Genomic DNA, 57671 nt, shown 5'->3' with positions numbered 1-57671 from the left:
GGTCGAGCACAAGGGACGCCTCGGTGTACCAGGACGGAACCACCGGGTTGCCCCACCAGTCGCGGCGCTGGTTGTCGTGGACATCCCAGGTGATGACGGGGTTGTCCGGGTCGCCGGTGTAGTAGTCCTGGGTGTAGATCTCCACGCGGTGGCCATCGGGATCCAGGATGTACAGGTAGAAGGCGTTGGACACGCCGTGGCGGCCGGGACCGCGTTCGATCCGGTCGGACATGCGCAGGGCGCCCATCTTGTCGCAGATCTGGATGATGTTGTGCTTCTCGTGGGTGGAGAAGGCCACGTGGTGCATCCGCGGACCGTTGCCGCCGGTGAGGGCGGTGTCGTGCACCGTGCCCTTGCGGTGCATCCAGGCCGCGTAGGTCACGCCGTCGGAGTCCTTGATGTCCTCGGTGACGCGGAAGCCCAGGTCCTCCAGGTACTTGCGGCCGCGCGGGACGTCCGGGGTGACCTGATTGAAGTGGTCCAGGCGCACCAGCTCGCCGGCCGAGTAGAGGTCGTAGCGCATGTGCAGGCGCTCCACGTGGTCCACCTCGTGGAAGAACTCGTACGGGAAGCCCAGCGGGTCCTCCACGCGGACGGAGTCGCCGATGCCCTTGACGAAGCCTTCCTTGCGGCGCTCGGTGCGGCAGCCCAGCTCCTGGTAGTAGGCCTCGGCGCGGTCCACGTCCTCCGGGGACCGCACGCGGTAGGCGAAGGCCGCCACCGCGGCGATCGGGCCCTTGCGCAGCACCAGGTTGTGGTGGATGAACTCTTCGAACGAGCGCAGGTAGATTGCCTCGTCGTCTTCGTGGGTCACGTGCAGGCCCAGCAGGTCCACGTAGAAGGCGCGGGACTTGGCCAGGTCGGTGACCACAATCTCCATGTAGGCGCAGCGCAGGATGTCCGGGGCCGGAACCGAGGGCTTGGGGATTTCGTTGCTCATAATTCTCTCCTTCGAGCGGTAGGGGTAGGTGTCAGGCGTCCGGGATGGCGGCAGCGTCTTCGGCCTTGCCGAAGACCGGGTTGTGCACCTCGCCGAGGTTGATGTGCACGGCCTGCTGGTCGGTGTAGAAGTCGATGGAACGGTAGCCGCCCTCGTGGCCCAGGCCGGACGCCTTCACGCCGCCGAACGGGGTGCGCAGGTCGCGGACGTTGTTGGAGTTCAGCCACACCATCCCGGCCTCGACATTCTGGGCGAAGTTGTGGGACCGCTTCAGGTCGTTCGTCCAGATGTAGGCGGCCAGTCCGTACTTGGTGTTGTTGGCCAGTTCGAGGGCCTCCTCGTCCGTATCAAACGGGGTGATGGCCACAACCGGACCGAAGATCTCCTCCTGGAAGATCCGGGCGTCCGGTGCCACGTCGGCGAAGACGGTCGGCTGGATGAAGTTGCCCTCCGGGAACTCCGCGGGACGGCCGCCGCCGGCGGTCAGGCGGGCCTCCTGCTTGCCGATCTCCACGTAGGACATGACCTTCTCGAAGTGCTCCGGGTGGACCAGGGCGCCGACCTCCGTCGTCTCCTCGTGGGGGAGTCCGACCTTGACCCGCTTTGCCTGGGCGGAGTAGCGCTCGACGAATTCGTCGTAGATGCTCCGCTGGACCAGGATGCGCGAGCCCGCGGTGCAGCGTTCGCCGTTGAGCGAGAAGACGCCGAAGATCGTTGCGTCGATGGCCGCCTCCAGATCGGCATCCTCGAAGACGACGGCGGGGGACTTGCCGCCCAGCTCCATGGAGAGGCCCTTCAGGTACGGCGCCGCGTTCGCGAAGATGATCTGGCCCGTGCGGGATTCGCCCGTGAAGGAGATCAGCGGGACGTCCGGGTGCTTGACCAGGGAGTCCCCGGCGTAGCCTTCCTCGCCGTAGCCGTGGACGATGTTGAAGACGCCCTCGGGCAGGCCGGCCTCTTCGAAGATTCCTGGCCACAGGGACGCGGAGAGCGGGGTGAACTCGGCTGGCTTCAGGACCACGGTGTTGCCGGTGGCCAGCGCCGGACCCAGCTTCCAGGACTCCAGCATGAACGGGGTGTTCCACGGCGTGATCAGGCCCGCGACGCCGATCGGCTTGCGGTTGACGTAGTTGGCCTGGCGGCCGGGAACCTTGAAGGCGTCGTCGTGCTGGGCGACGATGAGGTCGGCGAAGAAACGGAAGTTCTCCGCCGCGCGCTGGGCCTGCCCCAGGGCCTGCTTGATGGGCAGCCCGGTGTCGAAGCACTCCATCTCGGCCAGTTCCTGGCCGCGGGACTCGACGATGTCGGCGACCTTGTGCAGCACGCGGGAGCGCTGGCGCGGCAGCATGGTGGGCCAGGGGCCGTTCTCGAAGGCGTCCTTGGCGGCGGCAACGGCCGCGGCAACGTCGGCTACCTTGCCGGAGGCAGCCTTGATGTACGGCTTGTTGGTGACCGGGTCCAGCACGTCGAAGGTGTCGCCGTCGATGGAGTCGACAAGCTTGCCGCCGATGTAGTGCTGCAGGTGGGTGGGCAGGTTGTCCGGGACAAAGTGCTCGGCCATGATGGTCCTTTCCATGGGGGTTGAATGGTCGGTAGTCGGTGAGGTCTGGGCTGTGTGTGGTGCTTGGCCGCTGACGACGGCGGGGTGTCGCCGTCGGCAGCGGTCGCGGCCTACAGGGGCGAGGGCGGCAAGCCGTCCGCGGCCAGGTAGGCGTTGAGCGTGTTGGTCCGGTGTGCCCGGGCCGCCTTCTCCACTTCGCCGGCGCTGGCACCGGCGTCGATCAGATCCAGCAGTTGCTCGTGTTCCTCGACGGAGGAGCGGGCACGGCCGGGGATGTGGCTGAAGCTGGAGGCCCGCATGGCGTTGAGCCGGTTCCAGCCGCGGTGCACCAGGTCCAGGATGTGCGGGTTGGGGCAGCGTTCGTACAACCCGGCGTGGAACCGGTCGTTGAGCTGGGTGAAGCGGCGCGGATCGAAGTCTTCCAGGCAGCGGCGCAGCTCGGCGTTGACCGCTCGCGCCTCGGCCAGGTCCGCGGCGGAGAGCAGCGGCGCGGCCAGGGCCGTCGCCGCGCCCTCGATCACGGCCAGCGTCTGCATGGTGTGCAGGTACAACTCGGCGTCGACGGCCGCGACCGTCGCCCCGATGTTGCGCTCGAACGTCACCAGGCCCTCGGCCTCCAGCCGGCGGATTGCCTCGCGCACCGGTACGGTGCTGCAGCCAAGCTCCGCGGCGATGTTCCCGAGGACCAGCCGGTAGCCGGGCACCAGCTCGCCCTTGGCGATCCGCTCGTGCAGCAGCTCGTAGGCCTGTTCCGACTTGCTGGGGGCCAGGGTGGTCACTTCGGCTGCTCCGCGACCCATGCCTCGTAGCGTGCGCGCCATTCGGCGTTCAGGGGGAACAGGCCCTCGATCTTGTGGCCTTCCTTGACCATCTCGAAGACGAAGCTGTCCTGGCGTTCCTGTTCGACGACCTCGTCCGCGATCTCGGCGGCCAGGGCCGGCGGGATCACCAGGATGCCGTTGTCGTCGGCCACGATGATGTCGCCGGGCTGGATGGTGGTGCCGCCGCAGGCGACCGTCACGTCGGTGTCCCAGGGCACGTGCTTGCGTCCCAGCACCGCCGGGTGGGCACCGTTGTAGAACGTCGGGATGTCCAGCGCCGCCACCTCGGAAAGGTCGCGGACGCCGCCGTCGGTAATGATGGCCTCCGCGCCGCGCACCTGGGAGCGCAGGGCGAGGATGTCGCCGAGGGTTCCGGAGCCCTTCTCGCCGCGGGCCTCCATGACCAGGATCTCGCCCGGACCGAGCGCGTCGATGATGCGCTTCTGCGCGTTGTAACCGCCGCCGTGCGACTTGAACAGGTCCTCGCGGTTGGGCACGTAGCGCAGGGTACGGGCGGTGCCGATGACCTTCTGGCCCGGCTTGGTGGCCAACAGGCCGTCGACGCTGACGTTGTTCAGCCCGCGCTTCCGCAGCGCGCCGGAGATGGTGGCGGTGGCGACCGACAGCAGCTTGGCCTTGACGTCCTCGGTCAGCGCGGACTTGCCGGTGATTGCCGGCGCCAGCCCGGCCGCTTCCTCGCTGCCGAAGGCATCGATCCGGTCGGCGTCGGTGATCTTGGGAGTGTTGCCGAAGGACGCGAATTCCGCTTCGCCCTGGGTGACGGTGGTCGACAGGCGGCCGGTGCTCAGCCCTGCGGCTTCGTCGGAGACCTCGACCTCGACGACGTCGCCCGGCACGATTACGGAGGAGCCGGCCGGGGTTCCGGTAAGGATGATGTCCCCCGGATGCAGCGTCATCAGCTGCGACAGGTCGGCGATAATCCGGGCGAAGGAGAAGATCAGGCCCGCGGTGGTGTCGTCTTGGACGACCTCGCCGTTGACCCAGGTGCGGATCCGGAGGGCGTCCGGGTTGACCGACGCCGCGGGCAGCAGGGACGGGCCGATCGGTGTGAAGCCGTCGCCGGACTTGGAGCGGACGTTGGAGCCCTTGTCGGCGTACTTGATGTCGTAGACGCCCAGATCATTGCTGGCGGTCACGTGACCCACATGATCCCAAGCCTCGTCGATGCTGATACGGCGGGCAGGCTTGCCGATGATCAGGGCAATCTCGCCCTCGAAGGCCAGCAGTTCGGTGCCAGCGGGGCGCTCCACGGTGCCGCCCGAGAGGGCCAGCGAGGAGGAGGCCTTCATGAAGTAGGAGGGGTGCGCCGGAACCCGTCCGCGCTGTGCCGCCCGGGAGTTGTAGGACAGGTGTACGGCCAGCACTTTGCCGGCGTCCTCCAGGATCTGGGTATCCACCGTTTGCAGCGTGCCCGCGGACTGGGTGACGTTGGCTTCGGACAAAGCTTCCTCCTGTGAAGTACGAAATCGTATATGATCCATCATGGCCTGTGGCGAGGGCCACGTCAAGAACGTGGGGGACATTTTCTTGAACGACCGGTCGGCCGAACCCGATGTGCTGCGTGCCTGTCTGCGAAGGTCACGGTGGGAGCAGTTACCCGTCAGAAATGCCAACCCGCATATCTTGCATCTCCCGGGGAACCGCCTAGAGTAAATGCATATGCATGGATTTGCGTGCGTACCGCTCAAGGAAGTGATTGTGTAATGAAGGCTTGGCAGTTTACAGAAATCGACACACCTCTCTCGCTCAATGAAGTTGCCGCACCGGAACCTGCTGCGGATGAAGTTGTCCTGGACATCAAGGCCGCCGGGCTGTGCCACAGCGATGTTGGATTCATTGACGGCACCTTGACGTCGCTGCTTCCGTTCCGGCCTATCACGCTCGGCCATGAGATCGCCGGTATCGTCTCAGCGGTCGGTGCGGATGTCACGACCTTCTCGGTGGGGGACCGAGCCGTTATTCCCGCCGCGATCGAAGGCCCCGGCACCTCGCTTGACGGGGGCTTCGCAGAAAAGGTGAAGGCCCCCGCACGGTTGGTGGCACCGTTGCCGGACGGCGTCCCGTTTGATCAGGCGGCGGCCGCGACGGATGCCGGTATGACTTCCTACCACGCCATGATGGTTCAGGGCAGACTCAAGCCGGGGATGAAGGTCGGGGTTATCGGCCTGGGTGGTCTGGGATCACTCGGAGCGCAGACGGCGATAGCCAACGGCGCAGAACTGTACGTGGCCGAAGTCAATGAGAAGGTGCACGCGATGGCACTCGAGATCGGTGCCACAGCAGTAGCCAAGGACATTCGGGATTTTGCCGACAAGGAACTGGACCTGGTCGTCGACTTTGCAGGCTTCGGCACTACAACCGCCGGTGCCGTCGACATCGTTTGTCGCGGTGGCCGCGTCGTCCAAGTGGGGCTCGGACGGAGCGAAGGCACCATCAACCTCCAGCAGCTAACGCTGAACGAAGTCGAGCTGGTCGGTTCCCAGGCAGGAACGCTGCAGGACTGCGCCGACGTGCTTCAGCTGATGGCAGATGGAAAACTGTCGGCCCACATCAGCCAGATTTCCTTCGACGAAATCGGAGAAGGCATCGGGAAGTTGGCTCGCGGCGAGGTTATTGGCCGGCTGGTCGCTTTGATCGACTGATCCAGCGAAGTCCGCGGTTCCTGGACACACAACACAAGGCACCTCCAGCCCAAGTTGGAGGTGCCTTGTGTTGCGTTCAATGCCTCGTTCAACCCACGCTGGGAGCGCGGTTCGGCGGTGCGGGGATAGCCACGTTCCCCGTGATGTGCCCGCCGGTACGCTCTTCGATCGCCCCGGCCGAGTCCGAGCCGGTCGTACCGCTCAACAGCGCAGGTGACGCCAACGCAGGGGATGACAACACGGGTGCCGTCGCGACGATCTGCTCCGGCAGCGGCGCCTCCGCCAGGTTCCGCAAACTCAGGGCCACTTCGTGCGCGGTCGGACGAGCCTCCGGGGCGCGGCGGGTCATCCGGGTCAGCAGGTCCGCCCAAGCGGCGGGGAGGGCGTCCGGAATCTCGGGGTCGCGCAAGAGCCGGGCAAGGGCCGCTTCCATCGGTGTGCCGGAGAATGCCTTTTCGCAGGTAAGGCATTCGAGCAGGACCAGCGCCAGCGAGTACACGTCACTGGCCGCGGTGACGGGGTTGCCCAAGGCCTGTTCGGGGCTGAGGTAGTTCGCGGATCCGATGGTCGCACCCTGGGCGGTGGCCATGGTGGCTTCGACCATCCGGGCGATGCCGAAGTCGGTGAGCTTGGGGTGGTGCCGCGTATCTTCCGTGTGGCCGTTGGCCAGCAGAATATTGGCCGGCTTTACGTCCCGGTGCACGACACCCTGACTATGGATGTAGTTGAGCGCGTCGGCCAAATCTGCCCCGATCTGCGCGGTCTCCACCTCGGAGAGAGGCCCGCCTTTCAGCCGGCGCCGCAGGTCGGACCCTTCAATCAGTTCCATCACCAAGTAACTGGTGGTCGCGCCATCGTCGGCTGTGTGCAGGCCGGCATCCAGCAAGGTCACCAAACCGGGGTGGTTCAGCGTGGCCAGCAGCAAGGTTTCGGTGTGCTGCCGCCGGTACTCGTCATCGTCCGGCGTCGTCGGTGCGAACATTTTGACCGCCACGTCCCGGCCCAAAGATTCGTCCACAGCCCGATACACGGACGCTGCCCCGCCGGTGCCTATGAGCTCCCGTGTCCTGTAGCGCCCGCCCAGGAATACCTCCATCAAGCCTCCACGCCCCAGGAATTTACGTTCATCGAGAATTGTACCGACCAAAAGCTCCGTTGGCGGCACCGAAAAATGCGCGAACGGTTAACCAGCGAGGAATTCGATGGCGGCGGTCTTGAAGGCCCGGGAGGTCACTGCATTGGCGTGCGTACGTGCGGGCAGCCACATCAGTTCCGCCGCGTCGGAGAGCGCAGCCAGCTCCGGTGCGGTGACGGCCAGGTCGTCCTTGTCGCCGGCCACCAGGAGCACCGGCATCCTCGGCACGGCCTCGGTCGGGACGAAGGGTTCGGTTTTGATCGCCTCGATCATGGTCATCAGCGCGAAGATGTCATTCGACGGCACCAGCTTGGCCATCCGCAAAAGCTCGGCGGTGTTGACGTCCTCGATGGGCGTCCCGTCCGCCAGGAAGCGCTGGGCAGCGCGCAGGTCGAAGTCCGCCAAGGGGTCGCTGCTGCCGGGTCCGCCGAGCACCATCCGCCGGACGAGTTCCGGCTGGGTGGCGCCGAACTCCCACGCCAGCCGCGCTCCCAGGGAGTAGCCGATCAGGTCAACCCCGGTGTCGGCGTCGTTCTCTTTCAGCGGACGGACCTTGGCGTCCTGGACCAACTGCAGCAGGTCGGCGCGGATCCGGCTGGGGGCGTAGGCGTCCATTTCTTCGGGGGCGGCGCTTTCGCCGTGGCCGGGAAGGTCCACCGTGACCACGCGCCGGCCGGCCTGGGTCAGCGCCGTAATCCAACCGGCGTCCTCCCAGTTGAGTTTGCTGGAGGAAGCGAAACCGTGCAGCAGGATCACCGGGCGGCGCGGACCCTCGGTCCCTTCGGCGGCCTCGTGCACCTGGACGTGCAGGCGCGGGTCGAGGCCTTCAACGGTGTGCTGCGGGGTGTTTCCCATGCTCAGTCCTCGTCGTCGAGCGCCGCCGTCAGGCGGACGCGGCGCTTGGGCGCTTCTTCCTTCGGTACGGTGCCCACAATACCGGCGGTGTCATCGGGAACCTCGAAAACGATCAACGGTTCGCCCACCTTGATGATGTCGCCGGGTTCCCCATGGATTTTCACCACTTTGCCCGCCTGCGGGGAGGGCAGTTCAACGGCGGACTTGGTGGTCTCCACCTCGACCAGCGGGTGGTTGCGCTCGACCTGCTCGCCCTCGGAGACGAGCCATTCCAGCACGGTTGCCTCGATCAGGCCCTCACCAAGATCCGGCAGGGGGAACGTAATTTCAGCCACGGCGATACTCCAATACTCGCTGGATCCCGAACAGGATGCGGTCAATGTTGGGTACGTACTCGTCTTCCAGGTCTCCCGAAGGGTACGGTACGTCGAATCCGGTCACCCGCTCAACAGGTGCCCGCAGGGTGTTGAAGCAGCGCTCGGCAATCAGCGCGGCTACTTCCGCACCCAGGCCGGAGGTCAGCGGTGCCTCGTGCACGACGACGGCGCGGCGCGTCTTGGCCACGGAAGCGGCCAGTCCTTCGGCATCGATTGGCTTCAGCCAGCGCAGGTCCAGCACCTCGATCTCGATGCCGTCCTCGGCGGCGAGCTCGGCGACCTGCAGGCAGCGGGCCACCATGGCGCCCCAGGCCACCAAGGTCAGGTGCTTGCCTTCGCGGACGATCCGCGAGCCTTCGGGGGAGTAGCCGTCCGGCTCGGGGGAGGTGTCCACCGGCCCCTTCTGCCAATAGCGGGACTTCGGCTCCATGAAGATCACCGGGTCGGGCCGCGTGGCCGCGTGCTTGAGCAGGTGGTACGCCTCGTTCGGGCTGGACGGGGAGACCACCTTCAGGCCGGGTACGTGGGCGAACAGCGATTCCAGCGACTCGCCGTGGTGTTCGGGAGCGCGGATGCCGCCGAAGCTGGGTACCCGCAGCGTGATGGGCATCGGCATGGTGCCGCGGCTGCGGTAGTTCATTCGGCCCACCTGGCAGACAATCTGGTTGATCGCCGGGTAGGCGAACCCGTCGAACTGCACCTCGGGGATCGGGTGGTAGCCGGCCATGGCCAGGCCCACCGACATGCCGAGAATGCCGGATTCGGCCAGCGGGGTGTCGAAAACCCGAGCTTCGCCGAACGTCTTCTGCAGGCCATCGGTGATGCGGAAGACACCGCCTAGCTGTCCGACGTCTTCGCCCAAAACCAGTGCCTTGGGGTTGTCCTCCAGCACCTCTGCCAGCGCGCGGTTCAGTGCCCGCTGCATGGAGAGCTGTTCGACGGCGGTGACGTGGCCGGGTTCCACCACGTCCGCGGATTCCTGCTGGGCGCTCGTTTCTGTGGTGTTGTCGAAGGCGGCTTCAAGGTCGCTCAGGGTCTTGTGCTCAGACATGCTCGGACTCCTCCCGCCAGGCGCGTGCCTGGGCCTTCAGCGCGTGTGTGGGTTCCTGGTAGACAAAATCGAACATCTCCGTGCCGGGACGGGAACCAAGTGCCGCCACGCCTTCCCGGATCTGTTCTTCTTCCGCCTTGGCGGCCGCGAGCACCTCGGCGAAGAAGTCCTCGCCGGCGATGCCGTCGGCTTCCAGCCGGGCCCGCATGCGCAGCAGCGGATCCTCGCCGCCGTCGGCGCGTTCCTCGGCCAGGGTACGGTAGCGGCCGGGGTCGTCGCTGGTGGAGTGCGGGCCCCGCCGGTACGTCATGGCTTCCACGACGGCCGGCCCGTTGCCCGCCCGCGCATGGGCGAGGGCGGCCGCCGTCGCCTGGTGGACCGCCACGGCGTCATTGCCATCCACCTGGAGGGACGGCATGGCGTAGCCGGCCGCCCGGGCGGCAACCGAGCCCCCGGCCACCTGGCGCTCGGTCGGCACCGAGATCGCAAAGCCGTTGTTCTGGATGAAAAAGACCACGGGAGCCTTCATGACCGCGGCGAAGTTCATGGCTTCGTGGACGTCGCCCTGCGAGCTGGCGCCGTCGCCGAAGTAGGTGATGGCCACGCCGAGTTCGCCGGCCGGGGTGCCGGAAAGCGTCTGCCCGTGCGCCCAGCCGACGGCGTGCAGCACGGAGCCTGCCACGACGGCTTGGATCGGGGCGAAACGGGTGGCTTGGGGATCGTAGAGCCCGCCGTGCCAGGTCGCCTTGTGGGTGGCCATGTACTCGACCATGTCCACGCCCACCGTCCGGGCCACGCCCATCTCGCGGTAGGTCGGGAAGACGAAGTCGCGGGACATGTCCAGCGCATACCCGCTGCCCACCTGGGCGGCTTCCTGTCCGAGTTCCGGTGCGTAGCCGGGAATCAGGCCCTGGCGCTGCCACCGGATGGCCGATTCGTCCAGGTGGCGGACCGACACCATCAGCCGGTAGAGCTCCTTGAGGTCCTCTGCGGACAGGTCGGGCCGGGCCGACGGGTCCAGGGAAAGAACGCTGCTCATGCCTGCTCCTCCACGTAGTTATAGTGCCGCCGCCTCCCCGCGGGGGAGGAGCGCGACGGCGTCACTTGCTTACGGTGACACTAATCACCCGACGTGGAGTGCGCAATCTGCCATGCGATCACCAAACAGTGTGCACAGTTAGCTGCCCCTGATGGCAATAGCTATAAACAGATTGCATACCGCTAACGGCGAGGTGAGCTTTCGGCAGGTGTTCGGCGCCCGGCGATTTTTGCAGCTGCAGCTATCGCGGCGATCAGCACCAGGGTCGAGAGCAGCTGGATTCCCGTTGTCGGGGAGAAGAAGCCCAGCACCAGGATTGCGGCCAGCAGGGCAAGGCCCGCGTACGTCATCGCCGGGAAGCCGCGCATCCGGAACGGCAGTTCCGTGCCTTCGCGGTCGCCCCGGCGGCGCAGCACCAGTTGGGACAGCAGGACCATTCCCCAGACCACCAGGCAGGTGGACCCGACGACGTTCAGCAACACCGGCAGGACGCGCTCGGGGAACAACAGCTCGAGTACGGCCGCCACAAAGCCAAACGCCACGGACGCCATTACCGCCCTGACGGGAACCCGCCGGGTGCTGAGCCTTCCGAGGGAAGCGGGCGCCTCGTTTCGTTCCGAGAGGGAGAAGATCATCCTGGATGCGCCGTACAGGTTGGCGTTGAGCGCCGAGAGCAGCGCTACCGCGGCGACCAGGGTGATGGCCACATCTGCGCCGGGGATCTGGGCGATCGAGAGCACCGCGGCAAAGGGCGAGGCCAGTGCCTCCGAATCCCAGGGCACCGTCAGCGCGATCACCAACACCGAGCCGAAGTAGAACACCAAGATGCGCCAGACGACGGTCCGGATGGCCTTCGCCACGCTGGCTCCCGGGTTTTCCGTTTCCGCGGCCGCAACGGCGACGATCTCGGTCCCGCCAAAGGCGAAGATCACCACCAGCAGCCCGGCGCCGATGCCGGCGATGCCGTTGGGGGCGAAGCCGTCCTCGCCGAAGATGACGCCCAACCCGGGCGACGGGACATTGGGCAGCCAGCCGAACAGCAAGGCGGCGCCGATGGCGAGGAACGCCAGGATGGCGATGACCTTAAAGATGGCGAACCAAAACTCGAATTCTCCGTAGTTGCGCACCCCGAACAGGTTGACCGCGGTGAAGACCACCATGAACACCAGCGCGAGCAGCCAGACGGGCAGCGCCGGCCAGACCGTGGCCAGCAAGCCCGCGGCGCCCACTGCTTCGGCCGCGATCACCACCACCAACTGCAGCCACCAGAGCCAGCCGATGGTGGCGCCGGCGGTGCGGCCCAGCGCCTTCTCGGCGTACGTCGAGAAGGCACCGCTGCTGGGGTTGGCGGCGGCCATCTCGCCCAGCGCCCACATCACGATGATCACCAACGTGCCCGCGAGCAGGTAGGAGATCAACACGGCCGGACCGGCGGCTTGGATGCCCGCTCCGGAGCCCAGGAAGAGCCCGGCACCGATCGCGCTGCCCAGTCCCATCATGATCAGCTGGCGCTGCTTCATCCCGTGGCCGAGCCCGGCGGGCGGTCGGGCGCCCGGGTCGCGGTGGTGAGTGGCGGTAAAACGCGGCATCGACTGTCCTGTCGTTTGGCGAAAGCAGCCCGTAAGCTGACAATTTGTCTAGCAGTGTCCCACAACTGGCGGCACCGAACCCGAAAGGACGCACAGCGTTATGCAGATCGACTCTCTCGATGCCGATATCGTCACGCTGTTCACGGAGGACCCGCGGATGTCCGTTCTGGAAGCGTCCCGGGTGCTGAAAGTAGCGCGTGCCACAGTACAGGCCCGGCTGGACAAGATGCAACGCGCCGGCGTGACGGCGGGCTGGGGGCCGCGGCTTTCGCCCGAGGCACTGGGGTACGTGGTGCGAGCCTACTGTTCGTTCGTGATCCGCCAGGAGTCCGGGCACGACGCCGTGGCCGCCGCGCTCGCCGACATTCCCGAGGTGCTGGAACTGCACACCGTCTCCGGTGAAAGCGACCTGCTGGCTTGTGTCGTCGCCCGGTCGAACGCGGATCTGCAGCGGGTGCTCGACCAGGTCATGGCGACCAATACGGTGCTGCGGTCGTCGTCCGTGATCGTGCTCAACAGCCACTTCCGGGAGCGGACCCTTCCGTTGGTCCAGGCTGCCGCCGATCCTCGCTGACCCCGGAGGAAAGGGCGGCGCCGCCGTCGTCGACGTCGACGTCCCGGATTACCGCCACACGGCCGAGCCCCGCGGCGGTTCCGGCAATCACCGCGCAAATGGCAGGCAGCGGAGCCGTGCCCGGAGCCAGCAGGGCGGCGGTTCCCCACGTGAGTGCGGCCAGCCCTGCTGCAAATACCAGCACATGCACCCACTGCCGGCGAACCGGGCGCAGCAGCAGGCCCAGCAGCAGCGCGAAGGGGGCGCCCAGCAGGGCGGCGAAGAAAATGCTGATCGTCAGCACCAGGCCCCAGAAGCTGAGGGCAGCGGAGTGCGGCGACGACAGCTCGTCGATGATGCTCAGGACCAGCGAGATGACGAACCACGCCCCGACGGCGACCAGCCAGCCCTTGATGAAGGCGTAGCGGCCAAGGATGACGCGATGGTGCGGCGGGCGTTCCTTCCTGCCATACCTGCGCCGGAGGATTTCGTTGTTGTCCGGTGGTACGAACCGCCGCCGTCCCCGTGGGTGCATGGCTGAAGCCTAGCCCGGGGAGTCCGGCGCCACGCGGGCGGCCACGCCGGAATGCCGCTGTGCGTCCATTCCCTCGTGTCAGTCTGAGGTTGTCGGCTCCGGCTTTTCCAGTCCGGCGAAGGGCGCAAGGTCCCGTCGGAAGTTCTCGATGTCGCGTTCCGACAGCGCGGTGGCGCCGTAACCCAGCGTGATCGATCGAGGTGCCCACCCGTGCTCCGCGACTTCTGCGGCTGCCTCGCCGGACGGGTCGCGGGACACATCCAGCAGGGTGATCGACAGCCACTGGGAATCTGCGTGTGCCGCTCCGCTCCACACCCAGTACTCGTCCGGATCATCGGTTCCGAAGCGCTCACGCTGTTCCCGCTGCCAGGTTTCTTCGTCGCCGTGCGGCGATGACTGGTGATCAAAAACCAGCGCATCGAAACCATGGTCCGCGAGTATCCCGTTCACCATGTCAACGATGCGCTGCCAGTCTTCAGGCGCCGGGGGAGCGGACCCGCTGATGCGGTTGGTGGAGTTGTAGGTGGAATACGCGGACTTGCCGCCGTACCCGTTTCCCTCCTGCGGATACCAGCCCGCTTCCCCGTCGCCCCGCCAGCGCAGCCCGTACTCTCTGCCGAGCGCGGATTCCACGTCGGACAAAAGGGCTTCCGCCAGTGATTCGGCCTGCTCTCGGGTAGGCCCAGACAGTATTTCTTCGGCTGAAATGTGGGCGTGGCCCGGATAATCACGCCAGTCCACAGTCGTCTTACGACCGCTCGTGTCGATGTAGGTGGTGGTGGGCGAGGCCGAACAACCAACGAGCAGGGCGACGACGAAAAGCCAAAGACCCGTGGGCACGGGCCACCTGGGGCGCGCGGGTCGTGCTGTCTGCATCCGTACCCTTCGAAAGAGGTTTGCCAATAAGTTCCCACGGTAGCGGGGGAAAAGCAGTAGCGGTACGAACACGCGGGCCAGCCGGAGATACAAGGGCGGGAGGCCTCCCCGGTCCGCCATGATCCCGGCGCCGTCACAAATCGCCGGCGTTGGGGTGTGATTGGGTCAACATGACCATAACCGGCTAGAATGAGTTCTAGTCACTGTGACTTTTACTCGAAACCGGGGGAGGAGGCGGCCATGCCGATTCACGCGGCCAATGTGTCGGAGCGGGCGCAGCAGCCCCCTGAACTGGCCATCTCCACGGTCATCTTCGCCCTCCGTCCGGACCCGGAGGCGGGTCGCCCCACCTTGTGGCTGCCGCTGGTCCGCCGCACGCGGCAGCCGTTCCGGGACCTGTGGGCGCTGCCCGGCGGTCCGTTGAGTGCGGCCGAATCCCTCCAGGACGCCGCGGCCCGGAACCTTGAGGAGACCACCGGCCTGCAGCCGAGCTACCTGGAGCAGTTGTATGCGTTCGGCGGCCTGGACCGCTCACCGGCGCAGCGGGTGGTCTCCATCGTCTATTGGGCGCTGGTGAAGCCGGACGAGGCGGCACTGGCCCGCGAAACCGAGAACGTGCGCTGGGTCCGCGCCGATGAACTTGGCCAACTGGCGTTTGACCACAACCAGATCGTGGATTACGCGCTGTGGCGGCTGCGGAACAAGGTGGAATACAGCTCCATCGCGTATGCCTTCCTGGGATCCACTTTCACACTGGCCCAGGTCCGCGAAGTGTACGAGGCCGTGCTGGGCAAGCAGTTGGATCCGGCCAACTTCCGCCGCCAGCTGCGGGCGACCCCGGACATCGAACCGACCGACGAGTACCTGCAGGGCGGCCGGCACCGGCCGCCCCGGCTCTACCGCTACACCGGCAGCGCCGCGCAGCTCAGGGGCAGCCCGCCCGCCTAACCCGCTCCCCAGCGCACCCGTGGCAACAGTCCCGCGGCAACCGCCCCGCAGGCCGGCAAGGCCCCCGCACCCGCCACCCATACCCGCAGTCCGCCACGGATTTCCCCGACCTGACCCCCTGCCCAACAACGGAGAACACCATGTCATCGGTCAACAGCACCATCCAGCTGATCACCCGCGAGGAAGCGCTTGCCGGCTCCCGCGCGCCCGCCGCCTCCACCTGCACGCCCGATCTGGCCAAGGGCCCGTGGGCCTTCGACACCGCCGCGGGCAGCGGTGCCTGGGCGCCCTCCTACGGGCCGGGCGCGTCGATGGCCGATCCGGCGCCGCCCGCCACCCCGCGGCAGGGCGAAATCCCGGCAGAATACCGGCTGGCCGGCGATGCGGAGCTCGAGGAGCGGATCCTGGCCGCCAAGGCCAAGCTGGGCGACAAGCTGGTCATCCTCGGCCACTTCTACCAGCGCGACGAAGTGGTCAAATACGCCGATTTCGTGGGCGACTCGTTCCAGCTGGCGCGGGCCGCCAAGGAAAAGCCGGAGGCCGAAGTCATCGTCTTCTGCGGCGTGCACTTCATGGCGGAAACCGCCGACATGCTTTCCGGGCCCGAACAGGCCGTGATCCTGCCGAACCTGGCCGCCGGCTGCTCCATGGCGGACATGGCGGACATCGACTCGGTGCAGGCCTGCTGGGACCAGCTCGCCGGCGTGCTCGGCAGCGGTCCGGACGCCGACGGCAAGGTCCCAGTCATCCCGGTCACCTACATGAACTCGTCGGCCGCGCTCAAGGGCTTTTGCGGAGAGAACGGCGGGATCGTCTGCACGTCCTCGAACGCCGAGACAGTGCTGGAGTGGGCCTTCGAGCGCGCCCACCGGGTCCTCTTCTTCCCCGACCAGCACCTGGGCCGCAACACGGCCAAGGCCATGGGCGTGCCGCTGGAGCAGATGCCCATGTGGAATCCGCGCCAGCCCCTGGGCGGCAACGACGAGGCGGCGCTGCAGGAGTCGCGCGTGATCCTCTGGCACGGCTTCTGCTCCGTGCACAAGCGCTTCACCGTGGACCAGATCGAGAAGGCACGCGCCGACTACCCGGGCGTCCGGGTGATCGTGCACCCCGAATGCCCCATGCCGGTGGTCGACGCCGCGGATGAATCCGGTTCCACCGACTACATCCGCAAGGCCGTGGCCGCCGCCACCGAGCCGACCGTCTTCGCGATCGGCACCGAGATCAACATGGTCAACCGGCTGGCCGCCGAGTACCCGCAGCACACCATCTTCTGCCTCGACCCGGTGATCTGCCCGTGCTCCACGATGTACCGGATTCACCCGGGCTATCTGGCTTGGGTGCTGGAAGCCTACGCCGGAACCGGCCAGCTGCCCGGCGGTGAAGTCCTCAACCGGATCACCGTGCCCTATTCGGTGGCCGTTCCCGCCCGCGTGGCGCTGGAACGGATGCTGGCAGCCAGGCCGTGAACCTCGAACCAACCCGGCGCGTGGCGGTGGTGGGGTCAGGCATCGCCGGGCTCTACGCCGCCGCGCTCGCCGCGGAACGCCCGGACACGGCCGTCACACTGATCACCAAGGGCGGGCTGGCCGAGTCCAACACCTGGCACGCCCAGGGCGGAATCACCGCGGTCACCGCGCAGGGAACTGCGGCCGGCGATTCCGTGGCGGCGCACATTGCCGACACGCTCGCCGCCGGCGCCTTCATGAACGACGACGGCGCCGTCCGCCTGCTGTGCGCAGGTGCGGCGGCGGAAATCGCCACCCTGGAAGAGTGGGGCGTGGCCTTCGACCGGCACGACGGCGAATTGTCGCTCGGGTTGGAAGGGGCCCACTCGGCGCCGCGAATCCTGCACGCCGGCGGAGACCGCACCGGGGCAGGCATCGCCGAAGTGCTGATCCGGGTGGTCCGCGGCCTGGCGGAGGCGGGCCGGCTGGAGATCCTCGAGCACACGATGGTGCGGCGGCTGCTCACGGCCGGCGCGCGCGTGGCGGGTGTGGAGCTGATGCCCATGGGAGCAGGGGCGGTGCCCGATCACCTCGACACCGACGTCGTGATCCTCGCGACCGGCGGTGCCGGGCAGCTGTACCCGGCCACCACCAACCCCGCCGCCGCCACCGGCGACGGCGTGGCGCTGGCCTGGGAAGCCGGTGCGGTCTTGGCTGACCTGGAGTTCATCCAGTTCCACCCCACCCTGCTGGACCCGGCGGCGACCGGCGGCAGGGCCTTCATGATTTCCGAGGCGGTACGCGGCGAAGGGGCCGTGCTGGTGGACGCTGCGGGGGAGCGGTTCATGCCGGCGCTGCATCCGGACGCCGAGCTGGCGCCCCGTGACGTCGTTTCGCACTGCATCCACACTCAGCTCCGGCTGCAGGAGGACAACGGGCTGCTGCCGCAGGTCTTCCTGGACGCCACCGGACTCGAGCGGGAGAAGGGCGCCGGTTTCCTGGCGGCCAGGTTCCCGATGATCGACGCCACGGTCCGTTCGCTGGGCTTCGACTGGACGCGGCAACCGCTGCCGGTGCGTCCGGCCTCGCACTACTGGATGGGCGGCGTGCGGACCGACCACGACGGCCGGACCTCGGTGCCCGGGCTGCTGGCCGTGGGCGAGGTCGCCCGCACCGGAGTGCACGGGGCCAACCGGCTGGCCTCGAACTCACTGCTGGAAGGCTTGGTTTTCGCCCGCCGTGCCGTGCGCGCGCTGGACCGGCCGGAGGCCGTGCCGGTGTTCGGTGCCGTCCCGCTGGACGTCGGGGCCCCGCCGGGCCGCCCGTTGCGTGCAGGGGCCCGCCCCGGCCGACAGGACGCGCCGGCCGGAACCACCGCGTGCACCCGGCAACAGATCCAGGCCGTGATGGCGGCCGCCGCCGGCGTGGTCCGCGATGGGCCCACGCTGCGGGAAGCCGCCCGCCAGCTGGCGCGGTGGCATGTGCCCGTCACCGACGCCGCCTCGGCCGAGGACGCCGCACTGCTGACGGTGGCACGGCTGGTGGTTGCGGCCGCCGCCGCGCGGCGCGACAGCATCGGCGCCCACTACCGCAGCGATCACACCCGGGCCCCGGCGCACCGCCGGCACCTGGCCTATGTGAACGCCGCCGCGGTCCCCGCCCCCGCCACCTTTTCCCCAATGTCTTCCCCCACGTCCCAGCCAGTCCTGCAGGAGCAGCCATGAACCATATCCAGCCGATCGACCGGACCGCCATGGAGCGGATCGTCGCCGGGGCGCTCTTCGAGGATGCGCCGTGGGGCGACGTCACCTCCGCTACGCTGATTCCGGCCGACGCCACGGCCACGGCGGAGCTGGCCGCCCGCGAGCCCGGCGTGTTCTCCGGCGGTCCGGTGCTGGCCGAGGTCTTCCGCCAGGTGGATCCGGGCGTGCGGGTGGAGCGTAAAACCGAGGACGGCGCCGCCTTCGAGGCCGGCGAGGTGCTGGCCGTCCTGACCGGAAACGCGCGATCCATCCTGCTGGGCGAACGGGTGGCTTTGAACCTGCTGCAGCGGATGAGCGGCATCGCCACGCAGACCGCGGCCTTCGTCCGGGAAGTGGCCGGCACGGCGGCCCGGGTGGTGGATACCCGCAAGACCACCCCCGGCCTGCGGGAGCTGGAGCGCTATGCCGTGCGCTGCGGCGGCGGGCACAACCACCGCTACTCGCTCTCCGACGCCGTGATGGCCAAGGACAACCACCTGGCCGTGCTTACCGCCGACGGCAGCCGGGACCTGACCGAGGCGCTGCTGGAGGCGAAGGCCAGGCTCCCGCACACCGTCCACTTCGAGGTGGAGGTGGACAGGGCCGAACAGATCGAACCGGTGCTGGCCGCGGGCGTGGACACCATCATGCTGGACAACTTCAGCGTCGACGAACTCCGCGCCGGCGTTGCCCAGGTGGCCGGCCGCGCCATCGTCGAGGCCAGCGGCAACGTGCGGTTGGACACCGTCGGCCAAATTGCCCGGACCGGCGTGAACGTCATCTCGTCCGGCGCGCTTACCCACAGCGTGCGGTCGCTGGACCTGGGCCTGGACATCCGCATTGCCGCGGGGCAGGCGGCCGAAGGGGCGTCGTCGTCGTGATCTATCTGGACGCTGCGGCGACCGCCCCGGTGCGCCGCGAGGTGCTGGAGGCCATGTGGCCTGCCTTGACGCAGGACTTCGGCAACCCCTCGAGCCACCACACCGTGGGAGAGACGGCCCTGCGGGCACTCGATTATGCCCGGGGCACGGCCGCCGGGGTGCTGGGCTGCCGCCCCGGCGAGATCATCTTCACGTCCGGCGGGACCGAGTCCAACAACCTGGCGGTCAAGGGCATTGCGCTCGCTTCCCCTCGGGGCAGGCACGTCATCACCAGCGCCGTGGAACACCCCTCGGTGCTGGAGGCGGTCGACTACCTGGCCAGGTTCCATGGCTTCGAGGTCACCCGGGTGCCGGTCGATGCCGCGGGCATGGTCCGCGTGGACGAATTGGAAGCCGCGCTGCGCGACGACACCACGCTGTGCACGGTCATGTACGCGAACAACGAGGTGGGCACCATCCAGCCGGTCGGGCGCATCGGCAGGCTCTGCCGGGCCGCCGGGGTCCCGTTCCACACCGATGCCGTGCAGGCTGCCGGCTGGCTGGACCTGGACGTCGCGGCGCTCGGGGTGGACGCCCTCAGCGTGTCCGGTCACAAGCTGGGCGCGCCCAAGGGCTGCGGGCTGCTGTATGTCTCCGGCCGGGTCCCGCTGGAGCCGGTGCTGCACGGCGGCGGGCAGGAGCGCGGCAGGCGGTCCGGCACCGAGAACGTCGCCGGCGCGGTCGCCGTCGCCACCGCGCTGTCGCTGGCCGGGGGCGAGCGGGCGGCCGACGCCGACCGGCTTACGCGCTACCGCGACTACCTCATTGACACCGTCCTGCGGGAACTGCCCGGCACCATGTTGACCGGTCATCGCACCGAACGGCTGCCCGCCAGCGCCTCCTTCTGCTTCCCGGGAACCTCCGGCGAGGCGGTGCTGCTGGAACTGGAACGCCGCGGGGTGGTCTGCTCCAGCGGGTCGGCCTGCGCCGCCGGCTCCGACGAGCCGTCCGCGGTGCTGCTGGCCATGGGAATCGAACCTGCCGTGGCGCAGACCGCGGTGCGGCTGACCTTCACGGCCGGCGTGAAGGAAGCCGAGATCGCCCTGGCGGCCCGCTCCGTCGTCGCCGCCGTCCAAGAGGTCCAGGCGCTGCGGCGCTAAGGTTCCCGACGACGCCCCGGGACACGGCGCGGTCCTATACCGGACCGGTCCTCCCGCTGGGTACGGTGGAGTCCTCACGGACCGGAGGGGAGCGCAGCATGATCAGGCGAAGGATGCCGGGCCGGGGTGCCGCCGCGGCGCTGTGCGTGGCGCTCGTGTCCGGCTGCGGCCTGCTGCCCGACGACGGCGGCGCGTCGGCCGGAGCGAGTGCGTCGCCGTCGGGTGCGGCCGGCGGGGACGCCGCCGGACAACCCGCGGCGCCGCCCGGCAAGGAGCCCGTGCGGAAAGCGACGATCGACGGCTGGAAGGTCTACACCGATCCGGACCGAGTGATCAGTTTCGAGGTTCCGGGCGAGTGGGTGGTGCAGCGGCAGGTCAAGCCCACCCAGCCCTCGGACGACGGGCTGCACCTGGACGTCCGGGACTCTTCCGGCAAGCTGGCCGCCGAACTGCACACCCGGCTCAAGCTGCCCAAGGCCGCCTGCGAGGGCGCCGTCACCGAACTGCGCGTGCTGGTCAGCGAGCCGGCGAAGGTGCCCGCCGTGCCGTCCGACGACACGGTCGAGCCGCTGTTCGTCTACCGGACCCTGCTGGGCCACCGGTACTTCGGGTCGATGGGGCTGACCGACAAAACGGCCGGCGATGGCTTCCAGGCCTGCCTGGTGGAAAACACCGTCAACGGTCCGGACCCGGTCGGCACCTACTCCTTCGGCACGGCCGTCCGCCACGGCACTCCGGCGCCCGGCGACGAGACCGGGCTGCTGGATGCCTACGGCCTCATCGCGGAGGCGGAGAGCTACGTCTCCGGCAAGCACTTCAAGACGCTGCGGCAGGTCATCATGACCCTGCAGGTCGTTGAAGATCCGCCCGCCTGAGCCGCCGGCACCCCGCCGGGTGGCTTCAATCGTTCGCCAGCCCGGCCCGAAGCTTGTCGGTCAGCTCCTGGAGCTGTCCGAATTCCTCCTCGGACAGCAGCGGGGCGAGCATCGAATGCAGGTGCTTGACGTGCTGCCGGCCGATCTCCTTCTGCAACGCGCGGCCCTCGTCTGTCAGCGAGATCTCGATGCCCCGCTGGTCGTTGCGGGCCGTGCGCCGGAGGACCAGGCCCTTCTTCTCCAAGCGGTCGACCATCCGGCTGAGGCTCGGCTGGCTGATCAACAGTGCCTCGTTCAGCTCGTTCAGCCGGCTCCAGCCGCCCGGGCACCGGCTCAGGTTGAACAGGACGTCGTACTCGCGCATGGCGAGTTTCCTGAACTCGGGCAGCTGCTGCATCCGGCGCATTACCGCCACCTGGGTGCGGAACAGCGATTCCCAAGCCGCCGCCGTCGTCCTGATCTCAGGACCGGATGAATCAGCCATGGGACACCGACTCGGCGGGCGCTTCCTTGGCGTCGCGGGCGGCCTTGCGGCTGGCGTGGGTCGGGGCTTCCGGAACATGCGCCGGCTTGCGGGCGGCAAACTCCTTCTTCAGCACCGGGAGCACCTCTTCGCCGAACAGGTCCAGCTGTTCCAGCACGGTCTTCAGGGGCAGTCCCGCGTGGTCGATCAAGAACAACTGGCGCTGGTAGTCGCCGAAGTAGTCGGCGAAGGCCAGGGTCTTCTCGATCACCTGCTCCGGGCTGCCGACGGTGAGCGGGGTCTGCGCGGTGAAGTCCTCCAGCGACGGTCCGTGGCCGGAGACGGGTGCGTTGTCGAAGTAGGGGCGGAATTCGTTGACCGCGTCCTGCGAGTTCTTGCGCATGAAGAACTGTCCGCCCAGGCCCACGATGGCCTGGTCGGCGGTGCCGTGGCCGTAGTGCTCGTAGCGCTCGCGGTACAGGCCGATGAGCTGCATGTAGTGCTCCTTCGGCCAGAAGATGTTGTTGGCGAAGAAGCCGTCGCCGTAGTAGGCCGCCAGCTCCGCGATCTGGGGCGTGCGGATCGAGCCGTGCCAGACGAAGGGTGCAACGCCGTCCAGGGGCTGGGGCGTGGAGGTGTAGTTGTGCAGCGGGGTGCGGTGCTTGCCCTGCCAGTTGACGACCTCTTCGTCCCAGAGCTTGCGCAGCAGGGCGTAGTTCTCCACCGTCAGCTCCAGCGAGTCCTGGATGTTTTTGCCGAACCAGGGATAGACCGGGGCGGTGTTGCCGCGGCCCAGCACCAGGTCCACGCGGCCGTCGGCCAGCTGCTGGAGCATGGCGAAGTCCTCGGCGATCTTCACGGGATCGTTGGTGGTGATCAGCGTGGTGGCGGTGGACAGCGTGATCCGCTCGGTCTGCGCGGCGATGTAGGCCAGCAGCGTGGTGGGGGAGCTGGAGAAGAACGGCGGGTTGTGGTGCTCGCCGATGGCGTAGACATCCATGCCGATGTCTTCGACCTTCTTGGCAATGGCGACCGACGCCTTGATCCGCTCGCGCTCGGTGGGCATGCGGTTGGTGGTCGGGTCCAGGGTGACGTCGCTGACGCTGAATACGCCGAGTTCCATAATGTACCTTTCGTGGTGCTTGCTACGCATCAGTTTACATGCATTTGCATTCACTGTGGTTAACGGCAGGCACGCGGAAAAATTCCGGGACAGGTTGTCGGACCGGTCACCGTGCCGCGGGTGGTCCCGGAATGGCTTTCCCGGCATGCGCACCGCCGGCTTGATGCGGCAAGGAGCGGGGCCGGGGTTACGTCGACGAGCGACCGAGCAGGGGGCCGATCGAGTTGTCGACCAAACCCAGCGCCGACGCTATGGCCATGTGCATGTCCAGGTACTTGTAGGTGCCGAGGCGGCCCCCGAAGAACACGTTCGGTTCCTGCCCCGCGAGGCGACGGTACGTCCTGAGCTTGTCCCGGTCCTGGCTGGTGTTGATCGGGTAGTACGGTTCGTCGTTCGCGCCCGCCGTCCGGGAGTATTCGCGGACGATCACGGTGCGGTCATCGGGGTACTGCCGTTCGGGATGGAAATGGCGGAATTCGTGGATGCGGGTCCACGGAACGTCTTCGTCGGCGTAATTCATCACGGGCGTGCCCTGAAAATCCGCGATCGGCAGGACTTCCTGCTCGAAGTCCAAGGTGCGCCAGGACAAGGCCCCGGCCGAGTATCCGAAGTAGCGGTCCAGCGGCCCCGTGTACACGACGGGCACGTCGGGCGGGAGGTGCGGACGGACGTGGAAAAAATCGGTGTTCAGTTGCAGGTCGATCAAGGGCGACCGGAGAAAGCCGCCAAGGAAGGTGCCGTAGCCCTCCGTCGGCAGGCCCTCGTAGATGTCGGTGAAGTAGCGGTTGTCGAAGGTGTAGCGCACGGGCAGCCGCGTGATGATGTCGGGGCTCAGTTCCCGCGGGTCGGTCTGCCATTGCTTGGCCGTGTAGCCGCGCACCAGGGCCTCGTACAGCGGTCGGCCGATCAACGAGACGGCCTTCTCTTCCAGGTTGCCGGCCGCCGAGGCCGGTACTTCCTGCGCCTGGTGGCGGATCAACTCCCTGGCCTGGTCCGGCGAGAGGTGGCGGCCGAAATAGGCGCAGATCGTGCCCAGGTTGATGGGCATCGGATACACATTGCCCTTGAAGACCGTAAACACGCGGTGCTGGTAGCCGGTGAACGAAGTGAACCGGTTGACGTATTTCCAGACCCGTTCATTCGACGTGTGGAACAGGTGCGCCCCGTACCGGTGGACTTCGATCCCGGTCTCCGGTTCCTCCTCGGACCAGGCGTTGCCGCCCGGGTGGGAACGGCGTTCAAGTATCAGCACACGGGCCCCGTACTCACGTGCGGCGGTTTCGGCAACGGTCAGTCCGAAGAGGCCTGCGCCGACGACAATGAGGTCGGGACCGTGGTCTCCGGTCGCTACCATTTCAGCGCCTCGGCGGTCAGGCACGGGGCCGGGGTGCCGCAGGTTGCGCATTCTCCCTGTTCGTCGCCGGCCGGCGGATGAAGCATGAGGCCGGCGGAAATCCTCGCCAGCAACGGTGCCCGAAGGTACGGCGTGGCCGAACTAACGGCTGCCTCGGCGAGCGCCGGAACGGCAGGGCCGGTCAGGCGTCTCCTGCCCAGCGCGGCGTCCTGCAGGCCGGCTATTGCCGCTCCGACTCCGCGTTCGTGGGCGCGTTCCAAATCCTCCACGTCGGAGCGTTGGCGCTCGGCCCCCGAGCTCATGCCGTTTCTTCTTCCGCCAGTTCTCCTGCCGCGGCTCCCTGAGAGATCAAACGGTGCATTTGTCCGGCAATCGCATCCCAGCCGAGGAGTCTCTGCAAGGGCCGCATTCGCCGGTCCCGTTCGGCCGGGGAATCACCCGGCGCGGTCTGGATGGCATCGGCGAAGCCTGCGGCGTCCTCCTGGATGTGGACGAGCCCCCGGTACCCGGCGACCACATCCGGAACGGGCGTCGACACCACGGGAAGGCCGGCGGCCAGATACTCGAGGGTCTTCGTCGGGCTGATCGACCGTGTCGCCTCGTTCATGGCGAAGGGCATCAAGGCAACGTCGAATTCGGCCATGACGGCGGGCAACTCGGCGTATTCCGCCATTCCGGTGTACTCGATGTTTGGAGCCTGCGGCAGCGTGGCCGGATCGATCTTGGCGACCGGTCCCACGATCCGAAACAACCAGTCGGGAAGCATCGCGGCGAGCTCCTCCAGCAGGCCAAGATCGAGCCGCTCGTCGATGACGCCCACGTAGCCCGCCACCTTCCGGAGGCCGGGCGCCCGCTCCTCGCGGAGCAGCCGGGAGGTTTCATAGTGCGCGGCGTCCACACCGCTGGGAAAGAGATGGCAGGAATCGCCCACGTAGCGGCTGACGCTGCGGTGCAAGGAGGCGCCTCCCGCAAAGACCACATCGGATTCCGCCAGCGCCTGGCGTTGCCGGGTCTGCATGGCTTTGGGGGCATGGCGAAACGACGCCAAATCATCCATGACGTCATAGCAGAGGGCCCCGGGCTCGAGCGCGCGCGCTATCTCCAGCGCCATCGGCGTATAGATCAAGACGTCGGGCGAGGCCGGCCGTGCGTGGGTCGCCAGCAAGTGGCGGAACAATGCGCCGTATTCTTCCGCGCCGGGTGCGTCGAATCCCGGGGCGGCCAATTGCCCGTCAATCGAGGGAATTTCAAGCCATACCCTGGTGATGCCGTCCACGTCCTGGTGCCGCAGGACCGGTTGTTCGACCTTGGCCGGCAGTGGTTCCTCCAGAAACCATGTGCGGGCACCGGTCCGGGTGCGGGCGGCGGCAAACCGGGAGACAAGATGTTGCGGGCGCTGCCAGACCCAGGTCCACCTCAGGTGGGACAGCACGACCAAGTCAGGGTCTTCCAAGGGGTTCATCCTGTGTTCCTCTTCGTCGGCGTTGCGGGCGGGCGGGACGATCTCCTCTTCGGGAGGATCGCGCCAGGGCCAGTGGCTCATCTGGGGCAGCAGCCCCCGGAGCTGGCTGTCGCACGGCGGTTGAAATCGGTACGCGGGCAGGTCGCGGCTGGGGGTTCCGGATGCCGCAGCCATCCAGGCGTCCGTGAAGCAGGTGGTGGCCGTCCGGCTTCCCCACGCGGCGGCGCCCACGACGCCGACCGGGTCCGGGCGGCGGGCGGCGCGGGCGAGCATGGAGTCCCAGTCGCAGGAGTCCACGAAGGGAAACCAGCAGTACCCCTCGAGCCGGATCCCGCGGGAGAGAGCCAGTTCGTACTGTTCAAGGGTGTATCGCAACCAGGACGCGCGGTCGGAGGCCGTTCCCCGGATGTTGGTCTCGCTCAGGAGCATCGGCAGCCCGTAGCGGGAGCCGTAGTGCTCGGCCACGGCCGCAAAACCCAGCGGGTGGGGCGATGGCGCGTGGGCGCGGGACTCCTCATACCACCATTCGGAGTGGCAATAATAGTCGAGGCCGAGAACGTCCACCCGAACGGGGTCCAGGTGAAGCAAGTCTTCGCCGCCGTGCTTGACGATCTCTCTCAGGAAGGGGCGGCCCTCGGTCAGATCGTGTCCGAGCACCAGGTCCAGCAGCACGTGGCGCCGGTCGTTGGCGAGAGCCGCGTACTCCGCCGGGCCACCCGCAGTTCCGTCATGGTGTTCGCAGGTATCCACCCAGACGTGGCAGGCTTCGGGCAGCAGCTCCGACCAGCACCTGGCCGCCTCGGCGATGGCCGGCAGGACGTTGCGAACGAGGCGCACAAAACCGTCGATTCCCCTGTCGTAGGGCGGCCACAAGGCCTCATGGCCGCAGAGGAAAAGGGTGGCGAAGGGCTCATTGAACAGCGTGTAGGACGTCAGCCAGGGATAGCGCCGGGCCACGGCCTCTGCATACCGCAGGAAAGCGGGCGCAAACCTCCGGTCCCTGAATCCGTCGTCGAGCCACTGCGGGTAGCTCGTGTGGTGCACCAGGTCGACGATTGGCTCCATGCCGCGGACCCGCAGGAACTGGAGCTGCCGGTCGGTCTCGGACCAATCGAACACGCCTGGCTCTGTTTCCACGCGGTGCCAGCGAATCGGAAACCGCACGCTGCCTACGCCTGCTGCGCGCATGTGGTCCAGGTGGCGGCCCCAGTGGGCGTAGCTTCCGGTCAGCTCCGCCACGTCCCGGCGGTGTACCGGCAGGTACGTACTCTCAAATGCGCCGACAAAGGGAACAGCGGCAACGCGGCCAGACACGGAGGGGAGGCTCTCGCCCAGATCCGACACATCATTCTCCCGGTCCGGAGGATCTTAGTGCCAGCTGCTCGACACGAGTAGGTACATAAAACTCGAATTTCCCGGCAAGAGGAACCCCTTGCAGCCGGTTCAACGTTTTATCGAATGGGATTGGCCGCCGGGCAGGCCGTTACCCTCGGGGTAGAGAGAGGGGAAGTACCCGCTCCGCTAGGGGCGTCTCGGCGGGCCGGCACCCTCCGGCTTGAGAGGGGACGTACCCGCGCCGCTACGGGGCCTGGCCGCCGGAGCGGTCCTTCACGTGCCGGCCCAGCGCGGCCAGTATGCGTTCCAGGCTGACAGCCACGGATCCTGCCGCCGTGGCGGGGGACTCCGCGGACACCGAGCCCGCGACGACTCCGGTGAGGCGGTGCTGTGCATCGCGCGCGGCCTCCAGCTTGTCCGGCAGGTCCTCGGCGGTCATGCTCCTGATTGCCTCGGCCGTGGCGTCCAGGGCGTTGGCCATCGGTGCCAGCACGGGGTCGGGAAGATGCAGTGTCTCGTCCCAAATCACGGCGGCGAGCACCTCGGTCATGTCCTGGGTATGGAAGGCTGCACGCTCCAGCGTGCGTAGATTCCGCCAATCGGTGTCCAGGTCCCGGTCGTGGAACTTGCGCCGCGGATTGGCCTTGCGGCTGCGGTCGGCGGCCTGCACGGCCTGCCGCACCTGGTTGCCCAAGCGGGTGATGCTCTCGCCGTTCGTCGCCCAGTCCTTGTGTTCCGGCGGCCAGTTCTCCCGGAGCGCCTCGGCCATGTCCTCCAGCTGCCGGGCGAGGTCGGACTGCAGCTGCTGCAGGCTGCGTCCCACCGCGTTGAAATTCAACGGCGGGAACAGCAGGAAGTTCACAGCGATGCCGACGGCCACCCCCACCGCCATCTGCACCGCATAGCCGAGCGAGTAGTCGCCGGCATTGGACCCGCCCACCAGCAGGACGAACAGCGCGGCCATGGGAACCCATTCCCGGCCCGCCCCGAGCCGCGGCAGCCCCGCAACCAGCACGCCCAGGAACACCAGCAGGCCCACGGTGACGAAATGCGGGCCGACCGTCAGGAGCAGGAGCATGGCCAGGCCGATGCCCAGCAGCAGCCCGGCCAACGTCTCCGCGGAGGTCTTGACGGAGTCGGCGACGGTGGAATACATGCTGATCAGCGCGCCCAGCGGCGCGTAATAGGGGTACTGGTCCACCTCGCCGGGCAGCCGCAAGGCGATGAACCAGGCGATGGCGCACGCCAACGCGGTCTTGAACGCCAGCTGGACCCGGCGCCACCCGCCCATCTGCTGGCCATACTTGCGCAGCGGGGCGGGGAGCCGGTCGGTGAGCCGGTCCAGGCGCCCCGGCCCGGCGGGCATGGTTTCCGGTTCTGGCATGTTCAGCACCTCCACGGTTCCGGGTTAGCCGGATCAGCGTCCGGCCGGAACCAGTTCTGCCTCGAGTGTATTGCGCTGGTATGCCCGACGCTCGCGCCGGCCTTCGACCAGCCGGTACAGCACCGGCACCAGCACCAGCGTCAGCGCGGTGGAGGACACCAGGCCGCCGATCACCACCACTGCCAGCGGCTGCGAAATGAAACCGCCCTCACCGGTCAGTCCCAACGCCATCGGCGTGAGCGCAAAGACCGTGGCGAGCGCCGTCATCAAGATGGGCCGCAGCCGGCGCCGTGCGCCGTGCGTGATCGCGTCCGCCACGTTCATGCCGGGCCGGCCGTCGTGGGGGCGCCGGTACTGGTTGATGAGGTCGATCAGCACGATCGCATTCGTCACCACGATGCCCACCAGCATCAGCATGCCGATCAGCGACGGCAGCCCCAGCGGGATCCGCGTGATGACCAGCAGCCCGATGGCCCCCGTGGCCGCAAACGGAATGGAGACGAGCAGGATCAGCGGCTGCACCAAGGACTTGAACGCGGCCACCATGATCACGTAGACAATGGCGACGGCGGCCAGCAGCGCCCAGCCCAGCTGTTCAAAGGACTCGGCCTGCTGGGTGGCCGCGCCGCCCAATTCCGCTGTGACCCCGGCCGGCAGGTCGGTGCCGTCCAGTGCGGCCGCCACCTCGCTGCTGAGGGCACCCAGGTTCTCTCCCTCCGGGGTCACGGAGACGACGGCGGTGCGTTCGCCGCCGCTGGCGCTGATCGACGTCGGCACGTCGGTTTCCTCGACCGTGGCCAGGTCCGTCAGCGGCACCGGCCCGGCCGCCGTGGGCACCTCGACGCCGCGCAGTTCCTCGACGCTGGAGAAGTCGCTGCCTTCCCCGATCAGCACCGGGAAGTCGGTGGTGCCGATCCGCACGGTGCCGCCGGGCAGCGGGCTGATTGAAGACGCCAGCAGGCCCGCGACCTGCTCCTCGTCCAGCCCGGCGGCCACGGCCTTGGCCCGGTCCACGGACACCTGGACCACCGGCTCGGCCGCCGAGAGGTTGCTGGACACCTCTGCGGCCCCCGGCACCTCCCGCAGCAGCTCCACCAGCCGGTCGGAGGCGTCCCTCAGCTCCTCCGGGCCGTTCGCGGAGATCTCCACGTCCACGGTGCTGGAGGTGCCGAAGCCCCCGCCCTGAGTGCCCAGCGTGAACGTCGCCTCGCCGGGCAGCTTTTCGACGGCGGAGCGGACCCGGTCGCGCAGCGCCGCCTGGTCAATGCCTTCCTCGGTGATGACGGTGTACTGGGCCACCGAGGCACCCGCGGAGAGGAACGTCCCCAAGCCGCCGCCGGCGTTGCCCATGGTGACTTGGACCGCCTCGATCCCGTCCATCCCGGCCAGCAGCTCCTCGACCGGGGCGGCCGCCTCGTCGGTGGTCTCCAGGCTGGTCCCGGCCGGCATCTGCTGGCGCAGGCTGAAGCTGTTCTGTCCGCTGTCGCCGAGCAGGTTGGTCTGCAGCAGCGGCACCATGGCGGCGGTGCCGGCCAGCACCAGCAGGGCGGCCACGGTGGTGATCACCGGGTGCCGCTGGGTGCCGGCGAGCACCGGCAGGTAGCCGCGCTGCAGCAGCGAGCGGCGTTCCTTCTCGGAGGCCGCCGCACGCACTGCGGACGTGTCGGGGTGTCGCTCCGCCGCGGGGGACTTGACGAACCAGTAGGCCAGCACCGGCACGATGGTCAGCGACACCGCCAGGGACGCGAGCAGGGCCAGCGCGGTGGTGATGGCGAACGGCCGGAACAGTTCGCCGGCCAGATTCCCGACGAACGCGATCGGCAGGAACACCGCAACGGTCGTCAGGGTGGACGCGGTGATGGCCCCGGCGACCTCGCGGACCGCCGCCAGGATGGCGTCGCCCTTGGGTTCGCCGTAGTTCAGGTGCCGTTTGATGTTCTCGACCACCACGATCGAGTCGTCCACAACGCGCCCGATGGCGATGGTCAGCGCGCCGAGGGTGAGGATGTTGAGCGAGTAGCCCAGCGCATTGAGGCCGATGAACGTGGCCAGCAGCGACAGCGGGATGGAGATCGCCGTGATCAGCGTGGAGCGTACGGAGAGCAGGAAGACCAGGATGATCAGCACCGCGAAGCCCAGCCCCAGCAGGCCCTCGGTGGTCAGGTCCTTGATGGACGTCTCGATGAACGGGGCCTGGTCGAACACCGTGGTGATCTGCGCGCCGTCGCCCAGTTCGGCCTCCAGTTCGGGCAGCAACTCGCCGATGGCGTGGGAGATGGCCACCGTGTCGCCCTCCGGCGTTTTGGTGACGGCCAGGGCAAGCGTCAGTTCGCCGTTGGTCCGGGTGATCGAGGTCTGCTCGTCGTCGGCGATGTCGACGTCGGCCACCTCGCCGATGGTGGCAGGGTCGGCCGGCGCCTGGCCGGGCTGGTCCGGTGCGGGCACGGTGTCGGGCACGGGTACCTGGCCCTGCTCGGTCCCGCTGCCCGGCGGGGCGGGCTGGCCCTCGCCGGGGAACTGCCCGGGTGCCCGCCCCGCCTCCGGTGCGGAGGGCGCCGAGGGCTGCTCCGCCGTCGTCGTTTCAGCGGGGGAGAGCGGCAGGTTTTCGATGGCCGCCAAGCTGTCCAGCGGGCTGCCGATCTGCACGGAGAGGCTCTGGCCGTCCTGTTGCACGGCGCCGGCGGGGACCAGGCCGCCGCTGTTGGCCAGGCTGTCCACAATGGCGGAAACGCCGACGCCGGCCTCCGCCATGGCATCGTCGTCCGGCACGATGGCGATGTGCCGGCCGGGGCCGCCGGAGACCTCGGCCCCGCGCACTCCGGGGATGTTCTGCAGCCGGGGCACCGTGAGGCGGTTCAGCTCGGTGCTCAGCTCGCTCAGGGTCAGGTCGGAGGACACCGCCATGAAGACGATGGGGAAGTCATCGATGCTGCCGGCCAGCGACAGCGGCGAGACGTCGTCGGGCAGCTGCTGGCGGACGTTGGAGATGGCACGGTCCACCTGGCTGCGTGCCCGGTCCAAATTGGTGCCGTAGACGAACGTCAGGTTGACGGTGGAGAACCCGTTGCGCGACACCGCCGAGGAGGACTCGAGGCCCTCGACGGCGGTGAGCGCGCGTTCGAGCGGTTCGCTGACCTGCTTGTCCACTACCTCCGGCGACGCGCCGGGCATGGAACTGACAACGGTAATCCGCGGGAACTCGAGCGAGGGGATGAGTTCCTGCTTCAGCGAACCCATGGTGATCACGCCGAAGACGGCCACGAAGACCGTAATCAGCGCGATCAACGCACGATTCGCCAGGGACAGCGTTGCCAGCTTGTGCATGGCTTGAAGCTTAGTTCAGCGGTCGTACGGGGCGGACGGGGATCATGCCAGTTCGAGTACCCGGTCGGTGTCGGCGGTGATTTCGGCCAACAGCGAGGGGTTCTCGTTCAGGTTCACGCCGTAGCCGGGGAGCATGTCCTTCAGCTTGGGTTCCCAGCTCTTGAACTCCAGCGGGAAGCAGCGTTCCAGCAGGCTGATCATGATCGGCGCTGCGGTGGATGCCCCGGGGGAGGCGCCGAGCAGGGCGGAGATGCTGCCGTCGGCGGACGCGATGACCTCGGTGCCGAACTGCAGGGCGCCGCCCCGCTTCGGGTCCTTCTTGATCACCTGAACACGCTGGCCGGCGGTGATCAGCTCCCACTGGTCGCCGGCGACCTCCGGGTGGAAGGCGCGCAGGGCCTCGTTCTTGCCTTCGCGGGTCTTGAGCACCTCGGTGACCAGGTACTTGACGAGGCCGAAGTTGTCCTTGGCCACGGCCAGCATGGGCACCAGGTTGCCCGGGCGAACGGACGTGGGCAGGTCCAGCAGCGAGCCGGTCTTGAGGAACTTCGGCGAGAAGCCGCCGTACGGGCCGAAGAGCAGGGAGCGCTTGCCGTTGACGAAGCGGGTGTCCAGGTGGGGCACCGACATGGGCGGGGCGCCCACGGAGGCCTGGCCGTAGACCTTGGCGTTGTGGGCGTTGATGACGGTCTCGTCCGTGCAGCGGAGGAACTGTCCGGACACCGGGAAACCGCCGTAGCCCTTGGACTCGGGGATGCCCGAGCGCTGCAGCAGGTGCAGGGCGCCGCCGCCGGCTCCGATGAACACGAAGCGGGCGTTGACCTTGGTTTTTTCGCCGGTGGCGTTGTTCCTGATCTCCAGGGTCCAGCGGCCGTCGGTGTTGCGGGAGACGTCCAGCACCCGGTGGCCGTAGTTCAGTTCCACGCCATGGGCGGTCAGGTAGCCCGCGAGCTTCCGGGTCAGGGAGCCGAAGTCCACGTCAGTGCCGCCGGCGACGCGGGATGCGGCCACGCGCTGCTGCGGATCGCGGCCCCGCATGATCAGCGGCGCCCACTCGTTGATGACGGCGTGGTCTTCGGAGAACTCGATCTGCTCGAACAGCGGTTCCTGCTTCAGCGCTTCGTGGCGGCGCTTGAGGTAGTCAGCATGGTCATCGCCCCAGACAAAGCTCATGTGCGGCAGCGGGTTGACGAATTCCCGGGGCGACGAGATGTGGCCCTCGCGGATCATGTGCGACCAGAACTGGCGCGAGACGTTGAACTTCTCGTTGATGCCCACGGCCTTGGCGGTGGGAACGGAACCGTCCGCCGAGGCGGGCGTGTAGTTCAGCTCGCAGAGCGCGGCGTGTCCGGTGCCGGCATTGTTCCACGGGTCCGAGGCTTCCAGACCGACCTCGTCCAGGTTCTCGAACAGGCTGATGCTCCAGTCCGGCTGCAACTGCTTGATGAAGGAGCCGAGGGTGGTGCTCATGATGCCGCCGCCAATCAGCGCGACGTCGACGTTCTTGGATGATCCCGAGGGAATGTTTGCAGTCAACTTCAATCTCCAATAGCAGCTGTGCCAGCAATTAGAAGCCTAGCGCCCTGCGCCAGCGAGACTAAAATCTGCCGTCTTCGATGTGACCCAGTAGACAGACGCGGCGGGATCTCCAACGTTACAATTTTCCGCCCGAGGCGGCCCGTCACCTACGCACCGGGCGCCGCAGCCGGCGTCAATCCTGCCCCAGCTCGATCTTGTTGTAGACCTCGTCGAGCATCGGGCTGGCCGGGTAGCTCACGACCCGGGGCCCCATGGCCAGGGCGGAGATGGGGAACGCGAGCGGCACCGCGGGGACCGCCCGCGCCAGCTGCTCGTTGATGCTGTAGTAGGCCTGCACGCGGTCTTCGCCCTCGGGGAGGGTCTTGGCACGGGCTATCTTGCTGCGGATCTGCGCGCTGTCGTAGCCGAACTCCATCGACTTGCTGCCGAAGAGCGGGCCCACGAAGTTGTCCGGGTCGCGGTAGCTGCCGCTCATGCCGGACAGGTGGAGGGCATGGTCGGTGGAGCCCTGGATCGTGTCGAGGTAGCCCTCGTCCCAGGGAATGGGCACCGGCTTGATATTGATTCCGACGGCGGTGAGCTGGCGGCTCAGCTCCGCGTACACCTTTTCGGGGGTCGGCAGGTAGGCCCGCGTGACGCCCAGCGGATAGTAGAAGGTGAGTTCGGCGCCGTCGTACCGGGCGTCGGCCAGCAGTTCGCGCGAACGCTCCGGATTGTATGCGTAGTAGGGGATGGTCTCATTCGTCACGCCCAGGCTGCGCGGGATGAACTGCATGGCCTCCTTGGTGCCCTGCAGGAAGAAGCTGTCGATCAGCGCCTGCCGGTCGATCGCGTGGGCGATGGCCTGGCGCATGGTGATGTCGTCCAGCCCGTCGGCCGCCTGGTTCATGCCGAGGTAGACCACGGAGAACGGGTCACGCTGCAACACCTGCATGCCGGCCCGCGCCAGATCCGCGTACGTGGCCGGGGTGACCAGGTCGTAGCCGTCGATGTCCCCGGCTTCCAAGGCGCGCAACCGCGTCATCGGATGCGGGAGCGCCTTGAACACCACGGTGCGCACGTCGCCGGCGGCACCCCAGTAGCCCGGGTAGGCGGAGAGCACCACGCGGTCCCGTTCCCAGTTGGCGAACGTGAACGGGCCGGTCCCCACCGGGGCCAAGCCGTAGCGGGATACCTTGTGGCCGCCGCGGTCCTCCGTCAGCCGGTCGGCCGCCCCGGCCTTCAGCGCCGCCGGAGAGGAGATGGCAAAGGCCGGCATGGCCAGCGATGCGACCAGGCCGGTGAACCGGCGGGTCAGGTTCAGCTGCACTTCCAGCGGGCCCAGCACCTCGCAGCTGTGGTAGAGCGATTCGTCCTCGTCCTCGGCGAACGCGCCGAAGACCGACCGGAAGGCCAGCCCGCCTTCCACCGGCCGGGCGTCGCCGGGGAGCCGGTACCAGCGTTCGAAATTGGCGCGGACCGCTTCGGCATCGAACGCCGTTCCGTCATGGAAGGTGACACCCGGGCGCAGCCGGAAGCGGTAGGAACGGCCGTCGTCCGCTTCGCTCCATTCGGAGGCCAGCCGCGGCGCCGGAACGCCCGTCGCCGGGTCCACCCCGACGAGTGTTTCGAGGATCTGCCGGGTCACCCGGTAGGACTCGGTATCCAGTGCCAGCGCCGGATCAAGGGTCACCGGGGCGGCGGCAATGCCCATGGTGAAGGTGGTGTCCGCGGGCGAGGCCGTCGGCGGCTCGCTGGCCGGGGCGGTTGACGGGGCGGGCCTGCCCGGTTCGGGGGTGCAGCCGGTGAGCAACACAGCCGCTGCCGCTGCGCCTGCCTTCAGCACGGTGCGGCGCGCGGTGGGTGGTGTCACGCTTCAGGCTCCTCGGGGCAGGCGGGGATGATCCTCAAGTCTAATCGACTCCCGTCCTCGACCCCGCGCGGCGAATTCCCGATGAGAGATAGGCCACATCCGCGCGTCTTTGGGGCAGGATGGGACCATGACCGAACATGCCGACGACGCGGCCCTGCTCGAGGTACGGGACCTGGCCGTTGCTTTCCGCACCACCTACGGGCAAGTCCCTGCGGTGGAGGGCGCCTCGCTGCGCCTGGAACCGGGCAAGACCCTGGCGATCGTGGGTGAATCCGGATCCGGGAAGTCCACCACGGCGATGGCCGTGATCGGGTTGCTGCCGGATAACGGACGGGTGACCGCCGGGAGCATCCGCTTCGACGGCCAGGAGCTCGTGGGGATGCCGGAGCATCGGATGCGCACGATCCGGGGCCGCCAGATCGGCCTGGTCCCGCAGGACCCGATGTCCAACCTGAATCCGGTCACCAGGATCGGCTCGCAGGTGGCGGAGACCCTGCTGGTTCACGGCATGGCGACCAGGCGGGACGTGGACCGGAAGGTTGTGGAGGTCCTGGAGGCTGCCGGACTGCCCAACGCCAGGGAACGCGCCAAGCAGTACCCGCATGAGTTTTCCGGCGGGATGCGCCAGCGCGCCCTGATCGCCATCGGCCTGGCCTGCCAGCCGCGGCTGCTGATCGCCGACGAGCCGACGTCGGCGCTGGATGTGACGGTGCAGCGCACCATCCTGGACCAGATCGAGTCGATGACCCATGAATTGGGGACGGCGGTGCTGCTCATTACCCACGACCTGGGGCTGGCGGCCGAACGGGCGTCGGAACTGGTGGTGATGCACCGCGGCAAGGTGGTGGAGACCGGGCCGGCACGGCAGCTGCTGGAGGATCCGCAGCACCCCTACACCCGGGCGCTGGTGAAGGCGGCGCCCAGCGTCGCCGCCGTGCGCCTGATGCCGGGGGCGTTCACCGGCAACGCGGCGGTGCGGGCCGAACGGGCGGAGCAGGTCTTCCAGGAACACGTCACCGAGGCTCCCGCGGCCGCCGAGGCGCAGAAGACGGACAACATCGTGGAACTGCGCGACCTGACCAAGGTGTACAAGATCCGCGGCCAGGCCGAGGACTTTTACGCGGCGAAGAACGTGACGCTCGACATCCCGCGCGGACACACGGTCGCCATCGTCGGGGAATCGGGCTCCGGCAAGACCACTACCGCCCGGATGCTGCTGAAGCTGATCGAACCGACCAGCGGCACCATGACCTTCGACGGAATGGATGTGGCCAACCTGACCAAGGCGCAGCTGCGGGACTTCCGCCAGCGGGTGCAGCCGGTGTTCCAGGATCCGTATTCGTCCCTGAACCCGATGTTCACCATCGAGCGGATTGTCGAGGAGCCGCTGTCCACCTACAACCGCGGCAGCGCGAGGGAACGCTCGGTCCGCGTGCGCGAGCTGATGGACGAGGTGGCGCTGCCGCAGAACATGCTGCGGCGCTACCCGTCCGAACTCTCCGGCGGCCAGCGCCAACGCGTGGCGATTGCCCGCGCCCTGGCCCTGAAGCCCGAGCTGATCATCTGCGACGAGCCCGTCTCCGCGCTGGATGTGCTGGTGCAGGCGCAGATCCTGAAGCTGCTGGGCGACCTGCAGGCGGAGCTGGGCCTGAGCTACCTCTTCATCTCCCATGACCTGGCCGTGGTGCGGCTGATCTCGGACTACGTCTGCGTGATGAAGGACGGCGAACTGGTGGAGGCGGCCAGCTCGGAGGAAGTGTTCACCAACCCGCGGCACCCCTACACGCGGCGCCTGCTGGCGTCCATACCGGGCAACGAACTGGACATCCAGGCGGAGGATCCGGAGATTGCGTCCTGAGGATACCGGGCCCGGGGCCGTCCCGGAGCCCGACGACCACCGGCCGGAAGGCTTCGGCTTCCGGACCGGGGTGCGCAGCGCCGCGGTGGCCATCGGCTTCGCGGTCTTCGTGCTGGTGATCGGCACGGTGCTGCTGGCGGTCGGGGCCGTCATCTTCATCGGCGACGGCAGGTGGGGCGCCCTCTGGTGGCTGGCGGCGCTGGAAGTGCTGTTCATCGCCGGCTTCGCCGCCATGATGCACATGGCCCGCCAGCGACGGCGCCAGGACGGCGGAGCCCCGCCGGCCACCCTGGCCGGCTGATCGGCAGCTGCCGCTACTTGGCCCGCGTCTTGGGATCCAGCGCTTCCCGCAGGGACTCGCCCAGCAGCGTGAAGCCCAACGCGGTGACGGCGATGCACAGGCCGGGCAGGAACGCCAGCTGCGGCGCGATGCCCAGTTCTGCCTGCGCGTAGGTGAGCATGCGGCCCCACTCGGCGGTCTGCGGGCGCCCGCCGCCCAGGCCGAGGAAGGAAAGCGCCGCGGCGTCGATGACGGCGGTGGCCAGCGTCAGCGTGGCCTGCACGATGACCGGACCCACACTGTTGGGCAGCTGGTGGCTCATGATGATGGTGCCCCGGCTCAGGCCCAGCGTCTGCGCCGCCAGCATGTAGTCCGCGCTGCGTTGCGAGATCATCGACGACCGCAGCAGCCGCGCGAAGATCGGCAGCTGGGCCACGCCGATGGCGATCATCACCGCGTACGCCCCCTGGCCCAGGATGGCCGCGATGGATACCGCCAGCAGCAGGTTCGGCACGGAGAGCAGGATGTCGACGCCGCGCATGATCACGCTGTCGATCCAGCCGCCGAAGCCGCCGGCGAGGATGCCCAGCAGCATGCCCCCGGCCAGCCCCATCGCGGTCGAGACGACGCCGATCAGCAGCGAGGCCTGCGCGCCCCAGATGAGTTTGCTGAACAGGTCCCCGCCGAAACGGTCCAGCCCCAGCGGAAACCCTTCCACCTCGCCGAAGCCGGGAATGTGCGTGGGTGTGATGTACGTGCGGCCGGGCAGATCCTGGCCGCCATAAGGTGCCAGCACCGGCGCCAGCACGGCGGTCAGCACGAACAGGCCCACGATGACGGCGCCGGTGATGGCCTGCGGATTCCGGCGGAGCCGCCGGAACGCGTCCTTCCACAGGCTGGTGCCGCCGGGCCCGGCGCCGGCGGGAGCGCCGGGTGCCCCCGGTGGCTCCGGGGTGGTGCGGATGTCGCCGCCTGACTGCGGCGGAAGCGTTGTGCTCATTTAAACACGCACCCTCGGGTCGATGATGCTGTAGGAAACGTCCACGACCAGGTTGATCAGCGAATACAGCACGGCGATGAAGATGATGAACCCCTGCAGGACGGGGTAGTCCAGGTTGAAAATGGCGTCGCGCAGGAACCGCCCGATGCCGTTGAAGGCGAAGACCGTCTCGGTCAGCACGGCCCCGGAAATCAGCAGCCCCAGCTGCAGGCCGATGGTGGTGGTGACCGGCAGCATCGCGTTGCGCAGGATGAACCGGTTGCGGATGGTCTTCTGCAGCAGGCCCTTGGCGCGGGCGGTGCGCACGTAGTCAGCATTCTGCACCTCGAGGACAGACGCCCGGGTGATGCGCACGATGATGGCCAGCGGGATGGTGCCCAGCGCGATCCCGGGCAGCGCCAGGTGCAGCAGCGCATCCCAGGCGGCATCCCATTCGCGGGTGAGCAAACCGTCGAGCACATAGAAGTCGGTGACGTGCGTGGCGTTGATCCTGGGGTTCTGCCGGCCGTCGGTAGGGAACCACGGCAGCTGGATGGCGAACAACCACTTGAGGATGAAGGCCAGGAAGAAGACCGGGACGGTGATCCCCACCAGCGACAGCACGACGGAGGAGTGGTCGGGCCACTTGCCGTAGTACCTCGCGGCCTGGTAGCCCAGCGGAATGCCGATGCCGACGGCGATGATGAGGGCGACGATCGTCAGCTCCACCGTCGCCGGAAAACGGGTGGCGAACTCCGTCAGCACGGGCCTGCCGGTGAGGATCGAGGTGCCGAAATCGCCCTGGAGCAGCTTGCCCATGTAGACGAAGTACTGCTCGATCAGGGGCCGGTCGAAGCCGTAGAGTTCGTTGATCCGTGCCACCGCCTCGGGTGTGGCACGGTCGCCGAGCAGCGCCGTGGCGGGCCCGCCGGGCAGGCTGCGGACCCACAGGAACAGCAGCAGGGAAAGCCCGAAGAGCGTCGGGATGAGCAGCGCGATGCGCTTGATAATGACTCTGAGCACAGCGTCCTTCCGGATCGCGGTCCCGGCGTTGCGCCGGATGCGGTGGAAATTGCCTCTTCGGCGGCAGGCCCGGCGCCGCCCGCTCGTAGTTCGGGCCGGGGGCCTGCCTGCCGGGATCCGCGGTATGCGGACCCCGGCAGGACGGGGTTACTCGCTGAGCTCGATGGCGTTGAACACCTCGTCGTTCACCGGGCTGGCCGGGTAGGAGGTAACCCGCGGGGCGAACGCGAGCGACGGCGCCGGGTGTGCCAGCGGGATCGCCGGGAGGTACTGCGCGATGTCCTCGTTGATCTCCTCGTACAGCGGCGTCGCCTCTTCGATGCTGCTGGTCTCACGTGCCTTGGACAGCTTGCCGAAGAGCTCCTTGTTGTTGAAGCCGAACTCCGGCTTCTCCTGGCCGAAGAAAACCCCGACAAAGTTGTCGGTGTCGTTGTAGTCGCCGGTCCAGCCGAGCAGGTGGATGTCGTGGTCGGCGCTGGCCTGGATGCGGTCCAAGTAGTCCGGGGACCACTTGTCCGGCTGGGCCTCGATGGTGATGCCGACCTCCTCGAGCTGGGCGCTCAGGTTGGTGAACACCTGTTCCGGCGTCGGCATGTACGGCCGGGACACCCCGGTCGGGTAGTTGAACATCAGCTCCAGGCCGTCGCCGTAGCCGGCCTCTTTGAGCAGCGCCCGCGCCTTCTCCGGGTCGTACTCGTAGGTGGTGACGTCGTCGTTGTAACCGTTGACCGTGTCCGGAACGAATTGCGTGGCGACCTTGGTGCCCTCGGGCAGCGTCTGGCGGACCAGCGCGTCCTTGTCGATCGCGTGGGCGATCGCCTGCCGGACCTTGAGGTCCTTCAGCGCCTCCTGCTCCTGGTTCATGCCCAGGTACAGAATGGTGAACGGATCGCGTGCAATGACGTTGAATCCGGCGTCGGCCAGCGATTGCGTGTCGGCCGGCGCCACCAGGTCGTAGCCGTCGATGTCCCCGGCCTCCAGCGCCTGCCGGCGGGCATTGGGGTCTTCGATAATGCGGAAGATGATCTCCTGGACCTGGCCCTGTTCGCCCCAGTAGCCGTCGAAGGCGGACAGCTGCAGGGACTCGCCGACCGACCAGCTGTCGAACTTGAACGGGCCGGTCCCCACCGGGTGGCCCATGGCATATTCGCTCAGCTCCGGAGCCTCCTCCGAACCCCCGACGTCGTCGGCTTTGAACTTCTCCAGGGCGGTGGGGCTCTGCATCGCGAAAGCCGGCAGCGACAGCGCCGGAATGAAACCGGCGAAGGGCTGGGCCAGGTTCACCGTCACCTCGGTGTCACTGACCGCCTCGCAGGAGTCGTAGACTGCGGTCTCGGGGGAGTCCGAGTAGCCGCGGAACAGCGAGCCGTAGTAGTAACTCACCGACTGGGACTGCTGGATCCCCTCGAAGTTGTACCAGCGGTCGAAGTTGAAGCAGACGGCATCGGCATTGAAGTCGGTGTCGTCGTGGAACTTCACGCCCTCCTTGAGCTGGAAGGTGTAGGAGAGCCCGTCGTCGGACATCTCCCAGGATTCAGCCAGCAAGGGTTCAGGGTCCGGCGTTCCTTCTTTGACGCCGACCAAGCCCTCGAAGATCTGGCGGCTGACGCGGAAGGACTCGCCGTCGCTGGCGAAGGCCGGATCCAGCGACTTGGGATCCGACGACGCGGCGAACACGAAGGTCGGATTGACTCCCTCCGTCTCGCCCTGTGCTCCGCCGCCGCGCTCGCTCTCGGCACAGCCGGACAGGACGAGTGCGCCGGCGGCCAGGCCGGCAATGACCGCTCCGGCGCGCCGGCCGCTTCGCTGGCCTCCGGAAAAGATGTCAGTAAATGACATGGACTGCTCCTCGGGGACGTGAGGTGTGACGCCGACTTTGTGTACGGCAGCCGGCGGAGGCGCGGTGGCGCGTCCGCTTGATGAGAGCTTAGTCACATGTCTGATTGAAAGCATCGGTTTCAGGTTCGGCGGTTGGGCCAAAACCATCACAATTTGGTGACGAGTCCCGTGCCTGATGGCGCGACGACGGCGGTGGAGGCCTCCGGGCCCCTGGGCCCGGAGCGGGCCGTGGAACGCCAGGAGCCCCGCAACGTACGTGGCGGGGCTCCTGGTGATGGTGCGCAAGGCGGGACTTGAACCCGCACGTCCGAGGACACTGGAACCTAAATCCAGCGCGTCTACCAATTCCGCCACTCGCGCTTCGTTCCGGGCATGCCGGAACAGGAATCAGTCTACCGGCACGGCGGCACTCGTCTGGCGGGGACTGATGCCTCGTGCAGACACCTAATTGTCCAGGCCGAGGTCGCGGCGCAGCTTGGCCACGTGGCCGGTGGCCCGGACGTTGTACTGGGCCAGCGCCACCTTGCCCTCGGGATCCACCACGACCGTGGAACGGATCAGGCCCTCGTAGACCTTGCCGTAGTTCTTCTTTTCGCCCCAGGCCGCGTACGCCTCGGCTACGGCATGGTCTTCGTCTGAGAGCAACGGAAAGTTCAGTTCTTCCGTCTCCGCGAACTTCACCAGCTTCGGCAGCGGATCGGGGGAGACTCCCAGCACCGCGTATCCGGCGCCCTTCAACGAGTCGAGGCTGTCGCGGAAGTCGCAGGCCTGCTTGGTGCAGCCCGGTGTCGAAGCTGCGGGATAGAAGTAAACCACAACGTTTTGGCCACGATAATCGGCCAGCGAGACGGTGTTGCCCGCCGAGTCTTGCAGCGTGAAATCCGGCGCGGTGTCGCCGGTCGACAGTCGTTCGGCCATGGGGCAGCTCCTTAGGGATCCGGGGTTTCACACCAGCATAGCCAAGACAGTCCTCCGGCCGTTCCGACTACGTACGTATACTTGAGTGCATGCCGGATTTGAAGAATTGGCCGATGCCACGGTTGCTCTCCACCGCCGCCCGGCTCGTCGAGCACGAATGGAACGACAAACTGGCCGGCCTTGGCCTGACCCACGCCGGCGTCATTGCCCTTGAGGTGCTGGCCGCCGAAGGGGAAATGACGCAGGCGCAGCTGGCGACCCGCGTCCGGGTGCAGGCACAGACCATGGGCAAGACCCTGGGCAGGCTGGAGGTCCACGGGCACATCATCCGTGCCCGCAGCGATGTGGACCGCCGGCGGCAGATCGTGCAGATAACCGACGAGGGCAAGCGGGCCCTCAAGCATGCCGCCGAACTGGAGCGGCTGCTCAGCAGCGGCAGCGGCGACCAGATGGATGAGCTCAAGGAGCGGCTGACGGTGATCATCCGCAGGCTGGGCAACAGCCGCTTCGGTATCGGCGCGGTGGAAACCATCGACATCGCCGAGATCGACGGCTACGAGGACGGCGACTGACCCGCCGGCGTCCCGGTCGGCCGGAACCCGGCATCCTCAAGGCGTAGCCGGCGCTGCACGAGGCGCTCCCTTGCTGCCGACCGGACGGCGGCAGCGTAGGGCCATGGAAAACACTGCTCCCTTCGGCAAAGGAGAGTCGCAGCGGGTTTAGGGAACGGTGCGGGCTGAAGTGAGAGCGGTCTTGAGGATATGAATGTCTTGTTCAGTAGTTCCTCCCGAGATCCCGACACCGACTCTTTCGCCTCGTTGGAGCTGCACAGGTGCTCCACCGCCGAAGGCGATGAGTTTGCTGCCCGAGTTCACGGCCAGGCCGTAAAGGGGCTGCCCTGGTTGTACTTGCGACGTGAGTTCTTCTGTTTCCGCGTTGAACGAGGCGGCTGTGTAGGCCTTGCGGAAGGCCATGTCCAAAGAGTGGAGGGGTGCGCCGTCCATGCGATGGAGAAGCACCGGGTTGCCGTGGATGTCAACGACACTGACGACGATGCGGATTGCCAGTTGTTCGGCTGCTTCTTCGGCGATGGCGGCGATCTTGATGACTTCCTGCAGCATCATGGGGGGCCTTCCTGGATTTGCTGATCCTTAGTCGTCCTCATGGGGAGGTTCCGGGTGTCGGGGAGGCGGAGCTAATGAGTTGCCCGTGCTTCAGTTCCTGCCACACCTCGACGGGGATCCGCTGACTCAGCCATTGGTAGTTCTGCTCTTGTTGCATGATGGTGCGGGCGCCGAGGCAGACGTTGGTGACGGCAGGGTGGGCGGCGCCAAATTGCAATGCCACCGCGCCCAGAGGCACTCCGTGGCGGTCGGCTACCTCTTGGTAAGGACGGATCTCGCTGAGGGTTTCACGCGTTGCCGGAGCGTAGTCCATGCGGGCTCCGGGTTTAGGGCCGGTGGCTAAGATGCCCGATCCAAAGATTCTGCCGTTGATGACGGCGATCCCGCGTCGCAGGCAGAGTGGGAGAAGCTCGTCCTGCGCCTCGGTGTTCAGTAGGTTGTAAGTACCGGCGATCAGAATGCAGTCAATGTCGGCTGCTTCTGCCGCTGCCATGCAGACATCGACCTCGTTGACGCCTATGCCCACGGCCCGCACTACCTTTTGGTCCCGCAGGGATAACAAGGCTTTGAACGCGCCGTTTAGGGCTTCCTGAAATCGGCGGGGTTGGTCGGCGCCGTGAGTCCAACGGTCCGTGTCGTGAACCAGGAGCACGTCGAAGTAATCCGTCCCCATCCGCTGCATGCTGTCTTCGACCTGGCGCATCACACCGTCGTAGGAGTAGTCGTATTCGATGCGGAACGGCGGGGTGTTGCACCAGGGGGCGGTACTGAAGGTCCCCGGGCTTGCGGGTTTTAGGGTTCGCCCGACTTTTGTGGCCAAGACGAACGTTTCTCTGTCCTCATCGGCGAGGACATCGGCCAGCCGGTATTCGGCAAGGCCATGGCCGTACATGGGTGCAGTATCGAAGAACCGGACGCCCGCGTCCCAGGCATGACGTACCAGTGCCCGGGCATCCTCTGTAGGTAGGGGGGTGCGCATGTTTCCAAGAGCCACTGAACCGAATCCGGCAAGTGTGCAAGACCAGTCGAGCCGCCCGAACCTGCGCCGTTGCGTGGGAGCGTACGGTGCCATGGGTGTCTTCCTCAAGGTGGATCAACGTGCTGGGTGCCGGGGAGGTGGTGCCGCGTCGTTGGCCGTGGGGAACCTTCACCGGTTCCTTCGGCGGCCCATTCATAACGGTCCCACCTCCCCTGTACCGCGGTTTAGCGGGCTGAGGCGTCTGCACTTACTGAGGCTTCCTGTCCCGCCGCCCGGGATGAGCGTTCGACGAGGGCAGCGAATTCATCGCTCGACATCACGTCCGCGTACTGAGCCTGGATGTTGCGCAGGGATTCCCAGTACTGCCCGTATCCTTCGGGTGTTTCGTGGTCGAACTCGGGGTTGCGGCCGTGGGTGTTGAGGGGAATGGCCGTGCCGGAATCGGCCACGACGATCACTTTGTATCCCCTGTCGAAACCGTCGCGTGCCGTGGTTGGTACGCAGTTGGCGGTCGAGGAGCCCACGATCACGAGGTACTCGGCGCCGTCCTGCTGGAGGTACTCGTTGAAGGCCGTTCCGTAGAAGCTGCTGTTGCGGTGCTTCTGGAAGACCGGTTCGCCCTTTTGCGGTTCGAAACCTTCGCAGAGTGCGCCGTTCCACGTCCCGTGGTTGAAGGGCGAATCGGACTCTCTCCAGGACGGGTACTTCAGCCCCCAGATGCCGATGTCGTAGCCTTCGGGGTGCATGCCCCACATGGACCAGACGACCTTGATTCCCTTTTCGCGTGCGAGTTCGATCATTCTCTTGGCCGGCCCGAGGGATTCCTGCCCGGAGGGCGCTCCACCGACGCTCTGAATGTAGTCTGCCCCCTCCGGATCGAGGCAGAGATTCTGAATGTCGAGCGCATGGACCACGGTCTTGCTCAGATCTATGGTCTCGGGGATGAAGGTGTAGGAACGGTCGACGTATTTGTTGAGCTTGTCTTCGTAGGCGGTCATTGTCTTTCCTTTACTTACTGGATTCCTCGGTACGGTCCGATGATGCTGAAGCCGCCTCGGCGGCTTGGCTACCGGCAGGGTCTTCGCCACCGTCAGTCACGTCTTGTTCCGGGCCGTGCTTGAAGCCCGGGACCAGTTCCTCCCAGTCGTATTCCTGGATGAAGTACTCGGCCGTGCTGTAGGTGCCGTCCATGGTGTCGCGCAGGTTTTTTGGCCCGTCGAAACCGACCATTTTCCAACCCATCTGGTCCTTGTTTCCGCCGTAAACCGGGTCGGCATAGAAACCTTGGCGGACATGCAGGCACAGGGTGTCGAAGAAACTTTTGTCTTCATCGGTGTTTCCCTGAAGCCGCGAGTAGTACACCTCCATCGAGGTCAGCGAGACCGGCACCGGTTTGGGAGCGCCGCTGACCTGTTCCAGCACCTGGTCTTGGATTTCTTCGGTCGCGTCCTTGAAGGACTCCGCCCGCAACTCGCGCGACCGGCGGTCGAGTTCACGGACCCCTTCACGGTAGAGCCGCTGCAGGTCGGCGATGCGTGCCCGGGCGGATCGTGCTTCCGGACCGGCCAGGGCCAGGAAGCCGGTCCCGTCAGCCGCCGCATAGAGGTAGTCGATGCCTGAGAGGTAGCGGTCGATGAAGACGATCACCCTCGCCTCGCGTGCCCCTGGATCATGGTCGGTGGGCATGACGCGTGCGCCGGCGGCTTCTATGGTTTCCCACTCGTGGTCGGTGAAGAACAGTTTTTCGTCCGAGTCGGGGTCGATGTGGATCGGGACGATTTCCCAGTCGGCTTTCGAAACCATCGTGTCTTCCTTTCTGCGATTCTCTAACGCGCGGCAGTTACAGCCGCTAGCTGCGGCCCTTGAGGTAGGTGCCGGCGATGTAGTCTGCGCAGCGCCAGGAGTGGGCCATGATCGTGAGCGTGGGGTTGACGCCCATGGCGGTGGGGAAGCCCGCGCCGTCAAGCACGAAAACGTTGTCCACCGAGTGAGCCTGGCCCCATCCGTTCAGCACCGACTTGCCGGGGTCGGTTCCCATTCGGACCGTGCCCTGCTGGTGGCAGGCGTTGCCGGTGAATTCATCTCCCAGGTAAACGGGGGTGGTTTTCGTTGCCCCGGCCGCCTGGAGGATTTCCACGTTTTTGTCGATCTGCCATTTGCTCATGGCGATGTCGTTGGCGTGGGGCTTGTTCGTGATCCGCGCTACGGGCAGGCCCCAGGCATCCTTGATGTTGGGGTCGAGGTCGACCCGGTTGGTCTCCTGGGGCATGTCCTGGAGGATGAACCCAATCTTCATGGAGTAGTCGAAGTAATTTCGGTCGGCGTCCTTCATGGCCTGGCCCCAGGTCGGGCGGCCGGGCATGATCGCGTTGATGGCCTGTCCGATCTGCGTGGTGGCGATGATGCCGCCGCCGATGTGGCCCCTGCTTTCGTCCGTCTCGTAAAAATGCGTGGAGCCGCCGCTTTGGTAGTTTCCCGTCCAGCCGCGCAGCGGTTCCTCGATGTCCTTGTCGAATAGTCCGACCGCGAAAATGTATTCGTGGAAGGTGGCGTTCTTGCCGACAAGGCCGGAATCGTTCGCGAGACCTTCGGGGAACCGGTTCGACGTGGACAGCAGCATGAGCCGCGCCGACTCGATGGCGCCGAGCGCCAAGACAACTACGGCGGCGTCCTGTTCCACCTCACGGCCCTCGGGGTCGATGTAGACGACGCCGGTGGCCCGGCCGTCCTTGCCCAGTTTGACTTCCCTGACGTAACTGTCGGCCCGTACTTCCAGATTGCCGGTGGCGAGGGCTTCGGGGATGTACGTCGTCGCCACGCTGGACCGGGTTTGGGTGGGGTCACCGTACTGGTTCCAGAAACTGGTCCGGTTCACCGCCGCCCTGCCCAGGGCGTTGCCTTCGGTCAGGTGGGACATCGGCAGCGGGAAGGAATTGATGCCCAGCTTGTTGGAGCCCTCATAGAATTTCTTGCCGAACCGGGTCGGAGGCAACGGCCCGCTGGGGTACGGCTTGCTGCGGAAGCCTTCCCCCCGGTCGGCACCGGTAAGGCCCGAGATGCCGTAGCTCCATTCAACCTTGGTGAGGTATGGTTCCAGGTCCTCGTAGCGGTAGGGCCAGTCGGCCAGGCTCGCGCCTTCCAGATCCCCGTGGAGGGAGTGGAAAATGAAGTCCGATTCCCTCGGCCGGGGCATCCAGCCGGCCATGTGGCTCGTTCCGCCGCCGACGTTCGAGGGCACGGGCGAGAAATTGAAGATCCGGGCTTCCGAGTTTTCGTCCCGGCGCACCGTCCTGGGCATCAGCTTCACGTCCGGCCACAGGTAGCTGCGGTTCTGGAACTTCAGTTCGTCGCCGGAGTAGTGTTCCTCCGGGCGCAGCCACGGGCCCTTGTCGAATCCAACAACTTTGTAGCCGGCTTCGCTGAGAACCTTGACGGCGGGCCCGCCCCCCGCTCCCAGTCCGACGACGACGACGTCCACCGGGTCCATTTTTCGATTGCTGCTCACAGTAGAACCTCTCAGTTCGGTCGTTGTTGGGGAAGGCCTAGTAACTTCCCTCGCCCTGCTGGCTTTCCTGCAGGACGGCTTGGTGCCACTCGACGTTCGTCTTGTCGACGACATCGGTCGGGATGCGGACGAACTGGTTGACTTCCATGCCCAGAAGCTCATGCGCGAAAAGGGTTTCGATCATGCTGTGGCCCATTTCGACGCTGTTCACATCGACGGTGGCGGTGAGTTTGCCGGCTTTGATGGAGTCCATCCCCGAAATCAGGCCGTCAGCACCGATGGTGATGATGCCTTCCTGCCCGTCCCAATGCTTGAGACCGCGTGCGTCGATGGCCTGGGACGCGCCGAGCGCCATGTCTTCGTTTTCACCGTAGATCGCGTTGACATCGGGGTTTTTGGTCAGCAGGTCCTGTGCGGCCCGGAGACCTTTGTCCCGTACGTAGCCGCCGTCGGCCTGTCCGACGATCTCGATGCCGGGGTACTCCGAGATGGCTTTCTTGAAGCCCTGCTGGCGCAGCTTGGTCCAGTCCGATCCGGAGGGCCCCATGATCTGGATGACCTTGCCTTTGCCCTTGAGTTGGTCGCCGATGTATTGCCCGGCGATGTAGCCGGACTGCCAGCGGTCGTCATAACCGATGTTCGAGACGGTGTTAAGACCTCCGGTGGGGTCCTCGGCTTGGGAAGGATTGGCCAGTTCTTCAGTGGAGTTGAACTGGTAGAAGTCGACGCCCTCTTCCTGTCCGCGGCCGTACAGTTCCTGCATGGTCGCGGCGTTGGCGGCAGAGCAGACGAAGACCGCATCGAAGTCCCGGGCGATATACCCCTGGACAATGCCAAGGGTTTCCGTGCCTGAATGGGCGTCGTTGAGGGCGCCCTGCCGCTCCCAGGTCCATTTCACACCGAACCGGTCCTCGTATTCCTTCATCTTGTTGAAGGCCGCTTTTTCGACCTGGGTGTAGAACTCGGAGAGGATCGGGGGAGCAAAGCCGACTTTGATTTCACGGCCGTCCACTATTTCGCGGATGGCGGCATCGGCGGCCGAGTCCGGGTTGACCGCGGCACCGGCGCCTCCGCCCCCGCCTCCACCGGTGCCGGTCGGCGTCTCGACCGTGGTGCAGCCGGTCAGGATGAGGGCTGCCGCGACTGCTCCGGAGGCGAGGGCGCTGCGGGTCCGGGCGTACCGACGGCGGCCTGCGGGCCCGGTGGTGTCAGTTGTGGACATTGTCTTGCCTTTCATTTTTGATGGTCCCCGCAGCAACGGGGAGACCGGGGAAGCTGGTTTCGGCTACACGGGGGCGACGTCGAGCACAACGGCCCGCCGTTGCCGGACCCGGGCGTTGATGATGGCGCTGATCCGGTTCGCGAGGACGGCGATGATCAGAATCGAGCCAATGACGATCTTTTGATAGCTGGACGGAACGCCCGCGAGGTTGATGATGTTGATGGTTGCGGCCAGCGTGATGGCGCCGAGCACGGCTCCCAGGATGCGGCCCCTGCCGCCACTGAGCGCCGCACCGCCGATGACGGCGGCAGCGATGGCCTGGATCTCGTAACCGACACCGAGGTCGGCCGGGACGTTGGTATTACGGCCCGCCAGGATGACGCCGGCGATCGCGGCGCATAGCCCGCTGATGACGTAGGCGATGATACGGACCCGGTCCACCCGCACGCCGGACTGTACGGCGCCGGTCCGGCTGCTGCCGACCGCGAAGAGGTGTGTCCCCAGGCGGGAGGATCCCAAAATCCCGCCAAGGAGCAGCGCCACGATGAGGGATATCACCATGGGCAGGGTGAGGGCTCCGGCCAGCGGGCTCAGGCCGCCGATGACATAGAACTCGGGGACCATGTAGCCGATGATGGGAACGCCCTGGGTCCAGATGTAGAGGATGCCGCCGGCGAAGCCGAGCATTGCGAGCGTGGCAATGAAGTCGGGCAGCCCGACCCGGGTGACAAGCAGGCCGTTGCCGATCCCGATCAAGGCCCCGGCAAGCAGCGCTGCGAGGATCGCGGCGAACAGCGGCATTCCGGCTTTCATCGTCTCGGCTGCCACGCCCGCGCAGAGTGCCATGGCTGCGCCGATCGAGAGGTCGATGCCTCCCGCGATCAGGACGACGGTCATGCCCATGGCCAGGATCATGACCGTGATGCTGCTGTTGAGGATGTTGAACAGGTTTGACGGAGCCAGGAACACCGGCAACGTGAACGCCGCGATCAAACAGGCCAGTACCAGCATGGCCAGGACGCCGAGGGTGGGGTCCAGCAGGATCCGGTCGACGATGCGGCCGACCAGGCCGGTGTTGCGTTTGGGGGTTGAAGTGCTCATGGTCAGTCCTGCTGTTCGGTCACGAACGGACGGGAACCCGCGGCCGGCTTCTGTGCCTGCTGCTGGGCCGGGGCCGGGGGAGTGTCGTGCGGAGTGTCGTGCCTGGGGGGCGCGTCAAGACGGGAGCGTTTGCCCATATTGAGTGCGTATTGCTGGACGCGGCGGTCGAAGACCACCCCGGCGACGATGCAAAGGCCGGTAACGATGCTGAAGTAGACGGGGTCGACGCCGTTGAGGCGCAGGCCCTGCTGCAGGGTTGCCAGCAAAAGGCCGCCGACGACAGCGGCCCAGACCGAACCGCGGCCGCCGGCAAGGCTTACGCCTCCCAAAACGGCGCCGGCGATGGCAATGAATTCGTAGCCGCCGCCCAGGAAGGCCTGTACGGCGCCGAGGCGGGAGGCAATGAGGACGCCGGCTGCTCCGGCGAGCATGCCGGAGACGATGAAGGTGCCCATCCTGACGCGGAGGACGTTGACGCCGGCGACGTTCGCCGCGTCGGCGCCGATGCCGATGGCATATATGCGCCGGCCGAACACCGTCTTGGCCAGGAAAAGCTGCATGATGACCAGCAGGATTGCGGCGATCCAAAAGGCGCTGGGGATGCCCAGGAAACTGCCGTAGACGATATCCGAAAAGCCCGGCGTCGTCACGCCTTGGAGAGGTACCTGTTCTGTCAGGACGATGAGCAGCCCGCTGGCGATGTTCAGCGTGGCCAGCGTGACGATGAAGTCGTTGATACCGAACTTTGTAATGAGCCATCCGTTGAACAGGCCGAATGCCGTGCCGGTGGCGACGCCCACGAGGACGCCCACCAGTGTCGGCGCCCCGCTGAGCAAAGCCCACATGGTCGTTCCGGCACTCAGCCCGGCTACCGTGCCGACGGACAGGTCGATGCCGCCGGCCACGATGACGATTGCCACCCCGACGGTAATCAGCAAGACGGGGATGGCGTTGTTGATGTAATCGGTGAGGCTCTCCGGTTGCAGGAAGACTGGCGACATCAGTTGGAACACGATGACCAGGACGATCAGGGCGACCGCGATCGGAACGCCGCTGGTCGAAAGTGTGCGGGATACGGCCCGTTGGAATTTCATCATTCGCTCCTGCCGGCGGATAGCGCCAGAATTCTGTTCTTCACGCCCTCAAAGTTTCCGGCGGCCAGTTCCTGTTGCAGCGAGGTCACCGAACCCACCAGTCGGCCTTTTTTCAGGATCAGGACACGGTGGCTGAGTTCCAGCAGTTCGGCGATTTCCGAGGCAATCACGATGGCGGCCCCGCCGGCGGCGACGAAATCGCGGATGAGGTTGTGAACCTCCACCTTGGCCGAGACATCGATACCCTGGGTCGGTTCGTCGAAGATCAGCAGCGAGGGCTTGGTATTCAGGCAGCGGGCCACGATGGCCTTCTGCTGATTTCCGCCGCTCAGGTTTCGAATCTTTTCCCTGACGCTTGGGGCACGGATCGCCAAGCGCTGCCGGTAGCTCTCGGCCTGGTCCATTTCATCGCGGTTTTTGACCAAAAAACCAAGCTGCGTGACGCCGCCCAAGCTGGAGATGGAGATGTTTTCGGCAACGGAAAACTCCGGCAGAATGCCCAGCTGCTTGCGGTCTTCCGGCAGCATGGCCAACCCGTGACGGTATGCCGAGCTCGAATCGCGGAGGCGCAGGGGTTGCCCGTTGAGGTGCATTGTTCCGCTGCTCATCTTGTCCAAGCCCATGATGACCCTGGCCAACTCGGTCCGCCCGGCACCGGCCAGGCCCGCTATGCCCAGGATCTCGCCCTTACGAACGGACAGCGAAATGTCCTTCAAGACGTGGCTGCGGTGCACATTCTCCAGTCGCAGCACTTCCTCGCCGGTGTCGGCCGCGGCGTGCGGCGGCGTGCCGCTGGCCGCACCGAATTCGCCGGCTGCGATTCCAAACATCATGCCAAGCAGTTCATCGACGTCCGTCTCTGCGATGGCGGCAGTCCCGGCGTTGGCCCCGTCGCGGAAGACGGTGGCGGTGTCCGCCAGACCGAACAGTTCCTCCAGGTGGTGGGTTACCCACAGCAGTGGCACGCCCCGCGCCCTGAGCTTGCGCATGTGTTCGAATAGGTGCCGCTTTTCTTCTTCTTCGAGCCCGGACGTCGGCTCGTCCAAAATCAGGACGCGGGGGTCGAAGGCCAGTGCCTTGACGATCTCCACCACACGCTTTTTCAAAGCACCGAACTCCCCAACGGGAAGCTTCAAGTCCTCAGGGGTGAGCCCGAAGTCGGCGGCGAGTTGCAAAACGCGCTCTTCCATCCCCTTGCGGTCAAGCCGGACCTTCAGGCCGAGGAATCGGGCATTGACCTCGCGGCCCAGGAAGATGTTGTCGAGTGCCGTGAGCGCCGGAACGAGCGACAGCTCCTGATGGATGGTCGTGATGCCTGCGTTGAGGGCGTCGCTGGGATGGCGGAACTGCACTTCTTCCCCGGCCAGGGTAACTGTGCCCGCGTCCGGCGAGACCACGCCGGACAGCACATTGATCAGCGTGGATTTGCCGGCCCCGTTGCCTCCCAGCAGGGCATGGATCTCGTCGGGGCGGATGTCCAGGCTCACCCCGCGGAGGGCGGTCACGCCTTGGTACTGCTTCACCACGCCCTCAACTTTGAGCAGCGGCGAATGACCGGCAGGTTCGGTGGGATGCGCCATGGGATCGCTCCTGTTCTGGGAGGTTAGGCGGCAGGTGACGCTCGCTGTGTGAGCAACATCATGTGAAAACTCAATATAGTAATCAGTCACAACAAATGCAATAGCCTTTTTCGCTTGAGGGGCGGGCACGGCTTCAGCCAGCAGGCCAGCACAGGCACCGCCGTCGGCGTCCGGCCGCAAGGGGTCGGCTTCTTGTCAGGGTGCGAGCGGCCTTGGACAGGCGCTGACCGTTGACTTGGGCGGCCGCGGCTAATATGTTGTTGCTCACTACTATTGCTTCCTGATGGGAGAGGGCAATGAGGCAACCGAGCCGCGAAGACAAGTTTTCCTTCGGTTTGTGGACGGTGGGGTACACGGGGGCCGACCCCTTTGGCGGCCCTACCCGCTCGCACGTGGATGTCGTCGAAGTGGTGGAACGGCTGACGGGTCTCGGCGCCTACGGACTGACGTTCCACGATGATGACCTCTTCGCCTTCGGCAGCAGCGAGGGGGAGCGGCAGAAGCAGATCGACCGCCTGAAAGGTGCACTCGAGGACACGGGCCTTCAGGTTCCGATGGTCACGACGAACCTTTTCAGCCCCCCGGTCTTCAAGGACGGTGGGTTTACCTCCAACGACAGGGCCGTCCGGCGGTTCGCCCTTCGAAAGGTCCTGCGGAACATCGAGTTGGCCGCAGAGCTTGGGGCCCGGACTTTCGTCATGTGGGGAGGCCGCGAGGGCGCAGAGTACGACGCCGCCAAGAACGTCCGGGCAGCCCTTGAACGGTACCGCGAGGCACTGGACGTTTTGGCGGCCTACGTGACCGATCAGGGGTACGACCTGCAGTTCGCGATTGAGCCCAAGCCGAACGAGCCCCGCGGCGACATCTTGCTGCCGACGGTGGGCCACGCGCTGGCGTTCATCGAAACCTTGGAGCGGCCCGAACTTTTCGGCGTCAACCCCGAGGTCGGACATGAACAGATGGCGGGCCTGAATTTCACCGCCGGCGTTGCCCAGGCGCTTTACCACGGCAAGCTGTTCCATGTTGACCTCAACGGCCAGCGGGGGGTTAAGTACGACCAGGATCTGGTCTTCGGCCATGGCGACCTGCAAAACGCTTTCTCTCTCGTGGACCTGTTGGAAAACGGCGGCCCGAACGGCGGCCGGGCTTACGACGGTCCGCGCCACTTCGACTACAAGCCGTCGCGGACCGAGGACGCCGGGGGAGTGTGGGATTCGGCTGCGGCGAACATGCGGATGTACCTGTTGCTGAAAGAGCGGGCCGCCGCCTTCCGCTCGGACCCGGAGGTCCAGGAAGCGATGCGCGCCTCCCGCGTCACCGAACTGGAGCAGCCGACCCTTGCCGATGGAGAGTCCTACGCCGAGCTGCTCCAAGACCGTTCCTCGTACGAGGATTTTGCCCCGGAGGGGTACTTTGACGGCTCCGGGTTCGGGTTCGTCAGGCTTCAGCAGTTGGCTATGGAACATCTGCTGAACGCGCGCTGAGCTGCGGAACCGGTGAGGCTCGGAACCGTTGCGGTTCTGAGCTGCGGAACCGGCGAGGTCCAGGCTCGGCCGACGTATCTGGAGGCATCATGACACTAGTCGCGGGTGTTGATTCTTCGACGCAAAGCTGCAAAGTGGTCTTCCGGGATGCCCGCTCCGGTCGGGTGGTTTCTGCGGGACGGGCCACCCATCCGGCGGGCACCGAAGTTGACCCGGAGGCCTGGTGGAGAGCGCTGCAGGCGGCGCTCGCAGAGGCGGGAGGTCTCGGCTCGGTCAGCTGCCTTTCCGTAGCGGCACAGCAGCACGGCATGGTGGCCCTCGATCAGGAGGGCCGGGTGATCCGGCCGGCCTTGCTCTGGAACGACACCCGCAGCGCGGGCGCTGCGGCTGCACTTGTGCGCGAAGTGGGCGCCGATGAATACGTGCAACGGACGGGATTGATTCCGGTGGCGTCTTTCACCGCTAGCAAACTCCGCTGGTTGCGTGACGCCGAGCCCGCCAATGCAGCAAAGGTAGCCGCGGTCGCTCTTCCCCACGACTGGCTCACCTGGCGGCTGCGCGGGTATGGGCCGGCCGCTTCCAGCCCGCTGGGGCCGGTCCTTGAAGAACTCACGACAGACCGGTCGGATGCCAGCGGTACCGGCTATTGGGATCCGGAGGCGAACCGGTACGACATGGATCTGTTCGCCTTGGCCCTCGGACATGCTGCCATCGTGCCCCGTGTCCTTCGCCCCCATGAGCCGGCGGGAAAGACGCCCGGGGGAGTCCTTCTGGGCGCGGGAGCCGGAGACAATGCCGCTGCGGCCCTGGGCCTCAACGCTTCCGGCCGGGAGGCCCTCGTTTCGATCGGCACCAGCGGAACCGTGTTCGCCTCATCCGCCGAACTGCGCCGGGACAGGACAGGTTCCGTCGCCGGGTTCGCGGACGCTGCCGGCGCCTTCCTCCCGATTGCCACCACGCTCAATGCAGCCCGCATCCTGACGTCGGTCGCCGAGGTGCTCGGCGTCGACAACGACGAGCTCTCACGTCTCGCCCTGGAAGCTCCCGCCGCGGCCGGGGGAGCCGTCCTGGTCCCTTGGTTCGAAGGGGAACGCACCCCAAACCTGCCCAACGCGACGGGCAGTCTTCACGGGCTGTCGCTGACCGCAATGACAAGGCCCAACCTTGCGCGCGCTGCCATTGAAGGAATGCTGTGCAGTCTCGCCGGCGGGCTTGACGCGCTGCGGAAGGCCGGTGCCCTTCCCGAGCGGGTCCTTCTGATCGGCGGGGGCGCGCAGAACCGGGCCGTGCGGTCGATTGCCGCGCAGGTCTTCGATATGCCGGTCTCGGTTCCGGTACCCGGCGAGTACGTGGCCGAGGGGGCCGCGGTGCAGGCCGCCTGGGTCATGAGCGGAGTACGCCCTGACTGGCCGCCGCACTTCGATGCGGAGCTGCGACCCGATCCGCGGCCTCTTATCCGGGATCAGTATCGCAGCCATGCCGAAGCGCAGGAGGCGTGGTTCCGCCGTCACAACGAAGGCGCGGCGTGAAGAAGCAGGCAGGCGCCGGCAGCCAGGAGACGGGACCGGTCCTCGCCAATGCGTGCAGGACGCGCCTGACACTCGACTGCTACGGTGCCAGGATCGTTGAACTGCTCCTGCCGGACAGGGGCGGCAAGCTCGAAAACGTGGTGCTTGGGTTCGACTCTGTGGATGACTATCGCCGCCACGCGGACTGCTACATAGGGGCCACGATCGGCCGGACAGCGGGCCGCATCCCGGGCGGCCGGTTTTCCTCGGCAGGGGTCACCTTTCCCGTTGCCGCGAACGAGGGACGGAACCACCTTCATGGAGGACCCAGCCGAAGTTTCGACCGCGTCCTGTGGTCCCGTTCGGATGCGTCCCCGGAACGGGCGCAGGACGACTTTGTCAGTCTGGACTACCGCAGCCCCGAAGGCGAAGAAGGCTATCCCGGAAACCTCTCCGCGCGGGTCCGCTACTCACTCTCCGAAGCCAACGAGCTGTCGATTCTCTTCACGGCCAGGGCCGACGCGGACACGCCGGTCAATATGACCAATCACGCTTACTGGAATATGGACGGGGACGGGGCGAGGCCTGTCACCGATCAGCAGCTGATGGTTGACGCGGATTACATCCTGGCGACGGACTGGGAACGCATTCCGACAGGCAGCCACCTGCCTGTCGCCGGGTCGCCCTTCGACTTCCGCAAGCTAAGGCGGATCGGAGCCTTCCTGCCGAAGTCGGGCACCGAGCCGTGGCCGGGCATCGACAACACGTTCCTGTTCAATCCGGGCAGGGACAACACCAAGCCCGCGGCAGTACTTTATTCTCCGGAAACCGGACGTCTCATGGAGCTCTACACCACGGAGTTCTGTCTTCAGGTGTATACAGCGAACCGGCTGCCTCCGCTGGTCGGCCGCGGGGGAACCTTGTACGGGCCCGGCAGCGGCATATGCCTCGAACCCCAAAAGATCACCGATACCAGCCGTTTCCCCGACTTTCCGTCCGTGGTCCTTCCGGCCGGAACGGAGTACCGGCATCTCAGCCGATACCGTTTCTCGACAGCGTGAGCCGATCAAGCAGAAGCGGCCCCTCGTCGGGATACGCGACGCCCCTGTCAGGCGACGAAGGAGTAGGCAGCGGGGTCGGCCAGGAGGTCTGCAAATACCAGTTCAGCCGCGCCGACCATGAGAAGATTGGCGCCCAGCTGCGGTCGGGAAATGTGAACACTCTGGCGTGAAACCGGCAGCGATTCCCGGGAGACGAGGTGCTCCAGCCGCTCCGGATCGGCTGCATGCAAGGAACCCAGGAAGCCGCCCAGAATGATCAACTCCGGATTCAGGATGTTGATTGCATTGCCCAGGGCAATGGCGAGGTATTCCTGCTGCCGGTCCACAACAGCCCGAACCTCGGCAGAAGTGGATGAAAGCAGCGCCTCCTCCAGTTCGTCCACGTCCGCGGATGCCAATCCGAGGGCGGCAAGCAGGGCATCGCGGGTAACTTCGGATTCCAAGGTGCCTCGGGCGTGCGCGGTGTCAAGCCCTCCGCCGCTTCTGATCCGGGTGTGGCCCAGCTCCCCGGCATGACCGGCGACGCCTGTCACGGCGTGGCCTCCGCTGATGATGCCGCCGCCGATGCCGCTGGCCCCGCCGTTGAGGTAAATCATGTCGCTGACCCGTCGGGCGGACCCAAACGTCCTTTCGGCGAGAGCACCAAGGCTCGCATCGTTGGCGGCTTTCACGGGATACCCGGTGGCAGCGGCCAGCATTTCGGCAATCGGTTCATCGGTCCACTCCAGGTGCGGGGCCAGCCGCACGAGCCCGTCCTGTGTCCTCACCAAACCCGGGACCGCGACGCCGATCCCTGCGATCCGGGTCCCGTCCGTCTTCATTCCTTCGATGATCGCCGCACTGATGTTGACCGCTTCCCGGACGCTGGGGGCCCTGTCCGTTTCATAGCGGACCCGTTTCTGGACAACGCCGCCCAGGCAGACGGCACCGACGGTCACCGCGTCGATCTCGGGATTGACCGCGATCGCCACTGTCGCCGGGTTGGGGCGCACCACGGCACTCGGCCTCCCGACACCGTTACTTGAGTCGGGGCTCGTTTCCAAGACCAGTCCGAGCTCGGCAAGCTCGCCGACCAAGGCACCGATTGTCGACCTGTTCAGCCCTGTTTTCCGGGTCAGCTCGGAGCGGGGGACGGGGCCGGCGTGATGCACGAACTGAAGAATGGTGGAGAGGTTATGCCGTCGAATGCTGTCGAGGTTGTTCCCCGCCCGCGGGGCCGGCAGCGGCCGCCCGTGGCTGGTGCCAACCGGCG

Annotated in this window: 49 protein-coding genes and 1 tRNA gene (2 of these 50 cut by a window edge); 14 read left to right on the top strand and 36 right to left on the bottom strand. The window is 66.7% G+C overall.

Annotated elements, in window-relative coordinates; translation table 11 throughout:
• From hpaD to AC5RVG_RS01040, 4 genes are all read right to left on the bottom strand, one after another.
• Positions 1-940, bottom strand: partial view of a 3,4-dihydroxyphenylacetate 2,3-dioxygenase gene (hpaD, locus tag AC5RVG_RS01055; protein ID WP_494000084.1) — the 5' portion only. Its footprint begins 158 nt before the window's first position; the window shows 940 of its 1098 coding nt (coding positions 1-940); it begins with the start codon at positions 938-940; the stop codon falls past the left edge of the window.
• A 31-nt stretch (positions 941-971) separates the two neighbouring features.
• Positions 972-2501 (bottom strand): 5-carboxymethyl-2-hydroxymuconate semialdehyde dehydrogenase, encoded by a 1530-nt coding sequence (gene hpaE / locus AC5RVG_RS01050; protein WP_494000083.1) that lies wholly within the window; start codon positions 2499-2501, stop codon positions 972-974.
• Positions 2502-2611: 110 nt separating this feature from the next.
• Positions 2612-3301 (bottom strand): GntR family transcriptional regulator, encoded by a 690-nt coding sequence (locus AC5RVG_RS01045; protein ID WP_494012398.1) that lies wholly within the window; start codon positions 3299-3301, stop codon positions 2612-2614.
• The gene (locus tag AC5RVG_RS01040) at positions 3277-4749 is read right to left on the bottom strand and encodes a fumarylacetoacetate hydrolase family protein (protein ID WP_494012987.1); all 1473 of its coding nucleotides are present in this window, start codon (positions 4747-4749) and stop codon (positions 3277-3279) included. Before AC5RVG_RS01040 ends, AC5RVG_RS01045 begins: the two co-directional genes overlap by 25 nt.
• Before the next feature lie 297 nt (positions 4750-5046).
• Here AC5RVG_RS01040 and AC5RVG_RS01035 point away from each other — a divergent pair, with 297 nt between their 5' ends.
• Positions 5047-5985: a zinc-binding dehydrogenase gene (locus AC5RVG_RS01035; RefSeq protein ID WP_494012397.1), complete on the top strand. Its 939-nt coding sequence runs from the start codon at positions 5047-5049 to the stop codon at positions 5983-5985.
• Between the two features lie 88 nt (positions 5986-6073).
• On the opposite strand, the gene AC5RVG_RS01030 is transcribed toward AC5RVG_RS01035, so the two are convergent.
• The 6 genes from AC5RVG_RS01030 to AC5RVG_RS01005 all read right to left on the bottom strand — a co-directional run bounded on the left by AC5RVG_RS01030 (position 6074) and on the right by AC5RVG_RS01005 (position 12031).
• On the bottom strand, positions 6074-7081 hold the full coding sequence (locus AC5RVG_RS01030) for a serine/threonine-protein kinase (RefSeq protein ID WP_494012396.1): 1008 nt from the start codon (positions 7079-7081) through the stop codon (positions 6074-6076).
• Between the two features lie 87 nt (positions 7082-7168).
• Complete coding sequence (locus AC5RVG_RS01025; RefSeq protein ID WP_494012395.1) at positions 7169-7975, bottom strand: alpha/beta fold hydrolase; 807 nt, start codon at positions 7973-7975, stop codon at positions 7169-7171.
• 2 nt (positions 7976-7977) lie between these two features.
• Entirely contained in the window at positions 7978-8310 is a 333-nt protein-coding gene (locus tag AC5RVG_RS01020; protein ID WP_494000078.1) for a biotin/lipoyl-containing protein, read from the bottom strand.
• Entirely contained in the window at positions 8303-9277 is a 975-nt protein-coding gene (locus tag AC5RVG_RS01015; protein WP_494012986.1) for an alpha-ketoacid dehydrogenase subunit beta, read from the bottom strand. The genes AC5RVG_RS01020 and AC5RVG_RS01015 overlap by 8 nt, the downstream gene beginning before the upstream one ends.
• Before the next feature lie 118 nt (positions 9278-9395).
• Positions 9396-10442, bottom strand: a complete 1047-nt coding sequence (locus AC5RVG_RS01010) for a thiamine pyrophosphate-dependent enzyme (protein WP_494012394.1) — start codon at positions 10440-10442, stop codon at positions 9396-9398.
• Positions 10443-10624: 182 nt separating this feature from the next.
• Entirely contained in the window at positions 10625-12031 is a 1407-nt protein-coding gene (locus AC5RVG_RS01005) for an amino acid permease (protein WP_494012393.1), read from the bottom strand.
• A 100-nt stretch (positions 12032-12131) separates the two neighbouring features.
• Between AC5RVG_RS01005 and AC5RVG_RS01000 the strand changes: the two genes are divergently transcribed.
• Positions 12132-12605: an Lrp/AsnC family transcriptional regulator gene (locus tag AC5RVG_RS01000; protein ID WP_493979767.1), complete on the top strand. Its 474-nt coding sequence runs from the start codon at positions 12132-12134 to the stop codon at positions 12603-12605.
• Here the strand turns inward: AC5RVG_RS01000 and AC5RVG_RS00995 are convergent.
• Positions 12544-13119 (bottom strand): hypothetical protein, encoded by a 576-nt coding sequence (locus AC5RVG_RS00995; protein ID WP_494012392.1) that lies wholly within the window; start codon positions 13117-13119, stop codon positions 12544-12546. The genes AC5RVG_RS01000 and AC5RVG_RS00995 overlap by 62 nt on opposite strands.
• 78 nt (positions 13120-13197) lie before the next feature.
• Entirely contained in the window at positions 13198-13959 is a 762-nt protein-coding gene (locus tag AC5RVG_RS00990) for a hypothetical protein (protein ID WP_494012391.1), read from the bottom strand.
• A 276-nt stretch (positions 13960-14235) separates the two neighbouring features.
• On the opposite strand from AC5RVG_RS00990, the gene AC5RVG_RS00985 reads away from it, so the two are divergent.
• From AC5RVG_RS00985 to AC5RVG_RS00960, 6 genes are all read left to right on the top strand, one after another.
• On the top strand, positions 14236-14943 hold the full coding sequence (locus tag AC5RVG_RS00985) for an NUDIX hydrolase (protein WP_494012390.1): 708 nt from the start codon (positions 14236-14238) through the stop codon (positions 14941-14943).
• Positions 14944-15083: 140 nt separating this feature from the next.
• Entirely contained in the window at positions 15084-16412 is a 1329-nt protein-coding gene (nadA, locus tag AC5RVG_RS00980; RefSeq protein WP_494012389.1) for a quinolinate synthase NadA, read from the top strand.
• On the top strand, positions 16409-18115 hold the full coding sequence (gene nadB, locus AC5RVG_RS00975) for an L-aspartate oxidase (protein WP_494012388.1): 1707 nt from the start codon (positions 16409-16411) through the stop codon (positions 18113-18115). The genes nadA and nadB overlap by 4 nt, the downstream gene beginning before the upstream one ends.
• Positions 18112-19014, top strand: a complete 903-nt coding sequence (nadC, locus tag AC5RVG_RS00970; RefSeq protein ID WP_494012387.1) for a carboxylating nicotinate-nucleotide diphosphorylase — start codon at positions 18112-18114, stop codon at positions 19012-19014. The genes nadB and nadC overlap by 4 nt, the downstream gene beginning before the upstream one ends.
• Positions 19011-20153 carry a cysteine desulfurase family protein gene (locus AC5RVG_RS00965; protein ID WP_494012386.1) on the top strand — a complete coding sequence of 381 codons (1143 nt, stop codon included), beginning with the start codon at positions 19011-19013 and terminating at the stop codon, positions 20151-20153. The genes nadC and AC5RVG_RS00965 overlap by 4 nt, the downstream gene beginning before the upstream one ends.
• 98 nt (positions 20154-20251) lie before the next feature.
• A complete protein-coding gene (locus tag AC5RVG_RS00960; protein WP_494000069.1) occupies positions 20252-21028 on the top strand; it encodes a hypothetical protein in 777 nt (258 codons plus the stop codon).
• Between the two features lie 25 nt (positions 21029-21053).
• On the opposite strand, the gene AC5RVG_RS00955 is transcribed toward AC5RVG_RS00960, so the two are convergent.
• The 9 genes from AC5RVG_RS00955 to AC5RVG_RS00915 all read right to left on the bottom strand — a co-directional run bounded on the left by AC5RVG_RS00955 (position 21054) and on the right by AC5RVG_RS00915 (position 34864).
• A complete protein-coding gene (locus AC5RVG_RS00955; RefSeq protein WP_494000068.1) occupies positions 21054-21512 on the bottom strand; it encodes a MarR family winged helix-turn-helix transcriptional regulator in 459 nt (152 codons plus the stop codon).
• Positions 21505-22614 (bottom strand): LLM class flavin-dependent oxidoreductase, encoded by a 1110-nt coding sequence (locus AC5RVG_RS00950; RefSeq protein WP_494012385.1) that lies wholly within the window; start codon positions 22612-22614, stop codon positions 21505-21507. The genes AC5RVG_RS00955 and AC5RVG_RS00950 overlap by 8 nt, the downstream gene beginning before the upstream one ends.
• A gap of 187 nt (positions 22615-22801) precedes the next feature.
• Positions 22802-23968 (bottom strand): UDP-galactopyranose mutase, encoded by a 1167-nt coding sequence (glf, locus tag AC5RVG_RS00945; RefSeq protein ID WP_494012384.1) that lies wholly within the window; start codon positions 23966-23968, stop codon positions 22802-22804.
• The gene (locus AC5RVG_RS00940; protein WP_494000065.1) at positions 23962-24270 is read right to left on the bottom strand and encodes a hypothetical protein; all 309 of its coding nucleotides are present in this window, start codon (positions 24268-24270) and stop codon (positions 23962-23964) included. The genes glf and AC5RVG_RS00940 overlap by 7 nt, the downstream gene beginning before the upstream one ends.
• A complete protein-coding gene (locus AC5RVG_RS00935; protein WP_494012383.1) occupies positions 24267-26669 on the bottom strand; it encodes a family 1 glycosylhydrolase in 2403 nt (800 codons plus the stop codon). The genes AC5RVG_RS00940 and AC5RVG_RS00935 overlap by 4 nt, the downstream gene beginning before the upstream one ends.
• A gap of 340 nt (positions 26670-27009) precedes the next feature.
• Entirely contained in the window at positions 27010-28149 is a 1140-nt protein-coding gene (locus AC5RVG_RS00930; RefSeq protein ID WP_494012382.1) for an FUSC family protein, read from the bottom strand.
• A gap of 33 nt (positions 28150-28182) precedes the next feature.
• Positions 28183-31473 carry an efflux RND transporter permease subunit gene (locus AC5RVG_RS00925; protein ID WP_494012381.1) on the bottom strand — a complete coding sequence of 1097 codons (3291 nt, stop codon included), beginning with the start codon at positions 31471-31473 and terminating at the stop codon, positions 28183-28185.
• 42 nt (positions 31474-31515) lie between these two features.
• Positions 31516-33009, bottom strand: a complete 1494-nt coding sequence (locus AC5RVG_RS00920; RefSeq protein WP_494012380.1) for a malate:quinone oxidoreductase — start codon at positions 33007-33009, stop codon at positions 31516-31518.
• A gap of 175 nt (positions 33010-33184) precedes the next feature.
• Positions 33185-34864: an ABC transporter substrate-binding protein gene (locus tag AC5RVG_RS00915; protein ID WP_494012379.1), complete on the bottom strand. Its 1680-nt coding sequence runs from the start codon at positions 34862-34864 to the stop codon at positions 33185-33187.
• A 127-nt stretch (positions 34865-34991) separates the two neighbouring features.
• On the opposite strand from AC5RVG_RS00915, the gene AC5RVG_RS00910 reads away from it, so the two are divergent.
• Both AC5RVG_RS00910 and AC5RVG_RS00905 read left to right on the top strand, forming a co-directional pair.
• A complete protein-coding gene (locus AC5RVG_RS00910) occupies positions 34992-36722 on the top strand; it encodes an ABC transporter ATP-binding protein (RefSeq protein ID WP_494012378.1) in 1731 nt (576 codons plus the stop codon).
• Positions 36712-37023, top strand: a complete 312-nt coding sequence (locus AC5RVG_RS00905) for a hypothetical protein (RefSeq protein WP_494012377.1) — start codon at positions 36712-36714, stop codon at positions 37021-37023. The genes AC5RVG_RS00910 and AC5RVG_RS00905 overlap by 11 nt, the downstream gene beginning before the upstream one ends.
• 13 nt (positions 37024-37036) lie before the next feature.
• Here AC5RVG_RS00905 and AC5RVG_RS00900 read toward each other — a convergent pair whose 3' ends face one another.
• The 5 genes from AC5RVG_RS00900 to bcp form a co-directional block, all read right to left on the bottom strand.
• Entirely contained in the window at positions 37037-38002 is a 966-nt protein-coding gene (locus AC5RVG_RS00900) for an ABC transporter permease (RefSeq protein ID WP_494012376.1), read from the bottom strand.
• On the bottom strand, positions 38003-39004 hold the full coding sequence (locus AC5RVG_RS00895; protein ID WP_493979914.1) for an ABC transporter permease: 1002 nt from the start codon (positions 39002-39004) through the stop codon (positions 38003-38005).
• Between the two features lie 147 nt (positions 39005-39151).
• Positions 39152-40843 (bottom strand): ABC transporter substrate-binding protein, encoded by a 1692-nt coding sequence (locus AC5RVG_RS00890; RefSeq protein ID WP_494000056.1) that lies wholly within the window; start codon positions 40841-40843, stop codon positions 39152-39154.
• A gap of 275 nt (positions 40844-41118) precedes the next feature.
• Positions 41119-41203 (bottom strand) — tRNA-Leu (locus tag AC5RVG_RS00885).
• A gap of 84 nt (positions 41204-41287) precedes the next feature.
• Positions 41288-41761, bottom strand: coding sequence for a thioredoxin-dependent thiol peroxidase (gene bcp / locus AC5RVG_RS00880; RefSeq protein ID WP_494012375.1), 474 nt, complete (start codon positions 41759-41761; stop codon positions 41288-41290).
• Between the two features lie 89 nt (positions 41762-41850).
• Between bcp and AC5RVG_RS00875 the strand changes: the two genes are divergently transcribed.
• Positions 41851-42333, top strand: coding sequence for a MarR family winged helix-turn-helix transcriptional regulator (locus AC5RVG_RS00875; RefSeq protein WP_494012374.1), 483 nt, complete (start codon positions 41851-41853; stop codon positions 42331-42333).
• Between the two features lie 147 nt (positions 42334-42480).
• On the opposite strand, the gene AC5RVG_RS00870 is transcribed toward AC5RVG_RS00875, so the two are convergent.
• The 9 genes from AC5RVG_RS00870 to AC5RVG_RS00830 all read right to left on the bottom strand — a co-directional run bounded on the left by AC5RVG_RS00870 (position 42481) and on the right by AC5RVG_RS00830 (position 52546).
• Positions 42481-42885 carry a GlcG/HbpS family heme-binding protein gene (locus AC5RVG_RS00870; protein ID WP_494012373.1) on the bottom strand — a complete coding sequence of 135 codons (405 nt, stop codon included), beginning with the start codon at positions 42883-42885 and terminating at the stop codon, positions 42481-42483.
• Between the two features lie 37 nt (positions 42886-42922).
• Positions 42923-43957, bottom strand: a complete 1035-nt coding sequence (locus tag AC5RVG_RS00865; protein WP_494012372.1) for an aldo/keto reductase — start codon at positions 43955-43957, stop codon at positions 42923-42925.
• A gap of 131 nt (positions 43958-44088) precedes the next feature.
• Complete coding sequence (locus AC5RVG_RS00860) at positions 44089-44862, bottom strand: cysteine hydrolase family protein (protein WP_494012371.1); 774 nt, start codon at positions 44860-44862, stop codon at positions 44089-44091.
• A 10-nt stretch (positions 44863-44872) separates the two neighbouring features.
• Positions 44873-45667 (bottom strand): gluconate 2-dehydrogenase subunit 3 family protein, encoded by a 795-nt coding sequence (locus tag AC5RVG_RS00855; protein WP_494012370.1) that lies wholly within the window; start codon positions 45665-45667, stop codon positions 44873-44875.
• A gap of 46 nt (positions 45668-45713) precedes the next feature.
• Positions 45714-47369, bottom strand: a complete 1656-nt coding sequence (locus tag AC5RVG_RS00850; RefSeq protein ID WP_494000049.1) for a GMC family oxidoreductase — start codon at positions 47367-47369, stop codon at positions 45714-45716.
• A gap of 37 nt (positions 47370-47406) precedes the next feature.
• Positions 47407-48591, bottom strand: coding sequence for a sugar ABC transporter substrate-binding protein (locus AC5RVG_RS00845; protein WP_494000048.1), 1185 nt, complete (start codon positions 48589-48591; stop codon positions 47407-47409).
• Positions 48592-48654: 63 nt separating this feature from the next.
• Positions 48655-49692, bottom strand: a complete 1038-nt coding sequence (locus tag AC5RVG_RS00840) for an ABC transporter permease (RefSeq protein ID WP_494012369.1) — start codon at positions 49690-49692, stop codon at positions 48655-48657.
• A gap of 2 nt (positions 49693-49694) precedes the next feature.
• Positions 49695-50789 (bottom strand): ABC transporter permease, encoded by a 1095-nt coding sequence (locus AC5RVG_RS00835; RefSeq protein ID WP_494012368.1) that lies wholly within the window; start codon positions 50787-50789, stop codon positions 49695-49697.
• A complete protein-coding gene (locus tag AC5RVG_RS00830) occupies positions 50786-52546 on the bottom strand; it encodes a sugar ABC transporter ATP-binding protein (RefSeq protein WP_494012367.1) in 1761 nt (586 codons plus the stop codon). Before AC5RVG_RS00830 ends, AC5RVG_RS00835 begins: the two co-directional genes overlap by 4 nt.
• 116 nt (positions 52547-52662) lie before the next feature.
• Here AC5RVG_RS00830 and xylA point away from each other — a divergent pair, with 116 nt between their 5' ends.
• From xylA to AC5RVG_RS00815, 3 genes are all read left to right on the top strand, one after another.
• A complete protein-coding gene (gene xylA / locus AC5RVG_RS00825; RefSeq protein ID WP_494012366.1) occupies positions 52663-53850 on the top strand; it encodes a xylose isomerase in 1188 nt (395 codons plus the stop codon).
• An 89-nt stretch (positions 53851-53939) separates the two neighbouring features.
• On the top strand, positions 53940-55379 hold the full coding sequence (locus tag AC5RVG_RS00820; protein WP_494012365.1) for an FGGY family carbohydrate kinase: 1440 nt from the start codon (positions 53940-53942) through the stop codon (positions 55377-55379).
• Positions 55376-56419, top strand: coding sequence for an aldose epimerase family protein (locus AC5RVG_RS00815; RefSeq protein WP_494012364.1), 1044 nt, complete (start codon positions 55376-55378; stop codon positions 56417-56419). The genes AC5RVG_RS00820 and AC5RVG_RS00815 overlap by 4 nt, the downstream gene beginning before the upstream one ends.
• A gap of 47 nt (positions 56420-56466) precedes the next feature.
• Here the strand turns inward: AC5RVG_RS00815 and AC5RVG_RS00810 are convergent, their stop codons facing one another.
• Positions 56467-57671, bottom strand: the 3' portion of a protein-coding gene (locus AC5RVG_RS00810) for an ROK family protein (RefSeq protein WP_494012363.1). The gene runs 16 nt beyond the window's last position; 1205 of the gene's 1221 nt are visible here — the last part of the coding sequence; the start codon falls outside the window, past its right edge; it ends in the stop codon at positions 56467-56469.

Source organism: Arthrobacter senegalensis (assembly GCF_059091765.1).
Note: the sequence above shows the minus strand (reverse complement) of the source record. Positions and strands in the feature narration are given on the sequence as shown.

Excerpts from the sequence above, each read along its gene's own strand:
- hpaE (WP_494000083.1), bottom strand. The coding sequence starts at position 2,501 with ATGGCCGAGCACTTTGTCCCGGACAACCTGCCCACCCACCTGCAGCAC.
- AC5RVG_RS01045 (WP_494012398.1), bottom strand. The coding sequence starts at position 3,301 with ATGGGTCGCGGAGCAGCCGAAGTGACCACCCTGGCCCCCAGCAAGTCG.
- AC5RVG_RS01035 (WP_494012397.1), top strand. The coding sequence starts at position 5,047 with ATGAAGGCTTGGCAGTTTACAGAAATCGACACACCTCTCTCGCTCAAT.
- AC5RVG_RS01030 (WP_494012396.1), bottom strand. The coding sequence starts at position 7,081 with ATGGAGGTATTCCTGGGCGGGCGCTACAGGACACGGGAGCTCATAGGC.
- AC5RVG_RS01025 (WP_494012395.1), bottom strand. The coding sequence starts at position 7,975 with ATGGGAAACACCCCGCAGCACACCGTTGAAGGCCTCGACCCGCGCCTG.
- AC5RVG_RS01015 (WP_494012986.1), bottom strand. The coding sequence starts at position 9,277 with ATGCAGCGGGCACTGAACCGCGCGCTGGCAGAGGTGCTGGAGGACAAC.
- AC5RVG_RS01010 (WP_494012394.1), bottom strand. The coding sequence starts at position 10,442 with ATGAGCAGCGTTCTTTCCCTGGACCCGTCGGCCCGGCCCGACCTGTCC.
- AC5RVG_RS01005 (WP_494012393.1), bottom strand. The coding sequence starts at position 12,031 with ATGCCGCGTTTTACCGCCACTCACCACCGCGACCCGGGCGCCCGACCG.
- AC5RVG_RS01000 (WP_493979767.1), top strand. The coding sequence starts at position 12,132 with ATGCAGATCGACTCTCTCGATGCCGATATCGTCACGCTGTTCACGGAG.
- AC5RVG_RS00995 (WP_494012392.1), bottom strand. The coding sequence starts at position 13,119 with ATGCACCCACGGGGACGGCGGCGGTTCGTACCACCGGACAACAACGAA.
- AC5RVG_RS00985 (WP_494012390.1), top strand. The coding sequence starts at position 14,236 with ATGCCGATTCACGCGGCCAATGTGTCGGAGCGGGCGCAGCAGCCCCCT.
- nadA (WP_494012389.1), top strand. The coding sequence starts at position 15,084 with ATGTCATCGGTCAACAGCACCATCCAGCTGATCACCCGCGAGGAAGCG.
- nadC (WP_494012387.1), top strand. The coding sequence starts at position 18,112 with ATGAACCATATCCAGCCGATCGACCGGACCGCCATGGAGCGGATCGTC.
- AC5RVG_RS00960 (WP_494000069.1), top strand. The coding sequence starts at position 20,252 with ATGATCAGGCGAAGGATGCCGGGCCGGGGTGCCGCCGCGGCGCTGTGC.
- AC5RVG_RS00955 (WP_494000068.1), bottom strand. The coding sequence starts at position 21,512 with ATGGCTGATTCATCCGGTCCTGAGATCAGGACGACGGCGGCGGCTTGG.
- AC5RVG_RS00950 (WP_494012385.1), bottom strand. The coding sequence starts at position 22,614 with ATGGAACTCGGCGTATTCAGCGTCAGCGACGTCACCCTGGACCCGACC.
- glf (WP_494012384.1), bottom strand. The coding sequence starts at position 23,968 with ATGGTAGCGACCGGAGACCACGGTCCCGACCTCATTGTCGTCGGCGCA.
- AC5RVG_RS00940 (WP_494000065.1), bottom strand. The coding sequence starts at position 24,270 with ATGAGCTCGGGGGCCGAGCGCCAACGCTCCGACGTGGAGGATTTGGAA.
- AC5RVG_RS00930 (WP_494012382.1), bottom strand. The coding sequence starts at position 28,149 with ATGCCAGAACCGGAAACCATGCCCGCCGGGCCGGGGCGCCTGGACCGG.
- AC5RVG_RS00925 (WP_494012381.1), bottom strand. The coding sequence starts at position 31,473 with ATGCACAAGCTGGCAACGCTGTCCCTGGCGAATCGTGCGTTGATCGCG.
- AC5RVG_RS00910 (WP_494012378.1), top strand. The coding sequence starts at position 34,992 with ATGACCGAACATGCCGACGACGCGGCCCTGCTCGAGGTACGGGACCTG.
- AC5RVG_RS00900 (WP_494012376.1), bottom strand. The coding sequence starts at position 38,002 with ATGAGCACAACGCTTCCGCCGCAGTCAGGCGGCGACATCCGCACCACC.
- AC5RVG_RS00890 (WP_494000056.1), bottom strand. The coding sequence starts at position 40,843 with ATGTCATTTACTGACATCTTTTCCGGAGGCCAGCGAAGCGGCCGGCGC.
- bcp (WP_494012375.1), bottom strand. The coding sequence starts at position 41,761 with ATGGCCGAACGACTGTCGACCGGCGACACCGCGCCGGATTTCACGCTG.
- AC5RVG_RS00875 (WP_494012374.1), top strand. The coding sequence starts at position 41,851 with ATGCCGGATTTGAAGAATTGGCCGATGCCACGGTTGCTCTCCACCGCC.
- AC5RVG_RS00870 (WP_494012373.1), bottom strand. The coding sequence starts at position 42,885 with ATGATGCTGCAGGAAGTCATCAAGATCGCCGCCATCGCCGAAGAAGCA.
- AC5RVG_RS00865 (WP_494012372.1), bottom strand. The coding sequence starts at position 43,957 with ATGGCACCGTACGCTCCCACGCAACGGCGCAGGTTCGGGCGGCTCGAC.
- AC5RVG_RS00860 (WP_494012371.1), bottom strand. The coding sequence starts at position 44,862 with ATGACCGCCTACGAAGACAAGCTCAACAAATACGTCGACCGTTCCTAC.
- AC5RVG_RS00855 (WP_494012370.1), bottom strand. The coding sequence starts at position 45,667 with ATGGTTTCGAAAGCCGACTGGGAAATCGTCCCGATCCACATCGACCCC.
- AC5RVG_RS00845 (WP_494000048.1), bottom strand. The coding sequence starts at position 48,591 with ATGTCCACAACTGACACCACCGGGCCCGCAGGCCGCCGTCGGTACGCC.
- AC5RVG_RS00840 (WP_494012369.1), bottom strand. The coding sequence starts at position 49,692 with ATGAGCACTTCAACCCCCAAACGCAACACCGGCCTGGTCGGCCGCATC.
- AC5RVG_RS00835 (WP_494012368.1), bottom strand. The coding sequence starts at position 50,789 with ATGATGAAATTCCAACGGGCCGTATCCCGCACACTTTCGACCAGCGGC.
- xylA (WP_494012366.1), top strand. The coding sequence starts at position 52,663 with ATGAGGCAACCGAGCCGCGAAGACAAGTTTTCCTTCGGTTTGTGGACG.
- AC5RVG_RS00820 (WP_494012365.1), top strand. The coding sequence starts at position 53,940 with ATGACACTAGTCGCGGGTGTTGATTCTTCGACGCAAAGCTGCAAAGTG.